Below are 56,463 nucleotides of genomic sequence, written 5' to 3' on the forward strand. Positions count from 1 at the left end.
AACGCCGCAATCCGCTGCGCCCGCGCAGGCCCTGCGCCGCCAGCCAGGCACCGCCCTTGGCCACAATGTCGGGCAGCCACCAGAGCGTTTCCAGGTTGTGGGCCAGCGTGGGCCGGCCAAACACGCCGTGCGTGGCCACGATGGGCGGGCGCAGGCGCGGCAGGCCGCGCTTGCCTTCCAGCGACTCGATCAGCGCCGACTCTTCCCCGCAGATGTAGGCGCCCGCCCCCCGGCGCAGCTCGATCTGCGGCGGTGTGTAGCCAGGGTATTGCGCCGCCAGGCCCTGCAACCGGATGCGCAGCGCCACCAACTCGCGCGCCAGCAGGCCCCGCGCGTCGTGGTATTCGTCGCGCAAATACAGCCAGATGCGCTCAGCACCCACCACCAGCGCGGCGATCAGCATGCCCTCTACAACCTGCGGCGCGCCGCCATGCAGGCTGGTGAGCACATGGCCATCTTTGAAGGTGCCGACTTCGCCCTCATCGATATTGACGACCATGTAGCGCGGCCCGGGCTGCGCGCGCACGGTTTCCCATTTGCGCCAGGCTGGAAAACCCGCACCACCCAGGCCGCGCAGGTTAGAGGCCTTTAGCTCGGCCAGCACCTCGTCGGGCGTGAGCGCGCCAGACAGCAGGCGCTGCAATTGCGGCAGTTCAGAAGCCACCGGCTCGGGCAGCTGGCGCGCTCCGGTTTCGCCGCGCGCCAGCAGGTCGTTGACCGCGTCCACGCTGGCATGGGGCAGCTGGCGCTGGCCCACACACGCCGCAGGCGCCTGGTGACACTGGCCGATGCACGGCGCGGCCTGCACCCGCACGGCAGCGTTGCCTGCCAGCCGCGCCTGCAAATCGCTCAACAAGCTGTCACCACCCGCCATGGCACACGACAGGCTGGTGCACACCCGCACCACGGTGGCGGCCACCGGGGCATCGTCGTCCACCACCTCGAAGTGGTGGTAGAAGCTCGCCACCTCAAACACCTCCACCTGGCTCAGGCGCAGGCGCTCGGCCAGTGCCGCCAGGTGGCCGTGGCGCAGGGCGCGCTCGGCGTCTTGCAGGCGGTGCAGGTGCTCGATCAGCAGGTCGGCACGGGGCTCCAGCCCCGCGCACAACGCGGCCACGCGCTCGCGGGCCGCGGGCGACACCTGCCGGCCCTTGGGTGCGTAGCGCGGGCGGGCGCGGGGGGGCTCAACGGCGCGAATAGGAATGACCTGGGGCGTGCGGCCAGCAGTGGGCTCATGGGGTGTGCTTGACATGTTTTCAGCGTAGCACCGGGCGCCGGTTTAAATATGTTCATAATTTCATAAAGTCAGCGCACACCCAGAACACAAAACCACTCCCCACCATGCTGCGCATCACCCTGCAACCCCAATGGCACATCGGCCACGAAGGCGCCGAAGCCCTGAATGCCAACGCCCTGCTGCAGTTGCTGGCCGCCGTGCAGTCGTCGGGCAGCATCGCCCAGGCCGGGCGCGAGGTGGGCTTGTCTTACCGGCACGCATGGGGGCTGTTGCAACAGGCCGAAACCCTGCTGGGCCAGCCGCTGTTGACACGCGGGCGGGGCCGCGGCTCGGCACTTACCGCGCTGGGTCAACAACTCATCTGGGCCGACACCCGCATTGGCGCGCGCCTGCAGCCGCTGCTGGAATCGCTGGCCGCCGAGCTGGAAGGCGAGCTGGGCCGCGTGCGGCACCAAACCCACCCGGTGCCCCGGCTGCACGCCAGCCACGGTTTTGCGGTGGCGGCCCTGCGCGAGCAACTGGCCACGCGGCGGGTGGCGGTGGAACTGCGCTACCGCAACAGCCTGGAGGCGGTGGCGGCTCTGGCGCAAGGCGACTGCGACCTAGCGGGCTTTCATGTGCCGCTGGGCGAATTTCAGCAGGCCGCCGCCCAGCGCTACCTGCAACTGCTGCGCCCTGGCGCCCACCAGCTGGTGCACTTGGCGGTGCGCACCCAGGGCCTGTTTGTGGCGCCGGGCAACCCGCTGGGTATTCGTGGGCTGGACGACCTGAAGCGGCGCGACCTGCGTTTTGTGAACCGCCCCGAGGGCTCGGGCACCCGTGTGTTGACCGAGTTGCTGCTGCAGCGCCACGGCATTGCGCCGCGCCAGGTGAGCGGCTTTGAAAACACCGAGCTCACCCACGCGGCCGTGGCAGCGTTTGTGGCCAGCGGCATGGCCGACGTGGGCATGGGCGTGCAGACCGCCGCACACCGCTTCGGCCTGCATTTCATTCCGCTGCTGAAAGAGCGCTATTTTTTTGCACTGCCCACCGAGGCTCTTGTGCGCGCTGAAATACAGCCTGTGCTGGCGGTACTGCAGTCGCCCGCATTTGTGTCGCGTGTGGCGGCGCTGAAAGGCTATGAAGCGGCAGGCATGGGGCATGTGCTGTCGCTGGCAGACGCCTTCCCTGCGTGAATGGCCCGTCAGCTGCGCCTTACACCCACCGGCAGGCGAGCGGCGGCGTCCCAGGCGCCGGACGCAAACCACGCATCACCGTCCAGGTATGCCCGCAGCATGGGCAAGGCATCCAGGCCCCAGAAGGTGTGGCCATTCACCACCAGCGCGGGCACGCCAAACAGCCCCAGCGCCAAGGCTTCGTCGGTGTTGGCGCGCAGGCGCTGCTTCACCACCTCGCTGTCAGGCCACTGCGCATCGGGCCAGGGTTTGTGGCGCTGCGCCATGTGGTCTTGCAGCAGCGTTTGCAAAGCGCCGAGCCGGGTGGCGTCGGTGGCGCTCTGGCCACCGCGCCACACGTGGTGAAACAGCTGCCCGGTAACGTAGCGGTTGGTCTCGCCGGGTGCGTCGTCGGTGGCGGTGGCCAGCCCCAGGCGCAGCAGCGCCAGCGGGTTGAACGGGTGGGCCGCGGGCAAATCCAGCGGCACACCGTGGTGCTGCGCCAGCCAGCTCACCTGGCGGTAGGTCCAGTCGCGCTTGGCGGGTATTTCGACCGGGCCCAGCTGGCCATTGGCCTTGAGCAACGCCGCAAACAGCACCGGCTTGTAGCGCACACACACGCTGTGGCCCATGAGCGCTTCGGGCAGCCGCTCAAACGCGAGGTAGGCGTAAGGGGAAATCGGGTCGTAATAAAACGCGATGTCGTGCAGGGTGTCGGTACTCATGGGCTGGCTTTCGTCAGGCGGTTTGGCGCGCTTCAATGCGTTCCCACACCACCAGCTTGTCGGCGTCGCTCAGCGCGCTCCAGGCGGCAATTTCCTGCAGCGTGCGGTAGCAGCCCTTGCAGCTGCCGTCGCGTTCGTTCAGTTCGCAAATGGACACGCACGGTGACGGCACGCCAGGGCCGGGGTGGTGCTCGCGCGCATCGCGCAGGTTGATCAGTGGGGTGGTCATGTTGGGGTGGGCTGGGCGGGCGGTGGTGCGGTCACATCGTGCACGGGCGCGCCGGTCAGGGTTTGCAGGTCGCTCGGGCTCAGGCGAAACACGCCGTGCGGGTGGCCCGCGGCGGCCCAGATTTCGTCGAAACGGAACAGCTGGTCGTCGATCAGCGTGACTGGCGGGGTGGCGTGCGCCAGCGGCGACACACCGCCAATGGAAAAACCCGTCTTGGTCTTCACAAACTCGGCATCGGCACGGCCCAGCTTGCCACCCGCTGCGCACACGATGGCCTGCACCTTTTTCTCGTCCACGCGCAGGTCGCCCGAGGTGATGACGAGCACGGCCACGTCGTCACCGGCCGGGTGGTTTTTGCGGCGAAAGATGATGCTTTTGGCGATCTGACCCAAGGACACGCCCAGCGCGTCGGCCGCCTGCTGTGCGGTGCGTGCGGCGTCGCTCAGCATCACGGGGGCGTGGGGATGGCCCAATGCAGCCAGTTCGGCAGTGACGCGCTGCACGCCGGCGGGCTGTTCTGTGAGGGTCAAATTTGCTTCACTCATGGGCGGCAATGGTAGCGGGGCGCTACCAACCCGGGTGGCGTGGGGTCAGGCGCCGGCGCGTTTCACCATGATCAGGCTGGCGCCCATGGCCATCAGCACGCCGCCAAACACGCGGTTTTGTGCCCGCCGGGCTTTGGCGGTGGCCAGCCAGCGCTGCGCGCGCGAGGCCAAAAACGCATAGCCGTGCATCACCACCAGGTCCACCCCGATCGACGTCACCAACAGAATCAGCAACTGCAGCCAGAGCGGGCGGTTGGGGTCAATGAACTGCGGCAACACCGCCACCATGAACACGATGCCTTTGGGGTTGGTCACATTGGTCATGAAACCGGTCAACACCCGCTCGCGCACCGTGGGCAAGCCGGGGTGCTTCACCAGCGCGGTGCCAGCGGCGGGCGCCTGCGCGTCCACGGGCGAACGCCACTGCTTCAGGCCGAGCCATATCAGGTAAGCCGCGCCCAACACCTTGACCACCGTGAACGCGGTGGCCGACGCCAGCAAGAGCGCTCCCACACCCACGCCCGCGATCAACAAAATGACCGCCAGCCCCAGCTGCAGGCCTGCGATGGTGGCGCTGCTCTGGCGCACACCGTAGGCCAGGCCGTGGCTCATGGACAGCACCGCGCCCGAGCCGGGCGAAATGGCGATGACCCAGGAAGCGGCGAAAAAAGCGAGCCAGACGTTCAGTTCCATCGCGCTCAGCCCTGGCGCTTGGTCAGCAAGGCCCGCGCCACGCGCGAGCCGCTCGGGCGGCCCAGGTGGTCGCTGATGAACTGGCCGGCGTCCACCAAGGCGTCCAGGTCAATGCCGGTTTCAATGCCCATGCCGTGCAGCAGGTACACCACGTCTTCGGTGGCCACGTTGCCGGTGGCACCCTTGGCGTAAGGGCAGCCGCCCAGCCCAGCCACGGACGACTGGAAGTTCCACACGCCCAGCTGCAGCGCGGCCAGCGTGTTGGACAGCGCCTGGCCATAGGTGTCGTGAAAGTGACCGCTGATGTGATCGATGTCGAAATGCTGGAGCGTCGCCTCGATGGCGGCCTGCACGCGCTTGGGCGTGCCCACGCCGATGGTGTCGGCCACGTCCACCCGCTCCACGCCGATGCTTTTCATGAGCCCCGCGAGGTAGGCCACGCGCTCGGGCGCGATGTCGCCTTCGTACGGACAACCCACGGTGCAGCTCATGGCACCGCGCACCGCGATGCCCTTTGCCAATGCCGCTTCCACCACCGGCGCGAAACGCTCGATGCTCTCGGCCATCGAGCAGTTGATGTTCTTCTGGCTGAAGGCTTCGCTGGCGGCGCCGAACACCACGATCTCGTCCGGCTGGTCGAGCAGGGCCGCCTCGAAGCCCTTGAGGTTGGGCGTGAGCACCGAGTAGCGCACGCCCGGCACGCGCGTAATGCCTTGCATCACCTCGTGGTTGTCAGCCATCTGCGGCACCCACTTGGGGCTCACGTAGCTGGTGACCTCAATCTCTTTCAGGCCGGCCGCCTGTAGGCGATGTACCAACTCGATCTTGACCGCCGCGGGCACGGGCTGCTTTTCGTTTTGCAGGCCGTCGCGCGGGCCGACGTCGATGAGACGGACTTTTGATGGGTTGGTCATGGAGGTCTCCGAAGGGCTTTACCCCCTCTCCCGCTCAGCGGGAGAGGGCTGGGGTGAGGATCGTCGTCAATAACCGCGCACGGGATCCACCACACCCGCGATGGGCAGCCCCGCCTCGAGCGCGGTGATCTTGCCCGCGATCTGCGCGATGCTTTCATCGCGCAACGTGCGTGCAGACGTGTGCGGGGTCACTGTTATCTTGGGGTGGTGCCAGAACGGATGTTCAGCCGGCAGCGGCTCGGTGCGGAACACATCCAGCATGGCGCCGGCAAGATGGCCGCTCTCCAGCAGCGCGAGCAGGTCGGCTTCGACCAGGTGCGCGCCCCGCGCCACGTTGATCAGGTAGCCGCCGGGTTTCATTTTGCCGAGCATGTCGCGGTTCAGGATATCTTGGGTATCGGCGGTCAGCGGCAGCAGGTTCACCAGCACCCGGCTGGACGACAGGAAGGTCTCAAAACCCACCTCACCGCTGTAGGTCATCACACCTTCAATGGCCTTGGGGGTGCGGCTCCAGCCGTGCACCGGGAAGTCAAACACCCGCAGCGCCTTGGCCACGCGCTCGCCCAGCACACCCAGCCCCATCACACCGACCGGGAAATCCTGCCGGTCGCGCGGCTTGCGGTACGACCACTTGCCGGCCTTCACGTCGGCCTGGTAGCCATCAAATTCGCGGAAGTGGCGAATCACGGCGTGGCACACGTATTCGGCCATCTGCACCGACATGCCTGCGTCGTCCAGTCGCACCACTTTCACGCCCGGCGGCAGCCGCAGCTTGAGCAGCGCGTCCACCCCAGCGCCAATGTTGAACAGACCCTTGAGCGCCTGTTGCTCGTCCAGAAACTGTTGCGGTGGCGCCCAGACCACCGCGTGGTCGGCCTGCGGTGCGCCGGGTTTCCACACGCTCACAGAAGCCCCGGGAAACGCGGCGCGAAGGCCGGCAAGCCAAGGCTCGGCCTTGGTGTCGGTGCAGCAAAAAATGATGTTCATGCAGCGAGCTTAACGGCGGTACGTGACACGGCTTTGGCATGAGGCCGTTCGCCCTGAGCCTGTCGAAGGGCTTCGACAGGCTCAGGGCGAACGTAGGTGAGCCATCAATCCGTCTGGATCTTCAGCAGCTCGCTGCCCTCGGCCACCTGATCACCGGGCGCGTACAGCAGCTCGGCCACGGTGCCGTCGGCGGGTGCGGCGATGGTGTGCTCCATCTTCATCGCTTCCATCACCGCCAGCGGCTGGCCTTTCTTGACCGTGTCGCCGGCCTTGACCGAGAAGCTCACCACCTTGCCTGGCATGGGCGCGGTGAGGCGGCCTACGTCGGCGGCGGCTTCACCGGCGTGGGCCAGGGCGTCTATTTCGGTGATTTGCACCGCGCCCAGCGCGCAGAAAATGTGCACGATCTCGTCGCGCTGCCAGGTCTGCACGGTCTGGCGCTGGCCCCTGAAGCGCAAGTCCATCAGCGTGCCGGTGTCCGCAGGCAGCGCGTCAAACGCCAGCACGCCAGCGGTTTCGCCAAAGGCGAGTTGCAGCGCGCCGTCGTGCAGGTAGGTCAGGCTGGCCTGCAGGGCTTCGCCTTGGTATTCAAAGTCGAAACGGCGCACGGTCAGGCCGTGCGGGCGCCAGCCGTCGCGGCGCGAAAACGGGTCTTTGCCTTCGGTGGCGCGCTCGGCCAGCAGGGTTTGCGCCACGGCGGCGGCCACGGCCAGGTTGCGACCCACCTTGTCCTGGTTGAACAGCACGCCCGCTTCGCGCGGGATCAGCGCCGTGTCCAGGGTGGCCTCTGCAAACGAAGGGCTGGCGACCACGTGGCGCAGGAACTGCACGTTGGTGGACAAGCCGACGATGCGGGTCTGCGCGAGCGCGGCATCCATCTTGGCCAGCGCCTCGGCGCGGGTGCGGCCGTGCACGATGAGCTTGGCGACCATGGAGTCGTAAAACGGGCTGATGGCGTCGCCCTCGCGCACGCCGTCGTCCACGCGCACGTCACCTCTTTCGAAGCTGGTGCAGGCGGGCTTGCGGTACACGTCGAGCCGGCCGGTGGCGGGCAGAAACTGGTTGTCCGGCGTTTCGGCGCAAATGCGGGCTTCGATGGCGTGGCCGTGAATGTGCAGGTCTTCCTGCTTCAGCGGCAGCGGCTCGCCGCTGGCCACACGCAACTGCCACTCCACCAGATCGAGGCCGGTGATGGCCTCGGTCACCGGGTGCTCCACTTGCAGGCGCGTGTTCATCTCCATGAAATAGAAGCGCATGCCGCCCTCGGGCGGCTGCTCGACGATGAACTCCACCGTGCCCGCGCCCACGTAGTTCACGGCGCGGGCCGCTGCCACGGCGGCCAGGCCCATTTGCTGGCGCAGTTCGGGCGTCATGCCCGGCGCGGGCGCTTCTTCCAGCACCTTCTGGTGCCGCCGCTGCACCGAGCAGTCGCGTTCAAACAGGTACACACAGTTGCCGTGCGTGTCGCCAAACACCTGGATCTCGATGTGGCGCGGGCGCTGGGCGTATTTCTCCACCAGCACAGCGTCGCTGCCGAAGCTGTTGATGGCTTCGCGCTTGCACGAAGCGAGCGCGGCGGCAAAGTCTTCGGCCTTTTCCACCGCGCGCATGCCCTTGCCGCCACCACCGGCGCTGGCCTTGATCAGCACCGGGTAACCAATGCGGTCGGCCTCGTGCTGCAGCATGTGGGGGTCCTGGTCGGCGCCGTGGTAACCGGGCACCAGCGGTACGCCGGCACTTTCCATCAGGCGCTTGGACTCGGCCTTCAGCCCCATGGCCTGGATGGCCGATGCGGGCGGGCCGATGAACACCAGGCCAGCCTCGGCGCAGGCGTTGGCAAAGGCTTCGTTTTCGCTCAAAAAACCGTAACCGGGGTGGATGGCCTGGGCGCCGGTGGCCTTGGCCGCGTCCAGGATGCGCTGCCACTGCAGGTAGCTGTCTTTGGGCGCGCTGCCGCCGATGTGCACCGCTTCGTCGCACGCCGCCACGTGCTTGGCGCTGGCGTCGGCGTCGGAATACACGGCCACGGTGCGCACACCCATGCGGCGGGCGGTGGCGGCAACGCGGCAGGCGATTTCACCGCGGTTGGCAATGAGGATTTTGTTAAACATGGGTAACTCCCGCGGTGAAATCGCCTGCACACGCTGCGCGTGCCATGCAATGTGATGAAACGTCCGCGGTGCGGCCGTTTTCACCGCGGTTGGCGATCAAGATTTTGGTGAACATGAGGAGTCCTAAGCGGTAGCAGAAGAAAACAAAGATTGCGCCCGGCGGAGCACCGCGCGCAGGAAACGGAACAGCGTCCAGGTGATGAACCACATCAACAGCACAGCCACAACGGCCACACCAGCGAAGATGAGCGGGTGGTTGCTGGCGAGCCAGACGATGGCAAGGACCAGACCGTCTTCCACGAAGCTCATGACCACGTTGGAAAACGGCTCGGGCGAGGTGTTGATGGCGGCGCGCGTGGTGGTCTTGGCGGCCTGCGCGGTGGCGGCCAGGCTGCCACCCAGCAGCGCACCCACCAGGGCCATGGTGCTGCCATCAGCGCCCAGCGCCCCGGCGGCCAGCGCAGCGCCAGCGGGGATGCGGATCACGCTGTTGACCATGTCCCACAGCGAATCCAGGCCGGGGATCTTGTCGGCAAAAAATTCCACAAACAACAGCGCGCCGCTGGTGGCCAGCAGCGCCGGATGCTGCAGCACCTGCAGGCCCTCGGGCAGCGGCATCCAGCCGATCCAGCCCGCCATGCCCACGATGAAAACCACCGCATAGAGCCGGAAACCGCTGGCCCATCCGAGCGCGGCGGCCAGGGCCAGCAGGCTGGGCATGTCAAGCCGGCTGGCAGCCTCGCCCACCCCGGCACCCACGGGCGCACCGGTGCCCAGGTGGATGCCCACGCTGTGCAGCCAGTTGACGGCGGAGGTCCAGAGCGTGTCCAAGAGCGGTTCCTGTCGGGTGGTGCTGGCTCAGCTCACAGCCAAGCCGGCTTGCGCTTTTGCAAGAAGGACTGAACGCCTTCGCGGCCTTCCTCGCTGGCGCGAATGTCGGCAATGCCTTCCACGGTGGCGGCGATCAGGCTGGCGTTGATCTCACGCTCGGCCACGTCCAGCACCAGGCGCTTGCAGGCGCGCACCGCCGCCGGGCTGGCGTTGCACAGCGCTTGGGCCAGCTCGTCCACCTTGGCGCTCAGGGCCTCGGGGCCGTTGACGAGTTCGTGCACGAAACCGATGCGGTGCGCCTCTTGTGCGCTGAAGCGCTCGGCTGTGAGGAAATAGCGGTGCGCGGCACGCGCGCCCATGGCGCGGATCACGTAGGGGCTGATGGTGGCCGGGATCAGGCCCAGCTTTACTTCGCTCAGGCAGTAAGTGGCGCTGTCCACACTCACCGCCATGTCGCACGCGGCCACCAGACCCATACCGCCGGCGAACACGTCGCCCTGCACCGCGGCCATGGTGGGCTTGGGGCATTCGTAGATGGCTTTGAGCATGGCGGCGAGCTGGCCTGCGTCGGCCACGTTTTCATCGCGCGTGTAGTCCGCCATGCGGCGCATCCAGTTCAGGTCGGCGCCGGCGCAAAAGGCCGGGCCGACAGCGGCGAGCACCACGGCGCGCACGTCGTCGCGCTGGCCCACGTCTTCAAACGCGGCTTTCAGCTGCTGGATCACTTCGTCGTTGAAGGCGTTGCGCACCTCGGGCCGGGTGAGCGTGATGCGGGCGATGCGGTCCTGCACCGCGATGGTCAATGCTGTGCTCATGGTTTCTGGGCTTCCAGTTGAAGGTGGTAAACCCAATCCAGCTCGGGCGCGGGCTGGCCCAGCGCCGTGAGCGCGGCGGTGATCTGGCCGCGGTGGTGGGTGGCGTGGTTGAACACATGCGCCAGCGTGGCCGCAAACGGCAGCGACTGCGGCACGCCCTTCATGGTCTTGTAGTCCAGTTGGCCGTCAAAACGTTCGGCGGGCCAGGTGGCGATCAGGTGTTCCCAGTTGGCAGCACCGCCTTTGAGCGCCTGGCCCAGGCGTTCGCGGTCGGGCTCCACTTCGGTGTCCAGCCCCAGCAGCGGCGAAGCGCCCTTGGAAAAACGCGCATACCAGAGCAAATGCTCGCCCACCAGCAGGTGGTTCAACGTGCCGTGGATGCTCTTGAAGAACAGCCCCACGTCGCGCTTGTAGTCGTCGTCGGACACGCGCGAGACGGCATCGAGCAAACGGTGCGTGGCCCAGACGTGGTAACGCGCCTGTCGGGTGAAATGGGCAATCGGATCCATGCCGGTGCTCACATGCGGAACAGGCCGAATTTCGTCTCGGGGATCGGGGCGTTCAGCGACGCACTCAGGCCGAGCGCCAGCACACGGCGCGTGTCGGCCGGGTCGATCACGCCGTCGTCCCACAGGCGGGCGGTGGCGAAATACGGGTGACCCTGCACCTCGTACTGCTCCTTGATGGGCGCCTTGAACGCGGCTTCTTCTTCCGCGCTCCACTGGCCGCCCTTGGCCTCGATGCCGTCGCGCTTCACTGTGGCCAGCACGCTGGCGGCCTGCTCACCGCCCATCACGGAAATGCGCACGTTCGGCCACATCCACAGGAAGCGCGGGCTGTAGGCGCGGCCACACATGCCGTAGTTGCCGGCGCCGAAGCTGCCGCCAATGATGATGGTGAACTTGGGCACCGCGGCGGTGGCCACGGCCGTCACCATCTTGGCGCCGTTGCGGGCAATGCCTTCGTTTTCGTACTTGCGCCCGACCATGAAGCCGGTGATGTTCTGCAGGAACACCAGCGGCGTCTTGCGCTGGCAGCACAGTTCGATGAAGTGCGCGCCCTTGAGCGCCGACTCGCTGAACAGGATGCCGTTGTTCGCAATGATGCCGACCGGCATGCCTTCGATGCGTGCAAAGCCGCAGACCAGGGTGGTGCCGAAGCGCGACTTGAACTCGTCGAAGTCCGAGCCGTCGACGATGCGGGCGATGATCTCGCGCACGTCAAACGGCTTGCGGGTGTCGGTCGGGATCACACCGTACAGCTCCTCGGCCGGGTACAGCGGCGCCACCGGGTCGATGGTGGTGATCGGTGGCACCTTGCGGGCGTTGAGGTTCTTCACCGCCTGGCGCGCCAGCGCAATCGCGTGCAGGTCGTTCTGCGCCAGGTGGTCGGCCACACCACTCAGGCGCGTGTGTACGTCGCCACCGCCCAGGTCTTCGGCGGTGACCACCTCGCCTGTGGCGGCCTTCACCAGCGGCGGGCCACCCAAGAAGATGGTGCCCTGGTTCTTGACGATGATGGTCTCGTCGCTCATGGCCGGCACATAGGCGCCGCCCGCCGTGCACGAGCCCATGACGACCGCGATCTGCGCAATGCCCTGCGCGCTCATGTTGGCCTGGTTGAAGAAGATGCGGCCGAAGTGGTCCCGGTCGGGGAACACCTCGTCCTGGTTCGGCAGGTTGGCGCCGCCGCTGTCCACCAGGTAGATGCAGGGCAGGCAGTTTTGCTGCGCCACTTCCTGCGCGCGCAGGTGCTTCTTGACGGTCAGCGGGTAGTAGGTACCGCCTTTCACTGTGGCGTCGTTGCAGACGATCATGCAGTCCACACCGCTCACGCGGCCCACGCCCACGATGACACCGGCGCAGGGCGCGCTGTCGCTGCCGTCGCGGTCCGGGTACATGCCCATTGCCGCCAGCGGGCTCAGCTCCAGAAACGGCGTGCCCGGGTCCAGCAGCATCTGCACGCGGTCGCGCGGCAGCAGCTTGCCGCGCGCGGTGTGTTTGGCGCGGGCGGCCTCGCCACCGCCAAAGGTGGCTTTGTCAATTTGCGCCTTCAGGTCGTCCACCACCGCGCGCATGGCGGCGGCGTTGGCCTGGAAGTCGGCGGAGCGGGCATTGAGTTTCGTGTCGAGTGCAGGCATGGCGTTCTCTGGTTCAGGCAGTTTTTTGTTCGGCCAGCCCGAGCTGGTCCTTCATGGCTTCGCGGATCTTGAATTTCTGGATCTTGCCGGTCACGGTCATGGGAAAGGCGTCCACAAACCGGATGTGGCGCGGCACTTTGTAGTGGGCGATCTGACCTTTGCAAAAGGCGCGCACCGCGTCTTCGTCCAGCGTCTGGCCGGGCTTCACGATGACCCAGGCGCACAGCTCTTCGCCATATTTGACGTCGGGCACGCCAACCACCTGCACGTCTTGAATGGCGGGGTGGCGGTACAAAAATTCTTCGATCTCGCGCGGGTAGATGTTTTCGCCGCCGCGGATCACCAGGTCCTTGATGCGGCCGACGATGTTCACATAGCCCTCGGCGTCCATGGTGGCGAGGTCGCCTGTGTGCATCCAGCCGGCGGCGTCAATCGCCTCGGCGGTCTTGGCCGGGTCGTCCCAGTAACCGTGCATGACCGAGTAGCCGCGCGTGCACAGCTCGCCCGACTGGGCCGGTGCCACCACCTCGCCACTGTCGGGGTTCACGATCTTGACCTCCAGGTGCGGCTGCACCGTGCCCACGGTGGACACGCGCTTGTCCAGCGGCGTGTCGGTGCTGCTCTGGCAGCTCACCGGGCTGGTTTCGGTCATGCCGTAGGCAATGGTGATTTGCGAGAGGTGCATGTCGTCCACCACGCGCTGCATCACCGCCGTGGGGCACGGCGAGCCGGCCATGATGCCGGTGCGCAACGTGGAGAGGTCGAACTCCTTGAAACGCGGGTGGTCCAGCTCGGCGATGAACATGGTGGGCACGCCGTGCAAGCCGGTGCAGCGTTCGTCCTGCACCGTCTGCAACACGGTGAGCGCATCAAACCCGTCGTTCGGGTAGACGATGGTCGAGCCGTGCGTAAAGCAGGCCAGGTTGCCCAGCACCATGCCGAAGCAGTGGTAAAGCGGCACGGGGATACACAGGCGGTCGGCCGGCGTGAGCTGCATGCACTCGCCAATGAAAAAACCGTTGTTCAGGATGTTGCGGTGCGTCAGCGTGGCGCCCTTGGGGAAGCCCGTGGTGCCGCTGGTGAACTGGATGTTGATCGGGTCGGTGGCCTTCAGCGTGGCCGCCACCTGCGCCACGCGCGAGTCGGCTGCGTCGCCTTGCGCCAGCAGCGCCGAGAAGCGCAGCAGCCCGGGCTCATCATTGCCCTGCCCGGCTTCGTCGATCCACACCACGGTGCGCAGGTTTGGCAGCTGCTGCGCTTGCAGCGCGCCCGGCTGGCCATGCGCCCACTCGGGCGCCAGCTCGCGCAGCATGCCCAGGTAGTCGCTGGTCTTGAACTGCGCCATGGTCACAAGCAGCTTGCAGCCCACCTTGTTCAGCGCGTACTCCACTTCCGAAGTCCGGTAAGCCGGGTTGATGTTCACCAGCACCAGGCCCACCTGCGCCGTGGCCAGCTGCATCAGCACCCACTCGGCGTTGTTGTGTGACCAGATGCCCACGCGGTCGCCCGGCTGCAAGCCTTGGCGCAGCAGGGCGCTAGCCAGCTGGTGCGCGGCTTGTTGCAACCCGCGGTAGGTGTAGCGCCGCCCCTGGTGCACGCTCACCAGCGCCTCGTGCTCGGGCTGGCGCGCCACCATGGCGTCAAAAAACGCGCCAATGGTCTGCTCGATCAGCGGCACGTCGGTGGCGCCTTGCGCTTGGCTGCGCACCAGGGGTGCAGCGCCAAAACCGGTCTCGCTCATGGGTGGTGTCTCCTCTGGGGCTGTGCCCCGGTTCACGCCGGGCACAAAGCGCAAGCATAGGAGCTTGGCCAGCAACCGACTTGCCAGAATGGTTGCAAATCGTGCCACGTTGCGGGCACACTGGTACCCATGGCAAACCCGAACCCTGCGGCTTCATCGCAACCCCTGCCCGTGGCCGACCAACGCCCAACCAAGGCCGCGACGCCCATTGCGTTTGTGAACGCCATCGCGGCGGCCTATGCGCAGCAAGGAAAAAGCCCGGCACACGCCTTGGCCCAGGCACAGATTGCGCCAGCCCTGCTGAACGACGCAGGCTCGCGCATCACGGCGGCGCAAATGGAGGCGGTGTCGGGCGCTGCCATGCGCGAACTGAACGACGAAGCCCTGGGCTGGTTTGCCCGCCCGCTGCCTTGGGGCAGTTACGGCCTGCTGGCCCGCGCCTCGCTCTCATCGCCCACGCTGGGCGTGGCGCTCAAGCGCTGGTGCCGCCACCACAGCCTGCTGGCCAACGACATCACGCTGGCGGTCACCACATCGGAGTCGGTCGCCAGCATCTCCATCACCGAGCACCGCACGGCGGGTCCCATCGCCCCGGGCGGCGCCCTGCGCGAGTTTTGCCTGGTTTCCATGCTGCGCAACATCCACGGCCTGGCCTGCTGGTTCATCGACTCGCGCCTGCCGCTGCTGGGCGCCCAGTTTCCTTTTGCGCCACCGGCCCACGCCGAAGCCTATGGCGTGCTGTTTGACGGCCCGACCGACTTTGGCGCAGGCCCGGCCGCCATCCGCTTTGACGCGCGCTACCTGGCGCTGCCGCTCAAGCGAGACGAGGCAGCGATGAACCAGATGCTGCAACGCGCCCTGCCCCTGACCGTGCGCGCCTACCGACGCGACCGGCTGCTGGTGCCACGCGTGCGCCAGGTGCTGATGAGCCAGCCGCTGGACGCCCACAACGCCAACGACCTGGCCGCGCGGCTGGGCCTGTCAGCCCGCTCGCTGCACCGCCAACTGAAAGAAGAAGGCGCCTCATTGCAAACGCTGAAAGACGAGGTGCGAAAACAGCTCGCATTGACACTGCTGCAGCGCACAAACCGCCCCATCAAACAGGTGGCGCAGGCCACCGGCTTCCAAAACGAGAAGAGCTTCATGCGCGCTTTCAAGGCTTGGACAGGTCTCACGCCAGCCGAGTGTCGCCAGCACGACTCAAATGCGGCCCTGGGGCATGAAACTTCTTCAAACGCCCAACAAAAATCATTCACGCGCTGACGCTATGCCCATGGGCTGGTGTTTGCCACCAGGCACCGTGCTTTTCACTCTGAAAACCGGGGAAAAACAGGGCGAAAAATCCGCCCCAAAAAACGCATCGCAAACCCCTGGCGGAACCGTCCCTCAAGCCGAAAAAAGCCGCCAAAAACAGGCGCCTAGGGTAAATCCTTAGCCAAGGTATGCCCAAAATATTCGGTTGAGCGGTTCTACTAACTGGCCTCAAGCGGGATTGCTTGGGCCATGCCGTTTCTGCGGCAAATGGCCCGAACCGGGGCTTGAGCCCATGCGAAAGCGAGGCTTCTCGACGGCTGAAAAGCCACTTGCGGTCTGCTCTTGCGTCTTTCGAAAACTTACGGAGATTTCCAACATGAAACACCAGTTGAAAGCCCTGGCCCTTGCCGCCTCCATGGCCGCCATCAGCCTGCCCGCCACCGCCCAGGAAAACGTGCGTTGGGGCATTCCCATGTCCTTCGGCTCCAACCTGACCGCGCTGGGCGACACCATGCCCTGGGTCTCGGACCAGCTCAAGAAAGTTTCCGGCGGCACGGTCAACCTGCAGGTGTTTGAACCCGGCAAGCTGGTGCCTGCGCTGGGCATTTTTGATGCCGTGTCCTCCGGCAAGGTGGAGGCTGGCTACAGTTTCATGGGCTACGAGCTGGGCAAAGTGCCGGTTTCGGCCATCTTTGGCGCCCTGCCTTTCGGCATGGAAACGCCCCAGTTTTCTGCCTGGATGTATTTCGGCGGCGGCGACGCGCTGCTGAAAGAAGCTTTCAAGCCCCACAACGTGTACCCCATCTTCTGCGGCTCCATCAGCCCCGAAGCGGCTGGCTGGTTCCGCAAGGAAATCAAGACCCCCGCCGACCTCGTGGGTCTGAAGTTCCGCGCCGCCGCACTGGGCGGCAAGATCTACCAGAAGCTGGGGGCCTCGGTCACCATGCTGCCTGGTGGCGAGCTGTTCCAGGCGCTGGAAAAAGGCGTGCTGGATGGCACCGAGTTCTCGCTGCCCACCGTGGACGACCAGCTGGGCTTTGCCAAAGTGGCCAAGAACTACTACCTGCCAGGCTGGCACCAGCCGTCCACCAACCAGTTCCTCTATGTGAACATGGCCGCCTGGAACAAGCTGAAGCCACAGACCAAGGCGCAAATCGAGACCACCTGCACCGCCGGTGTGACCATCGCCATGTCCAAGGCCGAAGCCTTACAGGGCGACGTGCTGGTCAAGTTTGAGAAGGAAGGCGTGAAGCTGCACCAGTTCAACAAGACCATGCTGGACGCGTTCGCCAAGGCATCCAAAGAAGTCATCGCTGAAGAGTCGGCCAAAGACCCGATGTTCAAGAAGGTGTACGACAGCATGTCGGCCTTCCAGAACAAGAACCGCAAGTGGCACGATCTGGGCTACCTGCCCCGCGACTACAAGTAAGGTATTGATGAGATTGGCAGCGTTGATCGCTTAGAAGGATTTTGGAATGAAGAACATGACGCACAACGCTGCCCCGCTGGAAGCAGGGCCTTCGGGCCTTGCCCTTCCCACCACCGCTTTTTCACGGGCTGCCGACCGGGTCATCACCTGGTTCGGCGAGCTTGCCTCGGCCTTGTGGCTGGTTTTGGTACTGGTGATCGTGGTCCAGGTGATCGCTCGTTACGTCTTCGGTGCCGGCTCGATCATGATGGAAGAGCTGCAATGGCACCTCTACGCCATTGGCTTCATGCTGGGCATTTCGTTCACCGAGGTGAAGGAACGCAATGTGCGCATCGACGTGCTGGCCGAGCGCTTCACGCAACGCACCCGCCAATGGATCGAACTCTTCGGCCTGACAGGCCTGCTCGTTTTTTGTGGCGTGGTGGTCTGGTACGCCATTCCGTTTTTCTGGTCGTCTTACGAGCTCAATGAGGTGTCTGCTGCGCCCGGTGGCCTGCCTTACCGCTGGTTCATCAAGTCCTTCCTCATCACCGCGTTTGTGTTGCTCGCCCTGGCCGCCATCAGCCGGCTGACCCGGGTCTGGGCCGCGCTCTTCACCACCCACAACGCATAACAAAGGGAAGACACGTGCTGCCTTTTTACGAATTCCTCGCCATCGGTCTGATGGTGACCTTCATCCTGGCGCTGTTCACCGGTTACCCGGTGGCCTGGCTGCTGGGCATTCTCTCGCTGGGTTTTGCCGCCCTGGGCATTTTTCTGGGTGACAGCTTCGGTTTCGACACCTTCCTCATGACGAGCTGGGCCAAGTTCTCGGGGGTGGTCGACCGGTTTGACGCCATCATGTCCAACTGGGTGCTGGTCTCGTTGCCCATGTTTGTCTACATGGGCCTCATGCTCGACCGCTCGGGCGTGGCCGACACCATGATGCGCAACTTCGTCAAGGTGTTTGGCGGCCTGCGCGGTGGCCTGGGCCTGACGGTGATCGTCATCGGCATTTTGCTGGCCGCGTCCACCGGCATCGTGGGCGCTTCTGTGGTGCTGCTGGCTGTGCTGTCCATGCCCATCATGCTGCAAAACAACTACAACAAGGCGCTGGCCTCGGGTGTGGTGGCGGCTTCGGGCACGCTGGGCATTCTCATTCCACCGTCCATCATGCTGGTGCTCATGGCCGACCAGGTGTCGGTCTCGGTGGGCGACCTCTTCATGGGCGCGCTCATTCCCGGCGTGGCGCTGGGCCTGCTGTACATGATTTTTGTGGTGATCGTCGGCTTCGTTCGCCCCGACCTGGTGCCACCACGCCCGGCCGACGCCGAGAAGCTGACCGCCCGCCAGGTGGGCATCGCCTTCCTGTCCACGCTGCCCACGTTTGGCCTGATCCTGCTGGTGCTGGGCTCCATCTTCTTCGGCGTGGCCACGCCCACCGAAGCCTCGGGTCTGGGGGCCTTTGGCGCCATCTTGCTGGCCGCAGCCAACCGCAAGCTGAGCTGGTCCGTCATCCGCCAGGTGGGCATCGAAACCACGCTCACCACCTGCTTCATCTTCGCCATCTTCATTGGCGCCACGGTGTTTGCCTATGTGCTGCGCCTGATCGGCGGCGACGAGCTGATCGCCGAGTTCTTCAAAGGCCTGGGCCTGGGCCCCACCGGCCTGGTGCTGGTGGTGCTGCTGGTGGTGTTCATTGCCGGCTTCTTCCTCGACTGGTTCGAGATCGTGCTGATCATCTTGCCGTTGCTGGCTCCCGTGATCAAACTGGCCGGGCTCGACATGACCTGGTTCCTGATCCTGGTGGCACTGATGCTGCAAACCTCGTTCCTCACACCACCGGTGGGCTTCTCACTCTTCTATCTCAAGGGCGCGGTACCCAAGGGCGTGACCATCCGCGACATCTACATCGGCGTGATCCCGTTCGTGCTGCTGCAAATGGCCATGGTGGCGCTGTGCTTCATGTTCCCGCAAATCATCTTGTGGCTGCCGCAGCAGATGTACGGCGGCGGTTGACGCGCTGCACCCCAACAAAAAAGGGCCCTCGGGCCCTTTTTTGTTGCATTCAAGCTTGCCAAAAGCAGGCCAGCTCGTCCAGGTGGTGCAGCACCCGAGCCACCGGCAAGCCGGCAAACGCGCGGCCATGCCCTTCAGGGCAATAGCCCCACACGGTGGCGCCGGCGTCCAGCCCGGCGCGTGCGCCGGTGGCCGTGTCTTCAATCACCAGGCAGCGCGCCGGGTTGGCGCCCAGGTGGGCGGCGGCGGCCAGGTACACGTCGGGCGCAGGTTTGGAGCGTGGCATGTCGTGCCCGCTGAAGATGCGGTCTTCAAAATACGGCGCCATGCCCGCCATGCCGATCTGCATCACCACCTTGGGCCGGTCGGCGCCAGAAGCGCAAGCAATGCGCCCCGCCGTGTGCGCGTGCGCCGCCATCACGGCTTGCAGCGCGCCGTCCATGGCCCGGAGTTCGGCGCGCAGGCGCTGGTCGCGCCGCGCATAAAAGGCGCGCATCCAGTCTTCGGTGAGCGGGCAGCCGGTTTCCGCCTCGATGCGCTGGCGCTCGTCGCGCACCGCCTTGCCAATGAAGATGTCCATGCACTCGGCCTGGCTCAAAGCCCAGCCAGCCTCGTTCAGCATCTGGCGCAACACGCCGTTGGTGATGGGTTCGCTGTCCACCAGCACGCCATCGCAGTCAAACAACACCGCCTCAAACAGTTCGCTCACTTCAGGTCTCCGTCCACATAGAACCAGCGTCCGCCTTCGCGCACAAAACGGCTGGTCTCGTGCAAGCGCTGCCCGCGCCCGCCCAGCCGCGAGCGCGCCACAAACTCAACTTCGGCATGGTCAGCATCCATGGCGCGGTGGTTTTTTACCTCCAGCCCCAGCCATTTCACGCCGGGCTCCAGCGCCAAGTCGGCAGGCCGGGTGCTGGCGTGCCAGGTGGCGGCCAGATGCTCCACGCGGCCCAGCACAAAGGCGGTGTAGCGCGACCGCATGAGGCTCTCAGCGTCGGGCGCGGGGGTGTCTTGGCCTAAAAAGCGGCCGCAGCAGGCCGTGAACGCACAGGCTTTTCCGCGCGCATCCACCCGCCCGCAAGGGCATGCCCGCGTCACGCGCGGGTCGCCTTGCTGCGCGCCTTGTGCGCTTCCAGCGATTCGGTTGGTGCGCTTTGCTTGAGCCATTCGGCAAAGCCGCCGTCGATGTGGGCGACGTTGGTCATGCCCATGTCTTTCAAGGCCTTGGTGGCCAGCGCACTGCGCCAACCCGCACCACAAAACAGCACGAACTCCTTGCTCTCGTCGCCGAACGCCGGTTTGAAATAGGGCGACTCGGGGTCGACCCAAAACTCCAGCATGCCCCGCGGCGCATGCAAAGCACCTGGCACAGTGCCCTCGCGCTCCAGCTCACGCGGGTCGCGTATGTCCACCACCTGCAAGCGCGCATCGCCCGCTACCAGGCGCTCGCGCACCTGCGCCACGGTGTAGGTGGTGATCTGCGCGGTGGCTTCGTCCACCAGCGCCCGGAATCCTTTGGTGATCGGCATGAAAGTCTCCTGTTAAATAACCAAACGCAGAAGCAAACGAAAAACAAGCCCGCAGCCGGAGCAAGTGCCTCAACCCAGGATGCCTTGCAACCGGCTTTGCCGGGGCGCAGGCATCGCCCCCTTGAGGGGGTGACGCGCCCTTGGGCGCGGCGCGGGGGTGAGCCTCTACTTCCTCCAGAAATGCGCCGTGAACAGCACCAACACGGTGAGCAGCTCCAGGCGGCCGAGCAGCATGGCAAATGTCAGCACCCAGATTTGAAAGGGATGCAGGCCACCAAAATTGCCAGCCGGGCCGACCTCGCCCAGACCGGGGCCAATGTTGTTCACGGTGGCCACCACGGCTGAAAAGGCGGTCACGATGTCCAGCCCGGTGAACAGCAGCACCATGGTCAACCCCATGATGGTGGCGCCGTAAATGAGCATGAAACCGAGCACCGCCGTCATGACCGACATGGGCATGACACCGCCCCCCAGCGTGACCGGGTTCACCACGCGCGGGTGGATGATGCGCACCAGCTCACGCCGCGCCTGCTTGATGAGCAAAATCATGCGCACCATCTTGATGCCGCCGCCGGTGGAGCCCGCGCAAGACACAAAGGACCCCAGGAACAGCAGCAACACCGGGGCAAAAACGGGCCACAAGGAATAGTCGGTGGCCGAATACCCGGTGGTGGTAGCCAGAGACACCACATGAAATGCGCTGGCGCGCAACGCCTCGGGGAAGCTGTCGTACACGTTGTGTGCTGCCAGCAGCACCGCAATCACCGCAATGGAGCCCAGCAGCACGCCGAAGTAGGTCCGGATCTCACGGTCGCTGGTCAACGGCCGCAGCGAACGGTTGCGCAAGACGATGAAATAGCGCATGAAGCTGATGCCGGCCAGCGCCATGAACACCACGGCCACCCACTCGACGGCGGGTGAATTGAAATGGCCCAGGCTGGCGTCGTAAGACGAAAAACCGCCCAGGCCCATGGTGGTGCACATGTGCATGAAGGCGTCGGCCCAGCTCATGCCAGCCCAGCGGTAGGCCAGAAAACAAGCCCCTGAAAAGAGGAAATACACGCCCCACAGGCCGCGTGCCGTCTCGGCAATGCGGGGCGTGAACTTGGTGTCTTTCATGGGGCCCGGCGTTTCGGCCTTGTAGAGCTGCAAGCCGCCCAGCCCCAGCAGGGGCAACACCGCCACCACCAGCAGCATGATGCCCAGGCCGCCAATGAGCTGCAGAAAGCAGCGCCAGACGTTGGCCGACACGGGCAAGTCGTCCAGCCCGGCGAGCGCTGTGGCCCCGGTCGCGGTGAGCGCGCTCATGGCCTCGAAATAGGCCTTGGTCCAGGTGATGTCGGGCACGGTGAACATCAGCGGCAAGGCGGCATACGCCGGCAGCACCAGCCACACCAGGTTGACGAGCATGAAGCCGTCTTTGGGCATGAGTTCACGCCGGTGCCGCCGGGTGGCCCACCACAGCAGCAGGCCACTGGCCGCCGTCAGGCCAAAGCCCTTCGCCCACACCAGGGTGTGGTGGTCCGCATCCAGAGCCCAAGCCCAGGCCAGCGGCACCAGGAAGGCCGCAGAAAACGCCACGAGAATGCGCGACAGTACCGAGAGAACAGGCAGCAAGCTGTACATGTTTGAAGTTATTTGCGCCAGAAACCCGGCGTGAACAGCACCAGGAAGGACAGCATTTCCAGCCGCCCCAACAGCATGGCCGCTGAGCATATCCAGGTCTGGAAGTCGGTGAGCCCTGCAAAATTGCCCGCAGGCCCCACTTCGTTGAGCCCAGGCCCCATGTTGTTGACGCTCGCCACGATGGCGGTGAACGCCGTGTCAAAGGGCATGTCGGTCAACAGCAACACCATGGTGAGGCCAATGATGGTGCCCCCATAAACCAGCATGAAGCCCAGCACCGAAAAAATAGTGCTGTTTTCAACCGTGTGGCCGCCCAGCGTGACCGGATGCACAGCACGCGGGTGCACGATGCGGCGCATTTCGCGTCGGGCCTGCTTCACCAAAATGACCATGCGCGCCATTTTGATCCCAGCACCCGTGGAGCCTGCACTGGTGGCAATGCCCGACAGCATGATCATGTACAGCGGCGCGAACACCGGCCACTGGGTGTAGTCCACCGTGGCGTAGCCGGTGGTGGAGCCGATGGAAATGACATTGAACAAGGCCATGCGCAGCGCTTCGCCCGGGTCGCTCAGGGTGCCTTTGAAGAGCAGCAGGCCGGCCACAAAGACACCCGAACCCACCAGCAAGCCCATGGAGCCGCGCCACTCGGCATCGCGCCAGATGCGCCCGGGCTGGCGCTTGGTGATGGCCACGAAATACAAGGCAAAGTTGCAGCTGGCGATGAGCATGAACACAATGGCCACCCATTCCAGCGCGGGCGACTGAAAGTGCCCAAAGCTGCTGTCGTAAGACGACAGGCCGCCCAGACTCAGCGTAGAAAACATGTGCGTCCATGCGTCCAGCGGTGTCATGCCAGCCAGCCAGTAAGCCAGCACACAGGCGAGCGACAACAGGCAATACACGCTCCACAGGCCCTTGGCGGTTTCGGTGATGCGGGGCGTGAGCTTGGCATCTTTCATGGGGCCGGTGGCCTCGGCCCGAAACAACTGGCTACCGCCCACGCCCAGCATGGGCAAGATGGCCACCGCCAGCACCAAAATGCCCATGCCGCCGAGCCATTGCAAAAAGCAGCGCCACAGATTGATGGAGCCCGGTAGGGTGTCCAGCCCCACCAGCACGGTGGAGCCGGTGGTGGTCAGCCCTGAAATGGCTTCGAAGTAGGCGTCGGTAAACGACATCGGCGCGGCCGTGCCCGAAAAATAGAGCAGCAACGGCAGACTGGCAAAGAGCGGCAGCAGCGTCCACACCAAGCCCACCAGCAAAATGCCGTCGCGCGTTTGCAGCTCCAGTTGCCGACCCACTTTCCAGACCGCCGAGCGCATCAGCAGCCCACAGGCGAACGTGACCAACATAGCCAGTGGATAGGCCGCCTCGGCCCCGTCGTGCGTCCACACCGAGACACCCAAAGGCACCAGCATCGTGAGGGCGAACACCATGACGATGACCCCGAGCACGGGGAAGATGCGCAAAAAGGGCATGGACTTCAGCCGAAGAACGTGGCGCCAACCTGAAACAGCTTTTCCACATCGCGCACCAGGCGCTTGTTGGGAATGAAGATGATGACGTGGTCGTCGGTTTCGATCACCGTGTCGTGGTGCGGCATCAGCACCTCGGACTTGCGGCCTTCACCGCGCACGATGGCCCCAATGCGCGTGCCCTTGGGCAGCTTGATTTCTTCCACCCGGCGCCCCACCAGTTTGGAGGTTTTCACATCCCCCCGCGCCACGCCCTCCAGCGCCTCGGCTGCCCCGCGGCGCAGGCTGTGCACCGCAGCCACGTCACCCCGGCGCAAGTGGGTCAGCAGCTCGCCAATCACCGTCTGGGCCGGCGAAATGGCAATGTCGATGGTGCTGCCCTGCATCATGTCGGCGTAGGCACGGCGGTTGATCAGCGCCATGACGCGGCCCGCGCCGAGCCGCTTGGCCAGCATGGACGACATGATGTTGTCTTCGTCGTCGCTGGTGAGCGCCAGAAACAAATCCATCTCACCCACGTTTTCTTCCAGCAGCAGGTCTTCGTCGGCGCCGTCACCATGCAGGATCAGCATGCTCGACGGCAGCTGGCTGGCCAGGTATTCGCAGCGCTTTTTGTCCTGCTCGATGAGCTTGACCTCGCACTGCCCCACCAGCGAGCGCGCCAGGCGCAAGCCCACTTTGCCACCGCCGGCGATCATCACGCGCTGCACCGGCTTGTCGATGTTGTGAATGGCGCCCAGCACGTAGCGGATCTTGCGGGTGTCGGCCAGCACGAACACCTCGTCGCCCGCCAGAATGCGGGTGGTCTTGGTGGCTTCCATTTCGGTGTCGAGCCGGTACAGCGCGACCACCCGCATTTCGGCGTGGGGAAAGCGGTCGCGAAACTCGCCAATGGTGTGCCCCACCAGCGCACCGCCGTGGGCTGCGCGCATGGCGATCAGGCTGGCGCGGCCGTCGGCAAATTCCAGCACCTGCAAGGCTTCGGGGTAGCTGATGAGCTGGTGGATGTAGCGCGTGACCGACTCTTCCGGGCAGATCACATGGTCCACCGCAAAGCCGTTTTTACCCAGCAGCTCGTCGCCTTCCAGGAACTCCGGCGAGCGCAGCCGGGCGATGGTGCTGGGCACATTGAAAATATCGTGCGCCACCTTGCACACCACCAGATTGGACTCGTCGGCTGCGGCGCAGGCGATCAGCATGTCCGCATCTTGAGCGCCCGCTTCGCGCAGCACCGACGGCTGAATGCCGTTGCCGACCACACCGCGAAGGTCCAGCCGGTCTTCCAGCAACCGCAACCGCACCGGGTCGTGGTCAATGACCGTGATGTCGTTTTGCTCAGAAACCAGGCTCTCGGCGACGCTCTCGCCCACGCGGCCCGCGCCCAAAATGATGATGTTCATAGGGGATATGGTACCCCCCGCGCCGGCTTCGCCGTCACCCCCCAGGGGGCGATGCGAGTGGCCCGGCAAAGCCGGTTCCACCGCATCCTGGGCGAAGGCATGCCGCGCCGGAGGATGAAATTGGATTCGTTGCGTGCGCTCCGAAAACTTTATCGAGGCGCGTGCCTTCAACCGAGGGCACCGCGGAACCGGCTTTGCAGGGCCGCCAGTGCCGCCCCCTTGAGGGGGTGACGCCGAAGGCGGCGCGGGGGTGGGGCTGGCTACAGCGCCCGGGAGATCAAAATCTTCTGCACGTCGCTCGTGCCTTCGTAGATCTGGCACACACGCACGTCTCGGTAAATGCGCTCGACCGGGAAATCGCTCACGTAGCCGTAGCCGCCAAACACCTGGATCGCGTCGCTGCATACCTTCTCTGCCATTTCGCTGGCAAACAGCTTGGCCATGGCCGCTTCTTTCAGGCACGGCTGGCCCGCGTCGCGCAATGCGGCAGCGTGGTGCGTGAGTGCGCGGGCAGCTTCAATCTGGGTCGCCATGTCGGCCAGCCGAAAGCCCACGGCCTGGTGGTTGAAAATGGGCTGGCCAAAGCTCTCGCGCTCCTTGGCGTATTTCACGGCACATTCAAACGCACTGCGCGCCATGCCAATGGCTTGCGAAGCAATGCCGATGCGCCCGCCTTCGAGTGCGCTCAGGGCAATCTTGTAGCCCTCGCCCTCGCTGCCGATCAGGTTTTCGGCGGGAATGCGGCAGTTGTCGAAATTGATCTGCGCGGTGTCGCTGCTGTGCTGACCCAGTTTGTCCTCGAGCCGCGCCACCACGTAGCCGGGCGCGCTGGTGGGCACGATGAAGGCGCTCATGCCTTTCTTGCCCGCGCCCTTGTCGGTCACGGCGATGACGATGGCCACATCGCCGTTTTTGCCGCTGGTGATGAACTGCTTGACGCCGTTGATCACGTATTCGTCGCCCTGTTTGACCGCCGTGGTGCGCAGCGCCGAGGCGTCAGACCCCACGTGCGGCTCGGTCAGGCAAAAGGCGCCCAGCATCTGGCCGGCGGCCAGTGGGCGCAGCCACTGCGCTTGCTGCTGGGTATTGCCGTAGCGCATCAAAATGGCGTTGACTGGGCAGTTGGTCACGCTGATCACGGTGCTGGTGCCGCCGTCACCGGCGGCAATTTCTTCCAGCACGATGGCCAGGGTCTGGTAGCTCAACCCCGCACCGCCCAACGCCTCGGGCACGCAAATACCGTAAGCGCCCAGCTCGGCCAGGCCCTTGTGCACGTCTTTCGGAAAGTGGTGGTCCTTGTCCCATTTCGCAGCGTTGGGCCACAGCTGTTCCTGGGCAAAAGCGCGCACAGCGTCGCGGATCATCACTTGGTCGTCGGTCAGCAGCATGGTGGTGCTTTCAGCAGAGTTCGATGGCCATGGCGGTGGCTTCACCGCCGCCAATGCACAGCGTGGCCACGCCCTTTTGCTTGCCATGCGCCTGCAAAGCGTGCAGCAACGTCACGAGGATGCGAGCACCGCTGGCGCCGATGGGGTGGCCCAGTGCGCAGGCGCCGCCGTTCACGTTCACCTTGTCGTGCGGAATGCTCAGCTCGGTCATGAGCGCCATGGGCACCACGGCAAAGGCTTCGTTGATCTCCCACAGGTCCACGTCGGCCACGGCCCAGCCGGTCTTGGCGAGCAGCTTCTGCGTGGCGCCCACCGGTGCGGTGGCAAACCAGTTAGGTTCCTGCGCATGGGTGGCGTGGCCGACGATGCGGGCCAGTGGCTTCAGGCCCTGCGCCTGGGCGGTCGACTCGCGCATCAAGACCAGCGCGGCCGCGCCGTCGTTGATGGACGAGCTGCTGGCGGCGGTGATGGTGCCGTCTTTCTTGAACGCGGGTTTGAGGCTGGTGATCTTGTCCAGCTTGACCTTGCCCGGGCCTTCGTCGGTGCTGACCACGCGCTCACCGCTGCGGTCTTTCACCGTCACCGGCGCGATTTCTTTGGCAAACGCGCCGCTCTCAGAAGCGGCTTTGGCGCGGGTGACGGAGGCGATGGCAAAGGCGTCTTGCTGTTCGCGGGTGAAGCTGTATTTGGCGGCGCAGTCTTCACCAAAGGTGCCCATGCTGCGGCCGGCTTCGTAAGCGTCCTCCAGTCCGTCGAGCATCATGTGGTCGTAAATTTTGTCGTGGCCCATGCGGTAGCCGCCGCGGCCTTTGAGCATGAGGTAAGGCGCGTTGGTCATGCTTTCCATGCCGCCGGCCACCATGACGGTGGCGCTGCCGGCGAGCAGCATGTCGTGCGCGAGCATGGTGGCCTTCATGCCCGAGCCGCACATTTTGGACAGCGTCACCGCGCCGGCCGACAGCGGCAAGCCGCCCTTGAGCGCGGCCTGGCGCGCAGGAGCCTGGCCCTGGCCAGCCATCAGGCAGTTGCCGAACAACACTTCGTCGACCAGTGCCTTGTCCACGCCGCTGCGCGCCACCGCAGCCTGGATGGCCACGCCGCCCAGGTCGTGTGCGGACTGGGAAGCAAAGTCGCTCTGAAACGAACCCATGGGGGTGCGTGCGGCGCCAACGATAACGATGGGATCGGTGTGAACAGTCATGAAAATCTCCTTGAAAAAAAGGTCAATTTGGCTGCGGCAGTCGGCCGCTTGGGCAGTGGCGCCCGTTGTGGATCTTCTGGTCTGGCGGTCTTACAGCGATGCGTCGCGGCGTTTGGCGGCCACACCCGCCAGCGCGGTCTGGTAGATCGCGTCCAGATCGCCGGTGCCATCCACCGTCATCAGCATGTCGCGCAGCAGGCCGTCGCTCAGCGCGTACACCCAGGCGTGCAGCGTGAGCGATTGGCCCCGGCTCCAGGCGTCTTGCACCACGGTGGTCTGGGCCACGTTCATCACCTGCTCAATGGCGTTGAGTTCGCACAGCACCTCCACCCGGTGCGCCGCCGGCGTGGCGCCCAGCAACACAGCGTGGCGGTCGCGCACGTCCTTGATGTGGCGCAACCAGTTGTCGGCCAGCCCCACGCGGGTGTCGTTCAGCGCGGCCTTTACGCCGCCGCAGCCGTAGTGGCCCACCACCATCAGGTGTTTCACCTGCAACTGGTCCACCGCAAACTGGATGGTGGACAGGCAGTTCAGATCGGTCGGCACCACCACGTTGGCCACGTTGCGGTGCACGAACACCTCGCCCGGCGCCAGGCCGGTGATCTGGTTGGCCGGCACGCGGCTGTCCGAGCACCCAATCCACATGTACTGCGGGCTCTGCTGGGCCAGCAGGTCGGTGAAAAACGTGGGCTTTTCGCGAACCATGGCCGCAGCCCATTCGCGGTTGTGGTCAAACAGGTCTTGCAGCGATGCGCTCATGAAATATCAGGTGGTGTTGAAACGGTGCCGCCATTGTGGAACAAGCCCGCGCCAGCGAAGCTGGTCAGCAGGTTTCGGCAAACAGTTCGCGGCCAATCAGCATGCGGCGGATTTCGCTCGTGCCGGCGCCAATCTCGTACAGCTTGGCGTCGCGCCACAGACGGCCCAGCGGGTACTCGTTGATGTAGCCGTTGCCGCCAAAAATCTGCACGCCCTCACCCGCCATCCAGGTGGCTTTTTCGGCCGTCCACAAAATGACGGAAGCGCAGTCTTTGCGCACCTGGCGCACGTGTTCGGTGCCCAGCAAGTCGAGGTTTTTGGCCACGGTGTAGGCAAACGAGCGGCCCGCCTGCAGCACGGTGTACATGTCGGCCACCTTGCCCTGAATGAGCTGGAACTCGCCAATGCTCTGGCCAAACTGCTTGCGGTCGTGGATGTAGGGAATCACGTTGTCCATCACCGACTGCATGATGCCCAGCGGCCCGCCGGTGAGCACGGCGCGCTCGTAGTCCAGGCCGCTCATGAGCACCTTGGCGCCCATGTTCAGGCCGCCCAGGATGTTCTCGGCTGGCACTTCCACGTTCTGGAACACCAGCTCGCCGGTGTGGCTGCCGCGCATGCCGAGTTTGTCGAGCTTTTGCGCGATGCTGAAACCGGGCATGCCTTTTTCAATCAGGAAGGCGGTGACGCCACGCGCGCCCATCTCGGGCTCGCTCTTGGCGTAGACCACCAGGGTGTCGGCGTCGGGGCCGTTGGTAATCCACATCTTGTTGCCGTTGAGCAGGTAGTAGCCTCCCTTGTCTTCGGCCTTGAGCTTCATGCTGATCACGTCGGAGCCCGCACCGGGTTCGCTCATGGCCAGCGCGCCCACATGCTCCCCGCTGATGAGCTTGGGCAGGTACTTGGCCTTTTGCTCGGGCGTGCCGTTGCGGTTGATCTGGTTCACACACAGGTTGCTGTGTGCACCGTAGCTCAGGCCCACCGAAGCGCTGGCACGGCTGATCTCTTCCATGGCAATCATGTGCGCCAGGTAGCCCATGCCGGCGCCGCCGTCGGCTTCGGGCACAGTGATACCCAGCACGCCCAGGTCGCCCATCTTGCGCCACAGGTCCATGGGGAACTGATCGTTGCGGTCGATTTCGGTGGCACGCGGTGCGATCTCGGCTTGCGCGAAATCGCGCACCGCGTCGCGCAGCGCGTCGATGTCTTCACCAAGCTGAAAATTGAGGCCGGGCAGGTTGTTCATGGGGTGTTTCCTGAAGGGTTTGGGATATGGGCGCCCTCAACAAGAGCGCACGCGAGAAAAATCAATACGTCTTGGGCACCGGCACCAGCGTCTGCTGCATCACCGCGCAATCTGTGCGCTTGCCGTCGGCGGCCACATGCACCACGTCGGCCATGGTGACGATGATGCGCTTGCCGCCCTTGAGCACGCGCCCGGTGGCCTGCAGCTCACCACCTTGAAAAGCCGCGAGGAAGTTGATCTTGTATTCCACCGTGGTCACCTCCATGCCCTCGGGTGCCACCGTCAAGCCGGCATAACCGCCCGCAATATCGGCCAGCGCGCCCATGGCACCGCCATGAAAACCGCCTTGCTGCTGCGTCACGCGGTCCGAATACGGCAATGCCAGCGTCACCGTGCCGGGCGCCACGGCCAGCAGGCGCACGCCGAGTTGCTGCATCATGCCCTGGCGGTCCAGACTGGACTGCACGCGCTGGCGCAGGGCGGCGTGTTCGGTAGAGGCTGAGGTCATGGCTTGGTTGACGTTTACGTAAACGTCAATTATGCGCGAATCGCCGCCGGGTCGGCAAGTCGGGGCAACCCTGATGACCAGCGAGCACAGGCACGGGGCGGCCCGCCGGATATGCTTCAAGCCCCATGCCCTACACCCTGCCCGCCCCGGTCCACAGCGAACTGATCATCAAGAAGAGCCGCTTTCTGGGCTGCGTGGAATCGGTCCCGGACCGCCAGGCCGCGCTGGCCCGTGTGGCGCAATTGCGCACTGAACACCCCAGCGCCACGCATGTGTGCTGGGCGCTCATGGCGGGCGGGCATTCAGCAGCCAACGACGACGGCGAACCCGGCGGCACCGCTGGGCGCCCCATGCTGGAGGTGTTGCGCCACCAAGACCTGGAAGGCGTGCTGTCCACGGTGGTGCGCTACTACGGCGGCACGCCGCTGGGCACGGGTGGCCTGGTGCGGGCTTACACCGACAGCGTGGCGCAGGCGCTGCTGAAGGCTGAAAAAATACCGGTGGTGCGCCACCTGACGCTGCGCTGCGTGCTGCCCTACGCGCTGGAGGGCTGGCTGCGCCGCGAGCTGGACGCGCACGGCGCCAGCCTGCTGGACGTGGCCCATGGCGAGGGGGTGAGCGCCACCCTGCGCGTGCCCGAGTCACACGCTGCGGCGCTGGTGCAACGCATCAACGACGCGGGGCAAGGCAAAGTGCTGTGGCTCGATGCGCCGGAAGACGTCGACGGTTGAGCGCAGACCGCAAACGGGTCAACCGGCTTTGCCCGCCTTGTCCAGTTTGGCCAGCAAAACACGCGCTTCCTTTTCGTGCACTTTCACCTCGTCCAGGTTGGCCACGAGATCGGCCATTTGCTCTTCCAGCTGGCGCCGGTGGTCGGCCAGAATCGTCAAGAACTTGCGCAACTGCGGCCCGGTGTCGCGCGGGCTGTCGTACATCTCGATGATTTCCTTGGCCTCGCTCAGCGACAGCCCCAGGCGTTTGGCGCGCAGCGTGAGCTTGAGCCGGGTGCGGTCGCGCGCGCTGTAAACCCGGTTGCGGCCACCCGGACCTTCGCGCTGCGGCTGCAGCAGCCCCATGTCTTCGTAAAAGCGAATGGCGCGCGTGGTCAGGTCAAACTCGCGCGCGAGGTCGCTGATGGTGAAGGTCGTCTGGGTCGCCATGGGGGCTGTTGGGGCTCGGTGGGTCGTGTCGGGTTGCAGACAGGGCGCTGGAGCACCGCTCCGTAGAATGGCCCGAATCTTGACGTTTACGTTAACGTCACTCTGAGCCATCTTACCGGAATCACCCACCCATGCAGCCAGACAAAGCGCAACTTGAAGCACGCCTGCACTACCCCCAAGGGGATGCGCTGCCAGAGCCGGGCCGTGCCCTCACCGTGGTGCCCGGTGTGAAGTGGCTGCGCATGGCGCTGCCGTTTGCGCTGGACCACATCAACCTCTGGCTGCTGCGCGACAACCACGGAGGCCGCGAGGGCTGGACCGCCGTGGACTGCTGCATCGCACACGACGCCTCCAAAGCCCAGTGGGAAAGCATTTTTGAACACGAGCTGGAAGGCCTGCCCATTTTGCGGGTGGTGGTGACGCACATGCACCCCGACCACATTGGCCTGGCGCACTGGCTGTGCCAGCGCTGGACCACCGAGCAAGACGACTGCCGCCTCTGGATCAGCGCCACCGACCACGCCATGGCCAGCATCGGCAGCCACAGCACCACCGGCTTTGGCGGTGAAGCAGCGGCCGCGTTTTTTGCCTCGCAAGGCCTGACCGACGCCGACCAACTGGCCCAGATCCGGGGCCGTGCCAGCTACTACCCCAACCTGGTGCCGGCCGTGCCCCGCCAGTACCGCCGCCTCATGGACGGCGGACAACTCAGTATTGGCGGCCACGCCTGGCACTGCATCAGCGGCTACGGCCACGCGCCCGAACACATGGCCTTGCACTGCCCAGCACTGGGCGTGCTGATCAGCGGCGACATGGTGCTGCCCCGCATTTCCACCAACGTGAGCGTGTACGACCAGGAACCCGAAGCCGACGCGCTGACCCTGTTTCTGGACTCGCTGGACAAGTACCTGCCCCTGCCCGCCCACACACTGGTGCTGCCGTCCCACGGCAAGCCGTTCACCGGCCTGCACGAACGCATCCAGCAACTGATAGACCACCACGCCGACCGCCTGGCCGAGGTGCTCGAAGCCTGCGAGGCCCAGCCCTGCAGCGCCGCCGACATCTTGCCCGTGATGTTCAAACGCCCGCTCGACCTGCACCAGACTACCTTTGCCATGGGCGAGGCGGTGGCGCATTTGCACCGGCTGTGGCACGGGGGGCAGCTGGTGCGCAGCCGGAGTGAGGACGGCGTGTTTCGATTCCGTCCAGCCTGAGCTCACTCACCCAAGGGCACGGCCGCGCGCTTGAGCGCCTGGCGGCGCTGCTGATGGTCGGGCAGGATGCTGGCCACCACGTCCCAGAACTGGGGGCTGTGGTCCATGTGGCGCAGGTGGCTGAGTTCGTGCACCACCACGTAGTCCACCATTTCCAGCTTCAAGTGAATGAGCCGCCAGTTGAGGCGGATGGTGCCGTCGGCGCTGGCGCTGCCCCAGCGGGTGCCGGCGCTGGACAGGCGCAGTTTTTCGTAGCGCACACCCAGCAGCGGCGCAAAGTGGTCCAACCGCTCGGTGAACAGGCGTTTGGCCTGGCGCATGAGCCAGGCTTGGGCGGCGTCGCGTATCTGCGCTTCGCTGGCGCTGTGGGCCAGCCCCAGGCGCAGCGTGGCCAGGGCATCGGGCGGCTCGGCGCCGGCCATTTCCAACACCGCGCCCACCTGGGTGAAGCCGTGCGCGGGGTCGAGCACCAGGCGCACGCGCTGGCCCAGAAAGTCCAGCTCGGCGCCGTTGGCCCACACGGTGCGCGCCTGCGCCAGCTCGCCAGCACGCTCGCGGGCGCGCTGCAGTTTTTCCAGCACCCACGCGGCCTTGGTGTGCAACAGTGCATCCACCTCGCCCACCGGCGTCCAGCGCGGTGCGCTCACACTCAGGCCATCGGGCCCGACCGACAGGCCAATGGTGCGGCGCTTGCCGCGTTTGAATTCGTAGGCCACTTCACAGCTGCCCAGCACCAGCAGGCGGTTGGCCCGGGGGTGGTGCCAGGTGCCGGGCTGAAACACCTGGCTCAGCGGCTCGGCGGGTGGCGCGGTGGGGTCGGGCTTGGGGCACACCGCGGACGGCGTGGCCGCCACGGCTTCGCGGGTGGGCGGGGGCAGCGGGTCGGGACCGCCCAGAAAGTCCAGCGCGAGCTGCATCAGGCGCTTCATGGCACCTGGGCGCTCAGACCTTGGCGGCCTCAGCTGGGTACGCGCTCGGGTCCAGGCGCCGCATTTCGGCCTCGATCCAGGCTTCCACCTCGGCCATCAGCTCGTCGGCCTGGCGGCCGGCGCTGGGAATGGGCTTGCCAATGGAAAACTCCACCACACCCGGCTTCTTGATGAAGGCCTTGCGTGGCCAGCATTTGGCGGACGTGACCGCAATCGGAATCACCGGGGCGCCGGTGCGGATGGCCAGGCGCGTGCCGCCGGTTTTGTAGGTGCCTTGCTGGCCCCGGTCGATGCGGGTTCCCTCGGGAAACATGATGACCCAGGTGCCCCGGTCCAGCAGGCGTTGGCCTTGCTGCACCACTTTGACGAACGCGCGGGCGCCGTCGGCGCGGTCGATGTGGATCATGTCCATGCGGGCCATGGCCCAGCCAAAAAACGGCACGCGCAGCAGCTCTTTTTTGAACACATAGGCCAGCGGGTGCGGCATGAGCGCGGGCATGCAAAAGGTTTCCCAGGTGGACTGGTGCTTGACCAGCAACACGGCGGGCGCGGTGCTGCCCACCGGCAGGTTTTCATAACCAATGACTTTGTTGCGGATGCCCAGAATGACCGTACCGCCATCGACCGCCAGCTTGAGCCAGCGGGCGCACATCCAGTAGATCTGATCGGGCTTGAGAAACGGCGCCACGGCCACCACCGCCAGCGCCCACGGCACCACCGTGACCGCCATGAAAAGCAGGTGCAAAACAGAACGCAGGAAGTTGATCACGATCATGGGGAGGCCATCAATGCAAGGGGTCAATCCGTCGGCTGCGAGAGCAGCCAGTCGGCAAAAGCGGACAGATCGGCATGGACCTGGGTACCGGGCGGGAGGCTGGGGATGGACGGAACGAGGTTGGCGTCGGGTGCCAGGCCGTTGCGCGGGCGCAGCGCTTCCGACTGGCCGGTGAGCAACAGATGCGTTGGGCAACCCGCCGCCGCAGCCGCCTGCACATGGCGCACCGCGTTGCCCGCGGCTGGCACGCGGGCCAGATCCACGCCGAAACGCGCCCCGATTTGCACAAACAGCCCCGGCGCGGGCTTGCGGCAAGCGCAGGCGTCTTCAGGCGCGTGCGGGCAGAAAAACACCGCCTCCACGCGGGCACCGGCTACGGCCAGCTGGCGGTGCATTTTGGTGTGGATGGCGTTGAGCGAAGCCATGTCAAACAGGCCCCGGCCAATGCCGCTCTGGTTGGTGGCCAACACCACGCGCCAGCCGCCCTGGTTGAGCCGCGCCACCGCCTCCAGCGCCCCGGGCAGTGCTTCCCACTCGTCGGGCGAAGCCACGTAGTCGTCGCGGTTGCGGTTGAGCGTGCCGTCGCGGTCGAGGATGAGCAGTTTCATACGGTGCTCCTTCAGGGGGACGTGGCGGTACGCCCGCCGGTCAGGCGGCGAGACGCGACAAGTCGGCCACGCGGTTCATGGCTTCGTGCAGGTTTTTCAGCAGGCCCAGGCGGTTGGCCTTCAGGGCCGCGTCTTCCGCGTTGACCATGACACCGTCAAAGAACGCATCCACCGGCACGCGCAGGGCGGCCAGCGTCATGAGCGAAGCGGTGTAGTCGCCGTTGGCGAACTCGGCGTCGGCGGCGGGCACGGTGGCCTGCATGGCGGCAAACAGGCCTTGCTCAGCGGCCTCGACCAGCAGGCTTTCTTGCACCGCAGCGCCCTCGCCTTCGGACTTTTTCAGGATGTTGCCGATGCGCTTGTTGGCCGCCGCCAGCGCGGCTGCAGCAGGCAGCGCCGCGAAAGCGCGCACGGCCTGCAGGCGCTGGCCCACGTCGGCCAGGCGCTGCGGGCGCAGAGCCAGCACGGCGTCCACTTCCTGCGCGCTGTAGCCTTGCTCGCGCAGGCTGCCGGCGAGGCGGTCGTAGATGAAATTTTGCAGCTCTGATCCATCCAACCCTTTGACGCCAAAACGCACATTCAGCGATGCCATCAGTTGCTCAGCCGTGGCCGCTGGTATGTGCAACACAGGAGTGTCCTCGCCCTTACACAACTGAACGATATAAGCACGCGCAGCCTTCGCAAGCAGCGTCGAAAGGCCGATGTGCAGCGACTTTTCCGTCAACATGCGGATCACGCCCAGCGCATGGCGGCGCAGTGCAAACGGGTCTTTGTCACCTGTGGGCAAATTGCCGATAGCGAACATGCCGACCAGCGTTTCCAGCTTGTCGGCCAGCGCCACCACCACACCTGCTGCATTGCGCGGGAGCTCATCGCCCGCAAAACGCGGCTTGTAGTGGTCTTCGACCGCCAGGGCCACCTCTTCGCTAAGTCCATCGTGGCGCGCGTAGTAACCACCCATGATGCCCTGCAGCTCGGGGAATTCACCCACCATATCGGTCAACAAGTCGGCCTTGGCGACCATAGACGCCTGTTCAGCAGCACCCTGCAAACCGTCACCCAAGCCCTCTCCGCGCAGTTCAAGTGCGATCTCACCAGCAATGGCGCGCACGCGCTCCACCCGCTCGCCCTGCGTGCCCAGCTTGTTGTGATACACCACCTTGCCCAGTCCCTCCACGCGCGAAGCCAGCGTCTTCTTGCGGTCCTGGTCAAAGAAAAACTTGGCGTCGGCCAGGCGCGGGCGCACCACGCGCTCGTTGCCGCCAATCACGGCGCTGGCGTCCTCGGGGCTGATGTTGCTGACCACCAGAAACTGGTTGGTCAGCTTGCCTTGCGTGTCCACCAGCGGGAAGTACTTCTGGTTGGCCTTCATGGTCAGGATCAGGCACTCTTGCGGCACGTCCAGAAACTGCGCATCAAAGCCGCAGGTGAGCACGTTGGGCCGTTCCACCAGGGCGGTCACTTCGTCCAGCAGGGCTTCGTCCATGAGCACTTCAAAGCCCGGGCCCAGGCGCTCGGCGGCTTGGGCCAGCTGCTGCACGATGGCGAAGCGGCGGTCGTTGAAACTGGCCAGCACCGCGCCGTCGCGCAGCAGGGTTTCGGCGTAGTGGTCGGCGTCGGCCAGCACCACGGGGTCCACCGCAGCTTCAAAGCGGTGGCCGTGCGTGGTGTTGCCGGCGGTGAGCCCCAGTGCTTTCACCGGCACCACGGTGCTGCCGTGCAGCGCCACCAGGCCGTGGGCCGGGCGCACAAAGTGCACGCTGCTCCAGCCCGGCAGCTCGCAGTCACTCTCCAGCTGGTAGCTCATCACCTTCGGAATGGGCAGCTTGGCCAGCGCTTCGTCCAGCGCTTTTTGCAGCCCGGTGTCCAGCGTGGCGCCGGTCAAAAGGCTGTCGTAAAACAGCGCGGCGGCCTTGCCTTCGCCTTCGCGCTTGAGCGCGGCCACGGCGGCGGCCGGGTCGGACACGTCGGCCCCCAGCGCGGCCAGCTTCTTCAGCAGGGCGGGCGTGGCATGGCCGCTGGCGTCCAGCCCCACGGCCGCGGGCATCAGCTTCTGCTGCACGGCCTTGTCTTCGGCTTTGAGCCAGACGTGGGTGACGTGCGCGGCCAGGCGCCGCGGCGAGGCGAACGCGGTCACGGCCGAATCGGTCCCGGCCAAGCCTTGGGCCTTGAGCTGGTCAAACAGAACACCGGCGAAGGCGTCGCCCAGCTTTTTGAGCGCCTTGGGTGGAAGCTCTTCCACAAACAGTTCTACGAGCAGGTTTTGGGTCGTCATCTTGGGGTTCTCCAGCGCTCAGGCGGCTTTCTTCGGCATTTGCTCCACCCAGGCGCGCGGCGCCATGGGGAAGCCCAGCCGCTCGCGGCTCTCGTAATAGCTTTGCGCCACGCCACGCGCCAGGTTGCGGATGCGGCCAATGTAGGCGGCGCGCTCGGTCACGCTGATGGCGCCGCGGGCGTCCAGCAGGTTGAAGCTGTGCGCGCACTTGAGCACCTGCTCGTAGGCGGGCAAGGCGAGCTGCTGCTCCATCAGGTGCTTGGCCTGCTTTTCATGGGCGGTGAAGGCGGTGAACAAAAAGTCGGCGTCGGCGTGCTCAAAGTTGTAGGCCGACTGCTCTTTTTCGTTTTGCAGGTACACGTCGCCGTAGCTCAGCACCGTGCCGTCGGCGCCTTTCGTCCACACCAGGTCGTACACGTTGTCCACGCCCTGCAAATACATGGCCAGGCGCTCCAGGCCGTAAGTGATCTCGCCGGTGATGGGCCGGCAGTCGATGCCGCCCACCTGCTGGAAGTAGGTGAACTGGGTCACTTCCATGCCGTTGAGCCAGACTTCCCAGCCCAGGCCCCAGGCGCCGAGCGTGGGGTTTTCCCAGTCGTCTTCCACAAAGCGGATGTCGTTCTTTTTCAAGTCGAAGCCCAGCGCTTGCAGCGAGCCAAGGTACAGCTCCAGGATGTTGGACGGCGCTGGCTTGAGCACCACCTGGTATTGGTAGTAGTGCTGCAAGCGGTTGGGGTTTTCGCCGTAGCGGCCGTCTTTGGGGCGGCGGCTGGGCTGCACGTAGGCCGCCTTCCAGGGCTCGGGGCCGAGGGCGCGCAAAAACGTGGCCGTGTGGCTGGTGCCCGCGCCCACTTCCATGTCGTAGGGCTGCAGCAGTGCGCAGCCCTGGGCGTCCCAGTAGGACTGCAGTTTCAAAATGATTTGCTGGAAGGTCAACATGCGCGTGGGGCCAGGGCGTTGCCCGGGCTGAAGTGGTCTTGGTGTGGAGACAGCGGGCCCGGCCGGGCCTGCTGCACAGAACGCTGATTTTACGGGGCCGCCGGCCCGGCCAAATGGCGCGCGCTCAGCCCCGCCGCAGACGCGTGCGCTGGCGGCGGGCGCCGGCAAACACCAGCACCACGGCCAGGCACGCGACCCACAGCGGCCACAGGCCCCACTGGGACGCCCAGCGGGCGTAGGGTGTGGTGCCGCTGCGGCCCTGCACGGTGGCTTCGAGGCGGTCGCGCGTCAGCCGGGGCAACTGGTGGGTCACCACGCCGCGGTGGTCTATCACGGCGGTGGCGCCCGTGTTGGTGGCGCGCAGCATGGGCCGGCCCAGCTCCAGAGCGCGCAGGCGCGAAATGTGCAGGTGCTGGTCAATGGCCACCGTGTCGCCAAACCAGGCGATGTTGCTCAGGTTGACGAGCACCGTGGGAGCCTGGGCCGGGTCGCGGAACGACGCGGCCAGCTCTTCACCAAACAGGTCCTCGTAACAAATATTGGGCGCCAGGCGCTGCCCATCCACCGCCCAGGGCGCTTGCGCCAGCGTGCCCCGGCTGAAGTCGCCCAGCGGAATGTGCATGAGGTCAATAAACCAGCGAAACAGCGGCGGAATGAACTCGCCAAACGGCACCAGGTGGTGCTTGTCGTAGCGGTAAAAGCCTTCAGACGCCAGGCTCACCAGGGCTTGTGGGTCGGTGGCGCGGGCCAGTTGGTCGCGCGCTACGGCCGCCGACGCCGGCGACAAGCCCCAGGCCGAGTTGGTGTAACCCTGCGAAAAACTCCCCAGCGGCAAGCCCAGCAGCACCTGCACCGGCGAAGCCACGCCGGGCTGCGCCAACCCGCCCAGCAGCGGCTGCCAAAACTCGGGGCCCAGTTGCTGCGGCAGTAAGGGCAGCGCGGTTTCGGGGGCCACCACCAGTTGCGGGGCATCGGCTGCGCCGGCCTTGGCCGCCGCCACTGCGGCACCCATTTGCTGCGGGTACCAGGCCAGCGCTTGCGCCACCCCGGTGCCCGTTTCAAATTTTTCGTCTTGCGCCACGTTGCCCTGCAGCAGCCACACCCGCAGCGTGCCGGCGCTGGCGGTGTCGCGTTGCCCATAAGCCCGCCAGGCTTCGCCCCCGCCCAGCACGCTCCACACCAGCGCCATCAGCAGCACGGCCGCCGGTGCAGCGCGCCCCACGCGGGCCCACTGAAAAGCGGTTTGCGTAGCCACCAGTGGCGGCACATCCGAACGGTGCACCGCACGGCGGGTCGGCTTCAGTAACCAATCGCCCAGAGCCGCCCAAGCCCCAGACGCCACCGAAGCCAGCGCGTAGGCCAGCACAGCCGCCAGCCACCCCATGCCGTAAACGCCCACCAGCGGAGCCCAGGCAGCCATCTGGTCAACCTGCGCGTAACCGCCTGCGCCCCAAGGGAACCCCGTGAGCCAGCGGCCACGGGCGAGCTCAGCCAGCGTCCAGACGGCGGCAAACAACAGCGCCTGCGCACCGCGAGACACCGGTGCCCAGCGGTACAAGAGCGCAGCAGCCACCGCGTAATACAGCGCCAGAGCCCCCGCCAACGCGAGCACGGCCAGCGCAGCCAGCCAGGCCGAGAGCCCACCGTAGGTGTGCATGGACACAAACAGCCACCAGAAAGTGCCTACCAGCCAGGCGGTGGCAAACAGCCAGCCCCGCCAGGCTGCACTGCCCAGGCGAGCGCTGTGCTGCAAGGCCACCACCAGCATGGCCAGCGAAGCAATTTGCAACCAGCCGCTGGGCTGGCCGGGTGTGGTGCCGGGCAGGCTCCAGCCCTGAAAGGGCCAGGCCAGCGCAGCCGCCTGCAGGCCACCAGCCACCAGACACAGCAGCGCCCACACAACACCGCCGCTGCGCGCGCGCCGCCCGGGCGGGCGCCGGCTCATCGGCTCAAAACTCGAAGGGTTGTGCAGCGATCCGAACAGGCTGCGCATGGGCGGGCAGACGGTCGTGGTCAGGCTTCTGCCGAGACCGGCATGACCTTGAACCACTTCACCGCGCCGCCTTTGGTGTGCAACACCACAAAGCGCAGGCCATCGAGCTCGTGCACCTCGCCGCGCTTGGGCACATGGCCCATGGCGTGGGCGATCATGCCGCCGATGGTGTCAAAGTCTTCTTCGGGCAGCTTCAGGCCAAACGACTCGTTGATGCGCTCAATGGGCGTGTCGCCACTGACGCGCCAGGTGCTGTCGGCCAGGGAAAAAATATCGCCCTCGTCTGCCACCACATCGAACTCGTCTTCAATTTCGCCGACGATTTCTTCCAGCACGTCTTCGATGGTGATGAGGCCCGCCACACGGCCAAACTCGTCGATGACGATGGCCAGGTGGTTGCGGTTACCACGGAATTCGCGCAGCAGGTCGTTGAGACCCTTGGTTTCGGGCACAAAGGTGGCTGGACGCAACAGGGCGCGGATGTTCAGCTCGGGCGCACGCTGCAGCTTGAGCAGGTCTTTGGCCAGCAAAATGCCAATGATGTTTTCCCGCTCGCCCTCAAACACCGGGAAGCGCGAGTGCGCGGTGTCGATCACGATGTGCAGGAGTTCGTCGTAGGGCGCCTCGATGTTGAGCACATCCATGCGCGGGGTGGCCACCATCACGTCGCCGGCCGTCATGTCGGCCATGCGGATCACGCCTTCGAGCATGACCCGCGATTCGGCGTTGATGATGTCGTTGTCCTCGGCCTCGGCGAGGGTTTCGATCAGCTCGTCCTTGGAGTCCGGCCCGGGATGGATGAATTCCGCGAGCTTTTGAAGGAAACCACGTTTGTCGACATGCCGCAGGCTGTGCTGCGGCCCACTACTGGGAGGGGATTCGGCCACTGAAGGGTATGAGAGTGTTAAGACAGGGCGCAAGGATACCGCAAGGCCCCGGCTTCATGCAAAACGCAGAGGTCCAACGATCGGGCTCCCCGCTCAAGCTTTCAGCCTCGGTAGCGTTCGCGCGCGTCGCGCACGCCCTGCCGAATACCCTGCAGCAAACCGAGCGCCGACCAGAACTGCTTTGCCTGCGCTTTGAGGTGGTAGTCCCCCAGTGCCACATGCTCGTTCAGCAGCTCGGTCACCCGCGAATCGAAGTCGGCCGGTGGGAGCCGCAAGTGGGCTTCGCTTTCGCTGCCGTCGCGCTCGATCACCGCACCGGCGTTGCGGGCAATTTTGAGCATGGCGGTGTTTTCGGACAGCGCGTGCACAAACAACAGGCTCACACCCTCGTTGCGGGCGTGCATCACGGCCCGCTCAAACAAGCGGCTGCCGTAGCCGCGCCCACGGGCGCTCTTGGCCACCGACACGCCAAACTCGGCGCAGCTGATGCACTTCGGGTCGGCCGAAAAGGCCAGGTGCGCCATGGCAATCAGTTCAAGCTTGCGGTTGAAAATGCCAAACAGCTCGTCCCGGTCAAAATTCAACTGGTTCACGTAGCGGTGAATCTGCTCGTCGTTGGCGGCGTAGCCAAAGCGCAGGTAGCGGTCTTGTGGCTCCAGCGCCAGCAGGTGGGCCGCAATGCGCTCCCGCTGAGCAGGGCCTATGGACCGGATGGGCACCCCTGCCGATGTGGCAGCCCCCGCGGCACGCGGAGACGGATCGTTGGCGGGTGCTGCGGCAGGCGGTGCGGCCAGCACCTCTGCCTCTGACGCCGTCTTGAACCAGGGGGTTGAATTGAACATGACCTGAAATATAAGGGTTTTCCCTATATCGACAAGGTCCAGCCTCTCTAAACCCGGACAAACCCGACGGGCGGGTGACTTATGACCGCTGGATGCGGCTTACAGCGGCAAAGCGGTGGTGCTTTTCACGCGGTCCATCACAAAACTGGTTTTGCAGTCCTGCACGCTGGGGTGTTTGAGCAAGGTGTCCATCATGAAACGCGAATAAGCGGCCATGTCGGCCACCACCAGGCGCAGCTGAAAGTCCATTTCACCGGTGAGTGCGGCGCACTCCACCACCTCATGCCAGCCCATCACACTGGCGCGAAACTGGTCCATGGGGTTGCGTTTGGCGCTTTCGGCGTGCTTTTCCAGCCGCACGTTCACATAGGCGGTGAGCCCCAGCCCCACGGCTTCGGGCTTCACCAAGGCCACATAACGGTCGATCACGCCACTGTCTTCGAGGCGCTTCACGCGGCGCAGCACGGCGCTGGGCGACAGGCCCACCACCTCGGCAATCTGGTCGTAGGTGGCCCGGCCGTCGGCCTGCAGGCTGCGCAAAATGTGGCGGTCGAGCTTGTCCAGTGCTTGCATCAACCGCATTTTGCAGGTTTCCTGCATTTGGAGCAAAAGAAGCGCCTCCATACGCTGGAATCTTGATGCCCTGCGCCGATACAGTGGCGGATCACCTTGATTCATAACGGAGACACGCATGAACGCAGCCTTGCCCGCAGCCGCCACCCCAACCGACACCCCCGCCACGGAATGGGCCAACCCCATGGGCACCGACGGTTTCGAGTTCATCGAATACGCCGCGCCCGACCCGGTGGCCATGGGCGCGCTGTTTGAACGCATGGGCTTCAAGCCGATTGCCAAACACCGCCACAAGGCGGTGACGCTGTACCGCCAAGGCGGCATCAACTTCATCATCAACGCCGAACCCGACAGCTTTGCGCAGCGCTTTGCCCGTTTGCACGGCCCCAGCGTGTGTGCCATTGCGTTTCGCGTGCAAGACGCCAAGGCGGCTTACGAGCGCGCGATTTCGCTGGGCGCCTGGGGCTACGCCCACACCGCCGGCCCCGGCGAGCTGAACATCCCGGCCATCAAGGGCATTGGCGACTCGATCATCTACTTCATTGACCGCTGGCGCGGCAAGAACGGCGCGCAAGACGGCGACATCGGCAACATCGGCTTCTTTGACGTGGATTTCGAACCGCTACCGGGCGCCGAACTGAACCCGGTGGGCCACGGCCTGACCTACATCGACCACCTGACGCACAACGTGCACCGCGGCCGCATGGACGAATGGGCCGGTTTTTATGAGCGCCTGTTCAATTTCCGCGAGGTGCGCTATTTCGACATCGAAGGCCAGGCCACCGGCGTCAAAAGCAAGGCCATGACCAGCCCCTGCGGCAAGATCCGCATCCCGATCAACGAGGAGGGCAATGAAAAGTCGGGCCAGATCCAGGAGTATCTGGACCGCTACCACGGCGAAGGCATCCAGCACATCGCCATGGGTTCCAACGACTTGTATGCCACGGTGGATGCGCTAGAGCTCAGCGGCGTGAAGCTGCTCAACACCGGCGAAACCTATTACGAGTTGCTGGACAAGCGCATTCCCGGGCACGGCGAAAACGTGGCTGCGCTGCAGCAGCGCAACATCTTGGTGGACGGGGTGCCGGGTGAGCTGCTGCTGCAGATCTTCAGCGAAAACCAGCTGGGCCCAATCTTCTTTGAGTTCATTCAACGCAAAGGCAACCAAGGGTTTGGTGAGGGCAACTTCAAGGCCCTGTTTGAGAGCATCGAGCTGGACCAGATGCGCCGCGGCGTGCTGAAAGGTTGACCTTCGAGAAAGGGCGCATGGCCGCGTTGCGGCTGTTGGCCGTGGCGCTGCCACGGTCTGCACAGCCACGCCTTGCCCTGCACCCTTTTCGAAGGTCTTGTGTGGCACCCCGCTTGAATACCTGGAGACTCTGATGGCTTTTGAACCTGTGGTGTACGGCGCCAGCGACCGGCCCCCGCGCGGCGACTACGCGCGCGCCAGCGACGACTACACCTGCGCGCAAAACTGGGCGGCTTACACCGAGGCTGACCACGACACCTACCGTCGGCTCTTTGCCCGGCAGAGCGCGCTGCTGCCGGGCCTGGCCTGCGATGCGTTCATCGAGGCCCTGCCCTCGCTGGGTGCCAGCGACCAGATTCCGCGCTTTGAAGACATCAACGCGCGCCTGAAGCCAGCCACCGGCTGGGAGCTGGTAGCGGTACCGGGGCTGATCCCGGAGCGGCCGTTTTTCCAGCTGCTGGCAGACCGGCGCTTTCCCGTCACCGACTGGATTCGCCAGCCCGAAGAGTTCGACTACATCGTCGAACCGGACGTGTTCCACGACCTGTTTGGCCACGTGCCGCTGCTGTTCAACCCGGTGTTTGCCGACTATGTGCAGCGCTACGGTGCCGGCGGATTGAAGGCGCACGACCTGGGCGCGGGCGAGCTGTTGTCGCGCTTGTACTGGTACACAATTGAGTTCGGCCTGATTCAGCAAGCCGAGGGGCTGCGGGCTTACGGGGCCGGCATTTTGAGTTCCAGCGGCGAGTTGCGGCACAGCGTCACCAGTGCGCAACCTCAGCGCCTGGCGCTGGATCTGCTGCGCTGCATGCGCACGCGCTACAAAATTGACGACTACCAAGCCACCTACTTTGCAATCGACAGCTTTGACCAGCTGTTTGATCTGACGGCGCCCGACTTTGCGCCGCTCTACGAGGCCGTTGCTGCGCAAGGCGAGCTGGCGCCCGACGCCAGCACGGCCAGCGACTCGCGCATCACCCTGGGGTGAAACGCCATGGCCACATGCGCCGCGCCCGGTACCAGCCGGTTGTCGGCGCCGGGCAAGGTGGCGGTGGATGCGGGAAACACGATGTTGTCCGTGTTGGAATACCAGCAGATGAACTGGCGGTAAGGGGCGCCAGGCGACCGTTGCGACTCGATGCTAGCCAGCGCCCGCAGCCAAGGGTTGTGCAGCCGCATCTGACGGCCATTGGGCAAGTGGCTGAACTGCCCCAGCCAGGTGCCGTGGTGCGGTGTGCCGATGGTCAGCACCTGTTGCACCCGCGCTGCGTTGGCAGCGTCAGCGGCCAGCCAGGCCCGCGCCGCCAAGCCGCCCATGCTGTGACACACCAGCCGGGGTGCCTGCGCGCTCAAGGCCTCTGCCCGCCGAACCGCCGCTTCAATCAAGGGCACATAGTCATCAATGCTGCCAAATACCGGCTCCAGGTTGACCGACACGTAAGGCACGCCAATTCGGCGCAGCTCGCGCATCCAGGGGTGCCAAAACCCCCGGTTGCACACAAACCCGTGCACAAACAACACGGCAGCCATTTCGCTGGCCGGCTTGTCGTCCGCAGTGGCGACCGTGTCGGGCCATTGACGCCACCGAAAGGGTTGGCGCCAGGCAAATACCCTCGGTGCCATTCGCACCTCTTGCCACCACGCGCCCACCAGATCGGTCCAACGCGGGCGTGGGGCGGGGTCGCTTTGGTGCACCCAAGCCACAGCAAACAGTTCAAGCGCCAGCACCAACGCATAGCCGCCCAGCAGCAGCCCAACCCCTGCCCAAGCCAAGGCGGGCGAATGCGGCCACACAGTCACGCACCACGCGACCGCCGCCACCACCGCAATGCACACCGCCCATTGCTGCAAGCTAGCCAACCGCGAGTTCTCAAGAGACTGAAACTGAGCCATCGGCAGACTATCCCACGCTTTGCCTGGCGGTACACCTCTTGTGGCTTGTCTTGTGGCCAGGCTAGAGCGCGCACCCTAGGGTTGCCACAATCCTGCGGGCTGCACCGGGCTAAACTGACCTCCTTATGTCCACAGCAAGCCAAGCCGCCGATCGCATTCGCGTGCATCTGGCCCGTGTCTCGCAACTGCGCGAGCAGGCCAGCGCGGCAGGTCTTGCCCAAGCCGTGCACCAGGTCAAGCAGCTGCAGGCTGCGCGCTTTCGCGCCACTTACACCGACTTCCTGGCCGATACGCGCCATGCACCGGCAACCCGATTTTTTTTGGAAGAGCTGTACGGCGAGCACGATTTCCGGGAGCGAGACCGCCAATTTGGCCGTATCGCCAGCGCCATTGAACGCCTATTCCCGGAAGCCGTAGCCCAGCTGGCGGTGGATCTGGCCGAAACCCATGCGCTCACCGAAACGCTGGACCACCAACTGGCCAACCACTGGCTGGAACAAGACCCGGAAACACCTGCCGAGCGGCGTTACATCCAATGCTGGCGCCTCACCGGCCAGCACGCCGACCGCGATCGGCAGTTGGCCGTCGTGCTGCACATGGGCGCCGAGCTGCAGCGCCTCACCCGCATGGTTACCTTGCGGATGGCCCTGAAGATGATGCGCCGCCCGGCACAGGCCGCCGGCCTGTTCGCCCTTCAGCAGTTCCTGGAACGTGGCTTCGACGCCTTCGCCACCATGGGCGACGCCACGGGTTTTCTGACGGCGATTCAGCAACGCGAAAGGCGCTGGATCGACACCTTGTTTGACGCCGATGCCGCAACGGCATCACGACTGCTTCAAGCAGAACTCCTGCGCGCCTGAAACCGCAACTGGTGGCTGCCAAGGCCAAACTGTGCTTTCGGTGACATGGTGTTAGGGCCGTCCCTGTGCCGAATGCAACGATCAACCGCCAGAATGGTGACGTCATCAACGCACCCGCCCTGCCCTATGAACCGTCCTTGGCTAGCCCATTACCCACCCAGCGTTCCGCACACGGTGGATCCCGAGCAGTACCGATCCCTGGCGGCACTGCTTGAAGAATCGTTCAAGAAGAACGCCGCTCAACCGGTGACCGTCTGCATGGAGCAGTGGATGTCTTACGGCGAACTGGATGCGCACAGCGCCGCGCTAGGCGCCTGGCTGCAGTCCAAAGGGCTGCCGGCCGGTGCCCGGGTCGCCATCATGTTGCCCAACGTGCCGCAGTTTCTCGTCAGCATGGCGGCCATTTTGCGTGCGGGTTACACCGTGGTGAACGTCAACCCGCTGTACACGGCTCGTGAGCTGGAGCACCAGCTCAAAGACTCCGGCGCTGAAGCGATCGTCATTTTGGAGAATTTCGCCGGCACGCTCGAAGAAATCATCGATCACACCGCGATCCAGCATGTCGTGGTGGCCAGTCTCGGCGATTTACTGGGCTTTTGGTACGGCCGATGGATCAGTTTTGCAGTGCGCCACCTGGCCAAAATGGTCCCCCCCTTCAAACTGCCGCTGAGCGGCCCGCTTGGCCCCCGCACCATCGTGGGTTTCAAGCAAGCGCTCAAAGAGGGTGGCGAACGAGCGCTTAAACCCAGTCAGGCCACCCTGGATTCGACAGCGTTTTTACAGTACACCGGCGGAACCACCGGCCTATCCAAAGGCGCCGTGCTCACCCACCGCAACGTCATCGCAGCAATCTTGCAAGCCGAGGCCTGGTTCAACCCAGCCCTGCAGCGTTTGGGCGATCTGCGCAAGACCAACGCCATCGCGGCCCTCCCGCTGTACCACATTTTCGCGCTCACACTCAGTCTTCTGAACATGCGCTGGGGCGCCCACATGACGCTGATTCCCAATCCAAGGGACATCCCCAAACTCGTGGACACATTGAAGAAACGGCCTTTTCACATCCTCCCTGCCGTCAACACCCTGTTCAACGCGCTGCTGCAGAACCCCCAGTTCCGCCAACTAGACTTCTCATCCCTGGCTTTGTCGCAGGCTGGTGGCATGGCGGCATCCGAGGGTACGGCCCGGCAATGGCTGGCTGTCACCGGCAGCACCATGGTGGAAGGCTGGGGCATGAGCGAGACCTGCGCCATCGGCACCAACAACCCGGTCAACAACCGAGATTTCACTGGCACCATCGGATTGCCCCTTCCGGGCATCGACATTGCCATCAAAGATGACCAGGGGTTGGATGTGACACTGGGCACAGCAGGGGAGATCTGTATTCGCGGTCCCAACGTCATGACCGGTTACTTCAACCAACCCGCCGAAACGGCCCAAGCCTTCACCTCCGATGGCTACATGCGCACAGGTGATATCGGCGTGATGGATACAAACGGGTACACACGAATCGTCGACCGCAAAAAGGACATGATTCTCGTCTCCGGGTTCAATGTGTTTCCAAACGAGCTTGAGAACGTGATCTCTTTGTGCCCAGGTGTGCTCGAATGCGCGGCGATCGGCGTCGCAGACGAAACCCAGGGTGAAGCCGTCAAGGTGTTCGTTGTCCGTTCCGACCCAAGCCTACGAGAGGAGGACGTAGCCCGTTATTGCCACGACAACCTCACCGGTTACAAGCGACCCAAGCACATCGAGTTCCGCGACGAACTGCCCAAGACGAACGTCGGGAAAATCTTGCGCCGTGCCCTTCGGGCTGCATCGTAATCACCAAAATATTCAACACCCACTTTCAGCGGACACATTCTTGAATAAAAGTTCACCTTCAATCCCCGAGCAACTGGCATCTGCTGGCGTTTCGGTTGTTGAGCGAGGCTGGCTGTCAGCAAACAATGTCGTTGTTCAAGGCGATGGACCCACCGCCTTGGTGGACACTGGTTACTGGACGCATGCTGAGCAAACCTTGGCCTTGGTGGATCACGCATTAAGCGGCCACCCCTTGGACCTCATTCTCAATACACACTTGCACAGTGACCATTGCGGCGGAAATGCAGCGCTCCAGAAACGGTACACGAACGCCACAACTCTCATTCCCCCAGGCCACGCAAGCCATGTCGCCGACTGGAACCCCGTCGCTTTAACCTACGAACCAACAGGGCAACACTGCCCACAATTTAGCTTCGACGCCGTGTTAACGCCAGGCACAACCATAAGGCTAGGACCATTGGATTGGCAAATCCACGCCGCGAAGGGGCACGATCCACACTCCATCATCCTCTTCCAAGAAGACCACAGGCTCCTCATCTCCGCAGATGCACTCTGGGAGAACGGATTCGGCGTGGTTTTCCCAGAGTTAGAAGCGATATCAGCCTTTGACGAGGTGGCTGAAACCCTCAGCCTCATAGAAGAACTGAACCCGCTAACAGTCATTCCTGGACATGGCCCTATCTTTCAAGACACAAAAGAAGCATTGCAGCGGGCGCGAAACAAGCTCGATTACTTTGTGAAAAATCCGGTCAAACACCACAGACATGGTCTAAAGGTTTTGATCAAATACAAATTGCTGGAATGGCAATCGATTGAATTCGATCAACTGTTTGATTGGAGCGCAAACACCACCTACCTGCTGGCCGCCATGCCATCCAAAGGTGCAGACCGCAAATCAGACACCGCCTGGATCTTGGGCCTGCTAAGCGAACTACAGCAGAGCAAAGCGTTGACGATAGAAAACAATGTGATCCGAAATTGCTAGGGCCCGTATCTGGCAGTAAGCGGACGGCGATCCCACCCCGCCCGTACGACAAGGCCGTTCCCCACCTGAGAATGCGCTATCAGGTTGGCTGCCAGTGGTGCGGCAGCAACTCGCCGATCTGGCTGGCGCGCTGCATGGGCAGGCGTGCCATCACATCGCGCAGGTAGGCGTAGGGGTCGTGCCCGTTCATGCGCGCTGACTGGATCAGGCTCATGACGGCCGCTGCCCGCTGGCCCGCGCGCAGGCTGCCAGCGAAGAGCCAGTTGTTGCGGCCAATGGCAATCGGCCGGATCTGGTTCTCGATCCAGTTGTTGTCCACGGGCAATTGCCCATCCCCCACGAACCGGGTCAATGCATCCCAGCGCCGCAGGCTGTATTCCAGCGCCTTGGCGCTCGCTGAGCCCTCGGGCACCTTCTGACGTTGCAGCACCATCCACTGGTGCAAGGCATCGAGCAGCGGCTTCGTTTGCTGTTGCCGGATGGCTTGGCGCTGATCGGTCTGCAGCGCCTTGACCTCACGCTCGATCTCGTAGACCCGCGCGAACTGCTGCAGCGCGAACTCGGCGATCTGGCTCTGGTTCGCTGCGTGCAGGTCAAAGAACTTGCGCCGTGCGTGCGCCAGGCAGCCGACCTCGGTCACGCCACTGGCGATCAAGGCTTTGTAGCCGCTGAAGTCGTCACAGGTCAGGCTGCCTCTCCAGTCGCCCAGAAAGCGCCGGGCATGTTCGCCCGAGCGCGATTCGCAGAAGTCGTAGACGACCACCCTGGTGTTCTCGAAGGCGCCCGTGGCATAGGCCCAGAGGTAAGCCCGGTGCGTTTTGCCATTGCCGGGTTTGAGCATCGCCACCGGCGTCTCGTCGGCATGCAGCACGCTGTGCTGCAGCAGCTCGGCCTTCATCGCGTCCACCAGCGGCTGCAACTGCACGCCACAGGAGCCCACCCATTGCGCGAGCGTGGAACGCGGGATCGCCAAACCGGCGCGACCAAAGATCGCTTCCTGGCGGTACAGCGGCAGGTGGTCGGCGTACTTGGCCACCAGCACCTGCGCCAGCAGCCCGGTGGTGGGGATGCCCTTATCGATGACGTGAGGATCGACAGGGACTTGGGTGAGCGTCTCGCACTTCGAGCACGCCCACTTGCCCCGGATGTGGCGCTCCACGGTGAACACGCCGGGCACGTAGTCCAGCTTCTCGGCCACGTCCTCGCCCACGCGCAACATCCGGCAGCCGCAGGCGCAAGTGGTGGACTCGGGCTCATGGCGGATCTCGCGCCGCGGCAGGTTTGCCGGCAGCGGCGCGCGCTTCGGCGCCTTCTTATCTTCCAGCTTGGCGGGCGCCTGCGCTTCCTGCAGCGCATCGATCTCCGTGGCCACGGCCGCCAGGTCGGCCTCGATCTCGTCTTCGAGCAAGCTCTTCTGCTCGGGGTTGAAGCGCTCGGACTGAGCGGCGAACTTCATGCGCTTCAGAAGCGCGTTCTCGTGCGTGAGTTTGTCCAGCAGCGCGCTCTGGTGGCGCAGTTGCGTCATGAGGCGCGTGGTCAGCTCACGCAGCTCTTGTGCGCTCAGGCTCTGCAGGGATTGAGGCTCGACCACCATGGGTATTCACTGTGCCAGCACTGGCACGCGCGCACCATTGGCGCATGCCCCAATTGGCAAGCACCGGTCTGCGCTTCAGAGTCAGACCACGGTGATGACACCACCGTCGGCCAGGCGCTGCCAGGGCAGGCCCAGCACCAGCGCATCAAACTGCGCACGGGTCAGCGCGGCGGTGCTGGCCGTATCACGCGGCCAGACGAACTTGCCGCTGTTCAGGCGCCGCGCCGCCAGCCACACACCGATGCCGTCGTGCACCAGCACCTTCATGCGGTTGGCGCGCCGATTGGCGAACAGGTACGCGTGGTGCGGGTGCGCTGCGCCGAAGACCGACACCACACGGGCCAGCGCTGATTCGGTGCCCGCTCGCATGTCCAGCGGTTCGGTGGCCAACCACAAGGCATCCACACGTATCATTTGAGCAACTCTCGCATCCACACCGAGCAATGCTCGGCCGCGGCCAGCGGCCAGGTCACGCAGACGTTGGTAGCGCCACGGCGCACCTCGATTCGGATGTCTGGTGCGGGTGCGAACGCGAGAGGTGGCATCGGCACCGGAACGAATGCGGGAGCCTGCGGGGCAGGCAGCGCACCACCACTTTGGCTGCGCCACTTGTGAACAACATTGGCGTTGATGCCGTGGGACAGGGCAATGCGGGCCACCGAGGCACCCGGCTCGGCGCACTGAGCGAGGATCTGCTGTTTGAGCTCGGCGCCGTACCGCCGGCGGGTCTTCTTCTTGGCTTCATTCATGGTGTCCACCTATTTCGTTTGGTGGACACCATCGTTGCCGCTTAAGCCAAGATCTTCAAGGGTGGGATGACCGCGCGCTTACATCTGGCATGCACATCCAAGCACAGTACCGGATACCGAACTCACGGTCTATCGGCGCGAAGTATTTAAGAATCCAGAAAGCCCAAACCCCCAGGTACACGGGGTACGAGGGGGTTTGGGGGGCTGGTAAGAGCCTGACGATGACCTACTTTCACACGGGAATCCGCACTATCATCGGCGCAAAGTCGTTTCACTGTCCTGTTCGGGATGGGAAGGAGTGGTACCAACTTGCTATGGTCGTCAGGCATAAAGGGTTGCCGCTGCAGCACGAGGGTGCTACGGCGACGAATTCATAGAGCTTCGAATCAGCTGTCTTTTTGATTGCTGCCAACGTTATGGATCAACGGTGTTGAATTCCATAAGGGCATAACTGGACTACAAACGGTTGTGTATTGTAGTCGGGTGACATTCAAACTGTTGATGGATTAGATCAAAGTTATAGGGTCAAGCCTCACGAGCAATTAGTACTGGTTAGCTTAACGCATTACTGCGCTTCCACACCCAGCCTATCAACGTCCTGGTCTTGAACGACTCTTTAGGGGGCTCAAGGCCCCGGCAGATCTCATCTTGGAACGAGTTTCCCGCTTAGATGCTTTCAGCGGTTATCTCTTCCGCACTTAGCTACCCGGCAATGCCACTGGCGTGACAACCGGTACACCAGAGGTGCGTCCACTCCGGTCCTCTCGTACTAGGAGCAGGCTTCCTCAAATCTGCAGCGCCCACGGAAGATAGGGACCAAACTGTCTCACGACGTTTTAAACCCAGCTCACGTACCTCTTTAAATGGCGAACAGCCATACCCTTGGGACCGGCTACAGCCCCAGGATGAGATGAGCCGACATCGAGGTGCCAAACACCGCCGTCGATATGAACTCTTGGGCGGTATCAGCCTGTTATCCCCAGAGTACCTTTTATCCGTTGAGCGATGGCCCTTCCATACAGAACCACCGGATCACTATGTCCTGCTTTCGCATCTGCTCGACTTGTCAGTCTCGCAGTTAAGCACGCTTATGCCATTGCACTATTAGCACGATGTCCGACCGTACCTAGCGTACCTTCGAACTCCTCCGTTACACTTTGGGAGGAGACCGCCCCAGTCAAACTGCCTACCATGCACTGTCCCCGATCCAGATAATGGACCTAGGTTAGAACCTCAAACACACCAGGGTGGTATTTCAACGTTGGCTCCACAAGATCTAGCGACCCTGCTTCAAAGCCTCCCACCTATCCTACACAGATCTGTTCAAAATTCAATACAAAGCTACAGTAAAGGTTCATGGGGTCTTTCCGTCTTTCCGCGGGGAGATTGCATCATCACAAACATTTCAACTTCGCTGAGTCTCAGGAGGAGACAGTGTGGCCATCGTTACGCCATTCGTGCAGGTCGGAACTTACCCGACAAGGAATTTCGCTACCTTAGGACCGTTATAGTTACGGCCGCCGTTTACTGGGACTTCGATCAAGAGCTTGCACCCCATCAATTAATCTTCCAGCACCGGGCAGGCGTCACACCCTATACGTCCACTTTCGTGTTTGCAGAGTGCTGTGTTTTTAATAAACAGTCGCAGCCACCAATTTTTTGCAACCCGTTCGTGCTCAGATGTTCTCATCACACTACAAGGGCACACCTTCTTCCGAAGTTACGGTGTCAATTTGCCGAGTTCCTTCTCCTGAGTTCTCTCAAGCGCCTTAGAATACTCATCTCGCGCACCAGTGTCGGTTTGCGGTACGGTCAATTACAAGCTGAAGCTTAGTGGCTTTTCCTGGGACCTCGTTCAGTTACTTCGCGAGCAAGCTCGCTCGATCAATGGCCTCGGTATATGACACGCGGATTTGCCTACGTGTCGCCTACATCCATCTAAACCGGCACATCCAACCGCCGGATAACCTATTAAGATCCGTCCCCACATCGCACTTGTAATCGGTACAGGAATATTGACCTGTTTCCCATCAGCTACGCATCTCTGCCTCGCCTTAGGGGCCGACTCACCCTACGCCGATGAACGTTGCGTAGGAAACCTTGCGCTTACGGCGAGGGGGCTTTTCACCCCCTTTAACGCTACTCATGTCAGCATTCGCACTTCTGATACCTCCAGCATCCTTTACAAGATACCTTCACAGGCTTACAGAACGCTCTCCTACCACTTGCAATAAATTGCAAATCCGCAGCTTCGGTAACTGGCTTAGCCCCGTTACATCTTCCGCGCAGGACGACTCGATCAGTGAGCTATTACGCTTTCTTTAAATGATGGCTGCTTCTAAGCCAACATCCTGACTGTTTTAGCCTTCCCACTTCGTTTCCCACTTAGCCCGTTTTAGGGACCTTAGCTGGCGGTCTGGGTTGTTTCCCTCTTGAGTCCGGACGTTAGCACCCGGTGCTCTGTCTCCCAAGCTGTACTCGTCGGTATTCGGAGTTTGCCTTGGTTTGGTAAGTCGCCATGACCCCCTAGCCAAAACAGTGCTCTACCCCCGACGGTAATACTTGAGGCACTACCTAAATAGTTTTCGGAGAGAACCAGCTATTTCCAAGTTTGTTTAGCCTTTCACCCCTATCCACAGCTCATCCGCTAATTTTGCAACATTAGTCGGTTCGGACCTCCAGTACCTGTTACGGCACCTTCATCCTGGCCATGGATAGATCACTTGGTTTCGGGTCTACACCCAGCGACTGATTCGCCCTATTCGGACTCGATTTCTCTACGGCTTCCCTATTCGGTTAACCTTGCCACTGAATGTAAGTCGCTGACCCATTATACAAAAGGTACGCAGTCACCCCTTTCGAGGCTCCTACTTTTTGTAAGCATGCGGTTTCAGGATCTATTTCACTCCCCTCCCGGGGTTCTTTTCGCCTTTCCCTCACGGTACTTGTTCACTATCGGTCGATGATGAGTATTTAGCCTTGGAGGATGGTCCCCCCATATTCAGACAGGATTTCTCGTGTCCCGCCCTACTTGTCGTTAGCTCAGTACCACACGTCTCTTTTCACATACAGGGCTATCACCTTCTTTGGCCGGCCTTTCCATGCCGTTTTGTTAAGTGTCGTGCTATCACTAACAGGCTCTTCCGATTTCGCTCGCCACTACTTTCGGAATCTCGGTTGATGTCTTTTCCTCGAGCTACTGAGATGTTTCAGTTCACCCGGTTCGCCTCGCATACCTATGTATTCAGTATGCGATACCTACTGCTAGGTGGGTTTCCCCATTCGGAAATCTCCGGATCAAAGCTAATTTGCCAGCTCCCCGAAGCTTATCGCAGGCTATCACGTCCTTCGTCGCCTATCATCGCCAAGGCATCCACCACATGCTCTTATTCACTTGACCCTATAACTTTGACGTCTTGCCAGTTCGTTCAAACCAACAAAACACAATCGTCACATCAAGAGAATGTCTGTCAGGTCTCACACCTGACGCGTTATGCCGTTTCAATTTATATCTTTTGACTAAATTGAATATTCGTTGACGCAATCAAAAATTCTTGTTGCTGATGGCACGGTCTGCACGAAACCTTTACGAATGTGCAGTTTCCATCAGCAACGCTGATTCGACTCTATGAATTTTTAAAGAACAGCCGTTGCAATCCGAAGATCGCTTGAAGATCGATAGATACCGATCAACATCAAAATACCCTGCAGCACAGGATGCTTTGATGTTGAGACAGACAAGTGTTGCACTGCATGACAGGCAGCACCAACAGGTGTGGATGGTGGAGGATGACGGGATCGAACCGACGACCCCCTGCTTGCAAAGCAGGTGCTCTCCCAGCTGAGCTAATCCCCCAGGATAACCGTCAACGTTTTGGTCAGACAGCGCTCAGACAGCAGACCCACTTGGTGGGTCTGGTTGGTCTCGAACCAACGACCCCCGCCTTATCAAGACGGTGCTCTAACCAACTGAGCTACAGACCCAAGCCGGTCACTAGTAACCTGGTTTGACCCAGATCGCTGGCGACTTCCTTCCAACAACCGATAAGTGTGAGCGTTTGAGCTTGATTGCTTGATCCACTGCCGCTCTCAGCATCCAACCCTGCAAGCAGGGCCGTCAAACCAAGAACTGGTGTGGATTTTTCCAGAAAGGAGGTGATCCAGCCGCACCTTCCGATACGGCTACCTTGTTACGACTTCACCCCAGTCACGAACCCCGCCGTGGTAATCGCCCTCCTTGCGGTTAGGCTAACTACTTCTGGCGAGACCCGCTCCCATGGTGTGACGGGCGGTGTGTACAAGACCCGGGAACGTATTCACCGTGACATGCTGATCCACGATTACTAGCGATTCCGACTTCACGCAGTCGAGTTGCAGACTGCGATCCGGACTACGACCGGCTTTGATGGATTGGCTCCCCCTCGCGGGTTTGCGACCCTTTGTACCGGCCATTGTATGACGTGTGTAGCCCCACCTATAAGGGCCATGAGGACTTGACGTCATCCCCACCTTCCTCCGGTTTGTCACCGGCAGTCTCATTAGAGTGCCCAACTGAATGTAGCAACTAATGACAAGGGTTGCGCTCGTTGCGGGACTTAACCCAACATCTCACGACACGAGCTGACGACAGCCATGCAGCACCTGTGTTATGGCTCTCTTTCGAGCACGAATCCATCTCTGGAAACTTCCATACATGTCAAAGGTGGGTAAGGTTTTTCGCGTTGCATCGAATTAAACCACATCATCCACCGCTTGTGCGGGTCCCCGTCAATTCCTTTGAGTTTCAACCTTGCGGCCGTACTCCCCAGGCGGTCAACTTCACGCGTTAGCTTCGTTACTGAGTCAGAAGAGACCCAACAACCAGTTGACATCGTTTAGGGCGTGGACTACCAGGGTATCTAATCCTGTTTGCTCCCCACGCTTTCGTGCATGAGCGTCAGTGCAGGCCCAGGGGATTGCCTTCGCCATCGGTGTTCCTCCGCATATCTACGCATTTCACTGCTACACGCGGAATTCCATCCCCCTCTGCCGCACTCCAGCTTTGCAGTCACAATCGCCATTCCCAGGTTGAGCCCGGGGATTTCACGACTGTCTTACAAAACCGCCTGCGCACGCTTTACGCCCAGTAATTCCGATTAACGCTTGCACCCTACGTATTACCGCGGCTGCTGGCACGTAG

Annotated in this window: 50 protein-coding genes, 2 tRNA genes and 3 rRNA genes (2 of these 55 only partly in view); 12 read left to right on the forward strand and 43 right to left on the reverse strand. The window is 63.5% G+C overall.

Going from position 1 to position 56,463, the window contains the following annotated elements:
- A protein-coding gene (locus AC4QBL_RS14625; protein WP_472900685.1) for an NADH-ubiquinone oxidoreductase-F iron-sulfur binding region domain-containing protein crosses the window boundary here: on the reverse strand, nucleotides 1-1,252 show its 5' portion. 542 nt of this gene lie to the left of the window's left edge; only the first 1,252 of its 1,794 coding nucleotides appear in the window; it begins with the start codon at nucleotides 1,250-1,252; the stop codon falls past the left edge of the window.
- 89 nt (nucleotides 1,253-1,341) lie between these two features.
- Here AC4QBL_RS14625 and AC4QBL_RS14630 point away from each other — a divergent pair, with 89 nt between their 5' ends.
- Entirely contained in the window at nucleotides 1,342-2,412 is a 1,071-nt protein-coding gene (locus AC4QBL_RS14630; protein ID WP_472900684.1) for a substrate-binding domain-containing protein, read from the forward strand.
- 8 nt (nucleotides 2,413-2,420) lie between these two features.
- Here AC4QBL_RS14630 and AC4QBL_RS14635 read toward each other — a convergent pair whose 3' ends face one another.
- The 12 genes from AC4QBL_RS14635 to AC4QBL_RS14690 form a co-directional block, all read right to left on the reverse strand.
- The gene (locus AC4QBL_RS14635) at nucleotides 2,421-3,101 is read right to left on the reverse strand and encodes a 2-hydroxychromene-2-carboxylate isomerase (RefSeq protein ID WP_472900758.1); all 681 of its coding nucleotides are present in this window, start codon (nucleotides 3,099-3,101) and stop codon (nucleotides 2,421-2,423) included.
- Nucleotides 3,102-3,129: 28 nt separating this feature from the next.
- Nucleotides 3,130-3,345, reverse strand: a complete 216-nt coding sequence (locus AC4QBL_RS14640) for a DUF1289 domain-containing protein (RefSeq protein WP_472900683.1) — start codon at nucleotides 3,343-3,345, stop codon at nucleotides 3,130-3,132.
- Nucleotides 3,342-3,890 carry a YbaK/EbsC family protein gene (locus AC4QBL_RS14645; protein ID WP_472900682.1) on the reverse strand — a complete coding sequence of 183 codons (549 nt, stop codon included), beginning with the start codon at nucleotides 3,888-3,890 and terminating at the stop codon, nucleotides 3,342-3,344. The genes AC4QBL_RS14640 and AC4QBL_RS14645 overlap by 4 nt, the downstream gene beginning before the upstream one ends.
- A 45-nt stretch (nucleotides 3,891-3,935) precedes the next feature.
- The gene (locus tag AC4QBL_RS14650; protein WP_472907422.1) at nucleotides 3,936-4,583 is read right to left on the reverse strand and encodes a LysE family transporter; all 648 of its coding nucleotides are present in this window, start codon (nucleotides 4,581-4,583) and stop codon (nucleotides 3,936-3,938) included.
- A gap of 5 nt (nucleotides 4,584-4,588) precedes the next feature.
- Nucleotides 4,589-5,497, reverse strand: coding sequence for a hydroxymethylglutaryl-CoA lyase (locus AC4QBL_RS14655; RefSeq protein ID WP_472907423.1), 909 nt, complete (start codon nucleotides 5,495-5,497; stop codon nucleotides 4,589-4,591).
- Between the two features lie 66 nt (nucleotides 5,498-5,563).
- The gene (locus AC4QBL_RS14660; RefSeq protein ID WP_472907424.1) at nucleotides 5,564-6,484 is read right to left on the reverse strand and encodes a 2-hydroxyacid dehydrogenase; all 921 of its coding nucleotides are present in this window, start codon (nucleotides 6,482-6,484) and stop codon (nucleotides 5,564-5,566) included.
- Nucleotides 6,485-6,588: 104 nt separating this feature from the next.
- On the reverse strand, nucleotides 6,589-8,595 hold the full coding sequence (locus tag AC4QBL_RS14665) for an acetyl/propionyl/methylcrotonyl-CoA carboxylase subunit alpha (RefSeq protein WP_472907425.1): 2,007 nt from the start codon (nucleotides 8,593-8,595) through the stop codon (nucleotides 6,589-6,591).
- 123 nt (nucleotides 8,596-8,718) lie between these two features.
- Nucleotides 8,719-9,426 carry a DUF4126 domain-containing protein gene (locus AC4QBL_RS14670; RefSeq protein ID WP_472907426.1) on the reverse strand — a complete coding sequence of 236 codons (708 nt, stop codon included), beginning with the start codon at nucleotides 9,424-9,426 and terminating at the stop codon, nucleotides 8,719-8,721.
- Nucleotides 9,427-9,458: 32 nt separating this feature from the next.
- Nucleotides 9,459-10,241, reverse strand: coding sequence for an enoyl-CoA hydratase/isomerase family protein (locus AC4QBL_RS14675; protein WP_472907427.1), 783 nt, complete (start codon nucleotides 10,239-10,241; stop codon nucleotides 9,459-9,461).
- Nucleotides 10,238-10,750, reverse strand: coding sequence for a DinB family protein (locus AC4QBL_RS14680; protein WP_472907428.1), 513 nt, complete (start codon nucleotides 10,748-10,750; stop codon nucleotides 10,238-10,240). The genes AC4QBL_RS14675 and AC4QBL_RS14680 overlap by 4 nt, the downstream gene beginning before the upstream one ends.
- Before the next feature lie 8 nt (nucleotides 10,751-10,758).
- Nucleotides 10,759-12,381 (reverse strand): carboxyl transferase domain-containing protein, encoded by a 1,623-nt coding sequence (locus AC4QBL_RS14685; RefSeq protein WP_472907429.1) that lies wholly within the window; start codon nucleotides 12,379-12,381, stop codon nucleotides 10,759-10,761.
- Nucleotides 12,382-12,394: 13 nt separating this feature from the next.
- On the reverse strand, nucleotides 12,395-14,122 hold the full coding sequence (locus AC4QBL_RS14690) for an AMP-binding protein (RefSeq protein WP_472907430.1): 1,728 nt from the start codon (nucleotides 14,120-14,122) through the stop codon (nucleotides 12,395-12,397).
- 129 nt (nucleotides 14,123-14,251) lie between these two features.
- Here AC4QBL_RS14690 and AC4QBL_RS14695 point away from each other — a divergent pair, with 129 nt between their 5' ends.
- From AC4QBL_RS14695 to AC4QBL_RS14710, 4 genes are all read left to right on the forward strand, one after another.
- On the forward strand, nucleotides 14,252-15,385 hold the full coding sequence (locus AC4QBL_RS14695; RefSeq protein WP_472900672.1) for an AraC family transcriptional regulator: 1,134 nt from the start codon (nucleotides 14,252-14,254) through the stop codon (nucleotides 15,383-15,385).
- Nucleotides 15,386-15,752: 367 nt separating this feature from the next.
- A complete protein-coding gene (locus AC4QBL_RS14700) occupies nucleotides 15,753-16,805 on the forward strand; it encodes a TRAP transporter substrate-binding protein (protein ID WP_472900671.1) in 1,053 nt (350 codons plus the stop codon).
- A 55-nt stretch (nucleotides 16,806-16,860) separates the two neighbouring features.
- The gene (locus AC4QBL_RS14705) at nucleotides 16,861-17,418 is read left to right on the forward strand and encodes a TRAP transporter small permease subunit (RefSeq protein ID WP_472907431.1); all 558 of its coding nucleotides are present in this window, start codon (nucleotides 16,861-16,863) and stop codon (nucleotides 17,416-17,418) included.
- Between the two features lie 14 nt (nucleotides 17,419-17,432).
- Complete coding sequence (locus tag AC4QBL_RS14710) at nucleotides 17,433-18,803, forward strand: TRAP transporter large permease (protein ID WP_472900670.1); 1,371 nt, start codon at nucleotides 17,433-17,435, stop codon at nucleotides 18,801-18,803.
- 49 nt (nucleotides 18,804-18,852) lie between these two features.
- Here AC4QBL_RS14710 and AC4QBL_RS14715 read toward each other — a convergent pair whose 3' ends face one another.
- From AC4QBL_RS14715 to AC4QBL_RS14765, 11 genes are all read right to left on the reverse strand, one after another.
- The gene (locus AC4QBL_RS14715; protein WP_472900669.1) at nucleotides 18,853-19,512 is read right to left on the reverse strand and encodes an HAD family hydrolase; all 660 of its coding nucleotides are present in this window, start codon (nucleotides 19,510-19,512) and stop codon (nucleotides 18,853-18,855) included.
- Nucleotides 19,509-19,901 carry a YchJ family protein gene (locus AC4QBL_RS14720; protein WP_472900668.1) on the reverse strand — a complete coding sequence of 131 codons (393 nt, stop codon included), beginning with the start codon at nucleotides 19,899-19,901 and terminating at the stop codon, nucleotides 19,509-19,511. The genes AC4QBL_RS14715 and AC4QBL_RS14720 overlap by 4 nt, the downstream gene beginning before the upstream one ends.
- Complete coding sequence (locus AC4QBL_RS14725) at nucleotides 19,898-20,332, reverse strand: rhodanese-like domain-containing protein (RefSeq protein ID WP_472900667.1); 435 nt, start codon at nucleotides 20,330-20,332, stop codon at nucleotides 19,898-19,900. Before AC4QBL_RS14725 ends, AC4QBL_RS14720 begins: the two co-directional genes overlap by 4 nt.
- Nucleotides 20,333-20,497: 165 nt before the next feature.
- Nucleotides 20,498-21,958 carry a TrkH family potassium uptake protein gene (locus AC4QBL_RS14730; protein WP_472900666.1) on the reverse strand — a complete coding sequence of 487 codons (1,461 nt, stop codon included), beginning with the start codon at nucleotides 21,956-21,958 and terminating at the stop codon, nucleotides 20,498-20,500.
- A gap of 8 nt (nucleotides 21,959-21,966) precedes the next feature.
- On the reverse strand, nucleotides 21,967-23,439 hold the full coding sequence (locus tag AC4QBL_RS14735; RefSeq protein WP_472900665.1) for a TrkH family potassium uptake protein: 1,473 nt from the start codon (nucleotides 23,437-23,439) through the stop codon (nucleotides 21,967-21,969).
- A 5-nt stretch (nucleotides 23,440-23,444) separates the two neighbouring features.
- Nucleotides 23,445-24,836 (reverse strand): Trk system potassium transporter TrkA, encoded by a 1,392-nt coding sequence (gene trkA / locus AC4QBL_RS14740; protein WP_472900664.1) that lies wholly within the window; start codon nucleotides 24,834-24,836, stop codon nucleotides 23,445-23,447.
- A gap of 260 nt (nucleotides 24,837-25,096) precedes the next feature.
- Nucleotides 25,097-26,224 carry an acyl-CoA dehydrogenase family protein gene (locus tag AC4QBL_RS14745; protein WP_472900663.1) on the reverse strand — a complete coding sequence of 376 codons (1,128 nt, stop codon included), beginning with the start codon at nucleotides 26,222-26,224 and terminating at the stop codon, nucleotides 25,097-25,099.
- A 10-nt stretch (nucleotides 26,225-26,234) separates the two neighbouring features.
- Entirely contained in the window at nucleotides 26,235-27,425 is a 1,191-nt protein-coding gene (locus AC4QBL_RS14750; RefSeq protein ID WP_472900662.1) for an acetyl-CoA C-acyltransferase, read from the reverse strand.
- Nucleotides 27,426-27,515: 90 nt separating this feature from the next.
- Entirely contained in the window at nucleotides 27,516-28,184 is a 669-nt protein-coding gene (can, locus tag AC4QBL_RS14755) for a carbonate dehydratase (protein ID WP_472900661.1), read from the reverse strand.
- Between the two features lie 64 nt (nucleotides 28,185-28,248).
- On the reverse strand, nucleotides 28,249-29,430 hold the full coding sequence (locus tag AC4QBL_RS14760; RefSeq protein WP_472900660.1) for an isovaleryl-CoA dehydrogenase: 1,182 nt from the start codon (nucleotides 29,428-29,430) through the stop codon (nucleotides 28,249-28,251).
- Nucleotides 29,431-29,491: 61 nt separating this feature from the next.
- Nucleotides 29,492-29,938: a PaaI family thioesterase gene (locus AC4QBL_RS14765; protein WP_472900659.1), complete on the reverse strand. Its 447-nt coding sequence runs from the start codon at nucleotides 29,936-29,938 to the stop codon at nucleotides 29,492-29,494.
- Nucleotides 29,939-30,063: 125 nt separating this feature from the next.
- On the opposite strand from AC4QBL_RS14765, the gene AC4QBL_RS14770 reads away from it, so the two are divergent.
- On the forward strand, nucleotides 30,064-30,669 hold the full coding sequence (locus AC4QBL_RS14770) for an IMPACT family protein (RefSeq protein ID WP_472907432.1): 606 nt from the start codon (nucleotides 30,064-30,066) through the stop codon (nucleotides 30,667-30,669).
- Nucleotides 30,670-30,687: 18 nt separating this feature from the next.
- Here the strand turns inward: AC4QBL_RS14770 and AC4QBL_RS14775 are convergent, their stop codons facing one another.
- Entirely contained in the window at nucleotides 30,688-31,098 is a 411-nt protein-coding gene (locus tag AC4QBL_RS14775) for a MerR family transcriptional regulator (protein ID WP_472900657.1), read from the reverse strand.
- Between the two features lie 131 nt (nucleotides 31,099-31,229).
- Between AC4QBL_RS14775 and AC4QBL_RS14780 the strand changes: the two genes are divergently transcribed.
- A complete protein-coding gene (locus tag AC4QBL_RS14780) occupies nucleotides 31,230-32,312 on the forward strand; it encodes an MBL fold metallo-hydrolase (protein WP_472907433.1) in 1,083 nt (360 codons plus the stop codon).
- A gap of 2 nt (nucleotides 32,313-32,314) precedes the next feature.
- On the opposite strand, the gene AC4QBL_RS14785 is transcribed toward AC4QBL_RS14780, so the two are convergent.
- From AC4QBL_RS14785 to AC4QBL_RS14825, 9 genes are all read right to left on the reverse strand, one after another.
- A complete protein-coding gene (locus AC4QBL_RS14785; protein ID WP_472907434.1) occupies nucleotides 32,315-33,241 on the reverse strand; it encodes a M48 family metallopeptidase in 927 nt (308 codons plus the stop codon).
- A 13-nt stretch (nucleotides 33,242-33,254) separates the two neighbouring features.
- Nucleotides 33,255-34,016, reverse strand: coding sequence for a lysophospholipid acyltransferase family protein (locus AC4QBL_RS14790; RefSeq protein ID WP_472900654.1), 762 nt, complete (start codon nucleotides 34,014-34,016; stop codon nucleotides 33,255-33,257).
- Nucleotides 34,017-34,039: 23 nt separating this feature from the next.
- Nucleotides 34,040-34,624: a D-glycero-beta-D-manno-heptose 1,7-bisphosphate 7-phosphatase gene (gene gmhB, locus AC4QBL_RS14795; RefSeq protein ID WP_472900653.1), complete on the reverse strand. Its 585-nt coding sequence runs from the start codon at nucleotides 34,622-34,624 to the stop codon at nucleotides 34,040-34,042.
- A 40-nt stretch (nucleotides 34,625-34,664) separates the two neighbouring features.
- On the reverse strand, nucleotides 34,665-36,899 hold the full coding sequence (glyS, locus tag AC4QBL_RS14800; protein WP_472907435.1) for a glycine--tRNA ligase subunit beta: 2,235 nt from the start codon (nucleotides 36,897-36,899) through the stop codon (nucleotides 34,665-34,667).
- Between the two features lie 18 nt (nucleotides 36,900-36,917).
- Nucleotides 36,918-37,838 carry a glycine--tRNA ligase subunit alpha gene (glyQ, locus tag AC4QBL_RS14805; protein WP_472907436.1) on the reverse strand — a complete coding sequence of 307 codons (921 nt, stop codon included), beginning with the start codon at nucleotides 37,836-37,838 and terminating at the stop codon, nucleotides 36,918-36,920.
- A gap of 124 nt (nucleotides 37,839-37,962) precedes the next feature.
- The gene (lnt, locus tag AC4QBL_RS14810; protein WP_492131667.1) at nucleotides 37,963-39,783 is read right to left on the reverse strand and encodes an apolipoprotein N-acyltransferase; all 1,821 of its coding nucleotides are present in this window, start codon (nucleotides 39,781-39,783) and stop codon (nucleotides 37,963-37,965) included.
- Nucleotides 39,784-39,851: 68 nt separating this feature from the next.
- Nucleotides 39,852-40,718 carry a CorC family transporter gene (locus AC4QBL_RS14815; protein WP_472907438.1) on the reverse strand — a complete coding sequence of 289 codons (867 nt, stop codon included), beginning with the start codon at nucleotides 40,716-40,718 and terminating at the stop codon, nucleotides 39,852-39,854.
- A 101-nt stretch (nucleotides 40,719-40,819) separates the two neighbouring features.
- Nucleotides 40,820-41,560, reverse strand: a complete 741-nt coding sequence (locus tag AC4QBL_RS14820) for a GNAT family N-acetyltransferase (RefSeq protein ID WP_472900648.1) — start codon at nucleotides 41,558-41,560, stop codon at nucleotides 40,820-40,822.
- Between the two features lie 99 nt (nucleotides 41,561-41,659).
- A complete protein-coding gene (locus AC4QBL_RS14825; protein ID WP_472900647.1) occupies nucleotides 41,660-42,133 on the reverse strand; it encodes an Lrp/AsnC family transcriptional regulator in 474 nt (157 codons plus the stop codon).
- Between the two features lie 118 nt (nucleotides 42,134-42,251).
- Here AC4QBL_RS14825 and hppD point away from each other — a divergent pair, with 118 nt between their 5' ends.
- Together hppD and phhA are read left to right on the forward strand one after the other, a co-directional pair.
- Nucleotides 42,252-43,382, forward strand: coding sequence for a 4-hydroxyphenylpyruvate dioxygenase (gene hppD / locus AC4QBL_RS14830; RefSeq protein ID WP_472907439.1), 1,131 nt, complete (start codon nucleotides 42,252-42,254; stop codon nucleotides 43,380-43,382).
- Between the two features lie 133 nt (nucleotides 43,383-43,515).
- The gene (gene phhA, locus AC4QBL_RS14835; protein ID WP_472907440.1) at nucleotides 43,516-44,370 is read left to right on the forward strand and encodes a phenylalanine 4-monooxygenase; all 855 of its coding nucleotides are present in this window, start codon (nucleotides 43,516-43,518) and stop codon (nucleotides 44,368-44,370) included.
- Here phhA and AC4QBL_RS14840 read toward each other — a convergent pair.
- Nucleotides 44,292-45,275, reverse strand: a complete 984-nt coding sequence (locus AC4QBL_RS14840) for an esterase/lipase family protein (protein ID WP_472907441.1) — start codon at nucleotides 45,273-45,275, stop codon at nucleotides 44,292-44,294. The two genes, phhA and AC4QBL_RS14840, sit on opposite strands and share 79 nt — an antisense overlap.
- Nucleotides 45,276-45,400: 125 nt before the next feature.
- Between AC4QBL_RS14840 and AC4QBL_RS14845 the strand changes: the two genes are divergently transcribed.
- The 3 genes from AC4QBL_RS14845 (at nucleotide 45,401) to AC4QBL_RS14855 (ending at nucleotide 48,941) form a co-directional block, all read left to right on the forward strand.
- Nucleotides 45,401-46,135 carry an FFLEELY motif protein gene (locus AC4QBL_RS14845; RefSeq protein ID WP_472907442.1) on the forward strand — a complete coding sequence of 245 codons (735 nt, stop codon included), beginning with the start codon at nucleotides 45,401-45,403 and terminating at the stop codon, nucleotides 46,133-46,135.
- Between the two features lie 126 nt (nucleotides 46,136-46,261).
- Nucleotides 46,262-47,956 (forward strand): AMP-binding protein, encoded by a 1,695-nt coding sequence (locus tag AC4QBL_RS14850; protein WP_472907443.1) that lies wholly within the window; start codon nucleotides 46,262-46,264, stop codon nucleotides 47,954-47,956.
- 40 nt (nucleotides 47,957-47,996) lie between these two features.
- Entirely contained in the window at nucleotides 47,997-48,941 is a 945-nt protein-coding gene (locus AC4QBL_RS14855) for an MBL fold metallo-hydrolase (RefSeq protein ID WP_472907444.1), read from the forward strand.
- A gap of 79 nt (nucleotides 48,942-49,020) precedes the next feature.
- On the opposite strand, the gene tnpC is transcribed toward AC4QBL_RS14855, so the two are convergent.
- The 8 genes from tnpC to AC4QBL_RS14895 form a co-directional block, all read right to left on the reverse strand.
- Nucleotides 49,021-50,535 (reverse strand): IS66 family transposase, encoded by a 1,515-nt coding sequence (gene tnpC, locus AC4QBL_RS14860; protein ID WP_472908506.1) that lies wholly within the window; start codon nucleotides 50,533-50,535, stop codon nucleotides 49,021-49,023.
- Nucleotides 50,536-50,616: 81 nt separating this feature from the next.
- Nucleotides 50,617-50,949: an IS66 family insertion sequence element accessory protein TnpB gene (gene tnpB / locus AC4QBL_RS14865; RefSeq protein WP_472908505.1), complete on the reverse strand. Its 333-nt coding sequence runs from the start codon at nucleotides 50,947-50,949 to the stop codon at nucleotides 50,617-50,619.
- Entirely contained in the window at nucleotides 50,946-51,284 is a 339-nt protein-coding gene (gene tnpA, locus AC4QBL_RS14870) for an IS66-like element accessory protein TnpA (RefSeq protein ID WP_472900638.1), read from the reverse strand. The genes tnpB and tnpA overlap by 4 nt, the downstream gene beginning before the upstream one ends.
- Nucleotides 51,285-51,497: 213 nt before the next feature.
- Nucleotides 51,498-51,610: ribosomal RNA gene (rrf, locus tag AC4QBL_RS14875) — 5S ribosomal RNA — on the reverse strand.
- A 195-nt stretch (nucleotides 51,611-51,805) separates the two neighbouring features.
- A 23S ribosomal RNA gene (locus tag AC4QBL_RS14880) occupies nucleotides 51,806-54,684 on the reverse strand.
- Between the two features lie 380 nt (nucleotides 54,685-55,064).
- Nucleotides 55,065-55,140: transfer RNA gene (locus AC4QBL_RS14885), tRNA-Ala, on the reverse strand.
- 51 nt (nucleotides 55,141-55,191) lie between these two features.
- Nucleotides 55,192-55,268: transfer RNA gene (locus tag AC4QBL_RS14890), tRNA-Ile, on the reverse strand.
- 164 nt (nucleotides 55,269-55,432) lie between these two features.
- A 16S ribosomal RNA gene (locus tag AC4QBL_RS14895) occupies nucleotides 55,433-56,463 on the reverse strand; it runs 502 nt beyond the window's last position.
- Together the 16S, 23S and 5S rRNA genes with 2 tRNA genes alongside form the textbook arrangement of a ribosomal RNA operon.

This window comes from Hydrogenophaga sp. L99 (assembly GCF_058731905.1).

Bases quoted from the DNA above. Each gene is read 5' to 3' on its own strand.
- AC4QBL_RS14630 (WP_472900684.1), top strand. From the start codon at position 1,342: ATGCTGCGCATCACCCTGCAACCCCAATGGCACATCGGCCACGAAGGC.
- AC4QBL_RS14640 (WP_472900683.1), bottom strand. From the start codon at position 3,345: ATGACCACCCCACTGATCAACCTGCGCGATGCGCGCGAGCACCACCCC.
- AC4QBL_RS14645 (WP_472900682.1), bottom strand. From the start codon at position 3,890: ATGAGTGAAGCAAATTTGACCCTCACAGAACAGCCCGCCGGCGTGCAG.
- AC4QBL_RS14650 (WP_472907422.1), bottom strand. From the start codon at position 4,583: ATGGAACTGAACGTCTGGCTCGCTTTTTTCGCCGCTTCCTGGGTCATC.
- AC4QBL_RS14655 (WP_472907423.1), bottom strand. From the start codon at position 5,497: ATGACCAACCCATCAAAAGTCCGTCTCATCGACGTCGGCCCGCGCGAC.
- AC4QBL_RS14660 (WP_472907424.1), bottom strand. From the start codon at position 6,484: ATGAACATCATTTTTTGCTGCACCGACACCAAGGCCGAGCCTTGGCTT.
- AC4QBL_RS14665 (WP_472907425.1), bottom strand. From the start codon at position 8,595: ATGTTTAACAAAATCCTCATTGCCAACCGCGGTGAAATCGCCTGCCGC.
- AC4QBL_RS14675 (WP_472907427.1), bottom strand. From the start codon at position 10,241: ATGAGCACAGCATTGACCATCGCGGTGCAGGACCGCATCGCCCGCATC.
- AC4QBL_RS14680 (WP_472907428.1), bottom strand. From the start codon at position 10,750: ATGGATCCGATTGCCCATTTCACCCGACAGGCGCGTTACCACGTCTGG.
- AC4QBL_RS14685 (WP_472907429.1), bottom strand. From the start codon at position 12,381: ATGCCTGCACTCGACACGAAACTCAATGCCCGCTCCGCCGACTTCCAG.
- AC4QBL_RS14690 (WP_472907430.1), bottom strand. From the start codon at position 14,122: ATGAGCGAGACCGGTTTTGGCGCTGCACCCCTGGTGCGCAGCCAAGCG.
- AC4QBL_RS14695 (WP_472900672.1), top strand. From the start codon at position 14,252: ATGGCAAACCCGAACCCTGCGGCTTCATCGCAACCCCTGCCCGTGGCC.
- AC4QBL_RS14700 (WP_472900671.1), top strand. From the start codon at position 15,753: ATGAAACACCAGTTGAAAGCCCTGGCCCTTGCCGCCTCCATGGCCGCC.
- AC4QBL_RS14705 (WP_472907431.1), top strand. From the start codon at position 16,861: ATGACGCACAACGCTGCCCCGCTGGAAGCAGGGCCTTCGGGCCTTGCC.
- AC4QBL_RS14725 (WP_472900667.1), bottom strand. From the start codon at position 20,332: ATGCCGATCACCAAAGGATTCCGGGCGCTGGTGGACGAAGCCACCGCG.
- AC4QBL_RS14730 (WP_472900666.1), bottom strand. From the start codon at position 21,958: ATGTACAGCTTGCTGCCTGTTCTCTCGGTACTGTCGCGCATTCTCGTG.
- AC4QBL_RS14735 (WP_472900665.1), bottom strand. From the start codon at position 23,439: ATGCCCTTTTTGCGCATCTTCCCCGTGCTCGGGGTCATCGTCATGGTG.
- trkA (WP_472900664.1), bottom strand. From the start codon at position 24,836: ATGAACATCATCATTTTGGGCGCGGGCCGCGTGGGCGAGAGCGTCGCC.
- AC4QBL_RS14745 (WP_472900663.1), bottom strand. From the start codon at position 26,224: ATGCTGCTGACCGACGACCAAGTGATGATCCGCGACGCTGTGCGCGCT.
- AC4QBL_RS14750 (WP_472900662.1), bottom strand. From the start codon at position 27,425: ATGACTGTTCACACCGATCCCATCGTTATCGTTGGCGCCGCACGCACC.
- can (WP_472900661.1), bottom strand. From the start codon at position 28,184: ATGAGCGCATCGCTGCAAGACCTGTTTGACCACAACCGCGAATGGGCT.
- AC4QBL_RS14760 (WP_472900660.1), bottom strand. From the start codon at position 29,430: ATGAACAACCTGCCCGGCCTCAATTTTCAGCTTGGTGAAGACATCGAC.
- AC4QBL_RS14765 (WP_472900659.1), bottom strand. From the start codon at position 29,938: ATGACCTCAGCCTCTACCGAACACGCCGCCCTGCGCCAGCGCGTGCAG.
- AC4QBL_RS14770 (WP_472907432.1), top strand. From the start codon at position 30,064: ATGCCCTACACCCTGCCCGCCCCGGTCCACAGCGAACTGATCATCAAG.
- AC4QBL_RS14775 (WP_472900657.1), bottom strand. From the start codon at position 31,098: ATGGCGACCCAGACGACCTTCACCATCAGCGACCTCGCGCGCGAGTTT.
- AC4QBL_RS14780 (WP_472907433.1), top strand. From the start codon at position 31,230: ATGCAGCCAGACAAAGCGCAACTTGAAGCACGCCTGCACTACCCCCAA.
- AC4QBL_RS14785 (WP_472907434.1), bottom strand. From the start codon at position 33,241: ATGAAGCGCCTGATGCAGCTCGCGCTGGACTTTCTGGGCGGTCCCGAC.
- AC4QBL_RS14790 (WP_472900654.1), bottom strand. From the start codon at position 34,016: ATGATCGTGATCAACTTCCTGCGTTCTGTTTTGCACCTGCTTTTCATG.
- gmhB (WP_472900653.1), bottom strand. From the start codon at position 34,624: ATGAAACTGCTCATCCTCGACCGCGACGGCACGCTCAACCGCAACCGC.
- glyS (WP_472907435.1), bottom strand. From the start codon at position 36,899: ATGACGACCCAAAACCTGCTCGTAGAACTGTTTGTGGAAGAGCTTCCA.
- glyQ (WP_472907436.1), bottom strand. From the start codon at position 37,838: ATGTTGACCTTCCAGCAAATCATTTTGAAACTGCAGTCCTACTGGGAC.
- lnt (WP_492131667.1), bottom strand. From the start codon at position 39,783: ATGAGCCGGCGCCCGCCCGGGCGGCGCGCGCGCAGCGGCGGTGTTGTG.
- AC4QBL_RS14820 (WP_472900648.1), bottom strand. From the start codon at position 41,560: ATGTTCAATTCAACCCCCTGGTTCAAGACGGCGTCAGAGGCAGAGGTG.
- AC4QBL_RS14825 (WP_472900647.1), bottom strand. From the start codon at position 42,133: ATGCAAGCACTGGACAAGCTCGACCGCCACATTTTGCGCAGCCTGCAG.
- hppD (WP_472907439.1), top strand. From the start codon at position 42,252: ATGAACGCAGCCTTGCCCGCAGCCGCCACCCCAACCGACACCCCCGCC.
- phhA (WP_472907440.1), top strand. From the start codon at position 43,516: ATGGCTTTTGAACCTGTGGTGTACGGCGCCAGCGACCGGCCCCCGCGC.
- AC4QBL_RS14840 (WP_472907441.1), bottom strand. From the start codon at position 45,275: ATGGCTCAGTTTCAGTCTCTTGAGAACTCGCGGTTGGCTAGCTTGCAG.
- AC4QBL_RS14845 (WP_472907442.1), top strand. From the start codon at position 45,401: ATGTCCACAGCAAGCCAAGCCGCCGATCGCATTCGCGTGCATCTGGCC.
- AC4QBL_RS14850 (WP_472907443.1), top strand. From the start codon at position 46,262: ATGAACCGTCCTTGGCTAGCCCATTACCCACCCAGCGTTCCGCACACG.
- tnpC (WP_472908506.1), bottom strand. From the start codon at position 50,535: ATGGTGGTCGAGCCTCAATCCCTGCAGAGCCTGAGCGCACAAGAGCTG.
- tnpB (WP_472908505.1), bottom strand. From the start codon at position 50,949: ATGATACGTGTGGATGCCTTGTGGTTGGCCACCGAACCGCTGGACATG.
- tnpA (WP_472900638.1), bottom strand. From the start codon at position 51,284: ATGAATGAAGCCAAGAAGAAGACCCGCCGGCGGTACGGCGCCGAGCTC.